The following is a 54,913-nucleotide window of genomic DNA, read 5'->3' on the forward strand; positions in this document are numbered from 1 at the left end:
ATCCGCCGTGCCGCCCGGGACCTCGGCCTGCCGTCGACCCCGGCGGCGCTCACCGCCCGCGCGGCGGCCTGGCGCCCCTGGCGGGCGTACGCCGTGCAGTACCTGTGGGCGACCGACAGCCACCCGATCAACTTCCTTCCGGCATAGGGACGTTCCCGTGAAACACCACACCCTGATCGACAGCCCGTACGGCCCCCTCACCCTCGTCGCCGAGGACGGCGTCCTGTGCGGCCTCTACATGACCGACCAGCGTCACCGCCCCGCGGAGGAGACCTTCGGTGCCCGGGACGCCACGCTCTTCGCCGAGGCGGAGGAGCAGCTGGAGGCGTACTTCGACGGCGCGCTGAAGGAGTTCACCCTGGAACTGCGCCTGGACGGCACCCCGTTCCAGCGCCGCGTCTGGGACGAACTGCGCCGCATCCCCTACGGCGAGACCCGCACCTACGGCCAGCTGGCCGACGCCCTCGGCAGCCCCACCGCCTCCCGCGCGGTCGGCCTCGCCAACGGCCGCAACCCCATCGGCATCATCGTCCCCTGCCACCGCGTCATCGGCGCCAACGGCAGCCTCACCGGCTACGGCGGCGGCCTGGACCGCAAGCAGCGGCTGCTGGACTTCGAACGCGGCGCCGGACTCTTCTAGCGCCGCCCCGCCCGGCCGGCGGGGGAGAGGCCGGCGACGGCGGCGTGGCGGCCGCCGCCCCGGCGGACGCGCGGACCGCACCCGGGCCAGGAGCTGTCGTTCGGATCACGCCGCGGACGCGGGGCCGACGACAGACAGTCGATTCCCCGCGACCTGATCCGAACGACAGCCCTCAGACCGCGCCCTCCCGCAGGTCCCGCAGCAGCCGGGGCAGCGCCGTGCCGATCGGCTCGCGGACGACCTCGTCGGCCAGCTCGTCGTACGGCGTCGGCTCGGCGTTGACGATGATCAGCCGGGCCCCGTGGTCGGCGGCGACCCCGGCGAGGCCCGCGGCGGGCTGCACCTGGAGACTGGTCCCCACCGCGACGAAGACCTCGCACGCCTTGCTGACGGCGACGGCGTCGCCGAGGACCACCGGGTCGAGCCGCTCGCCGAACATCACGGTCGCCGGCTTCAGGACGCCGCCGCACTCCCGGCACGGCGGATCCTCCTCACCCGCCTCGATCCGCGCGAGCGCCTCCTCCATCGAGCCGCGGACGTGGCAGCGCGTGCACACGACCCCGTGCGCGGTGCCGTGCAGTTCGAGCACCTTGCGGTCCGGCAGCCCGGCGCGCTGGTGCAGCCCGTCCACGTTCTGCGTGATCACCCGCACCGGCACCCCGGCCGCCTCCAGCTCGGCCACCGCCCGGTGCGCCGCGTTGGGCCGGGCCCGGAGCGCCCCGCTCTCGCGCCGCATCCGCCACGAGCGGCGGCGGATCTCCGGATCACCCATGTAGTACTCGTACGTCACGAGCTTCTCGGCGTCCGGATCCCGCCGCCACAGCCCGTTCGGCCCGCGGTAGTCCGGGATGCCGGAGTCGGTGGAGACACCGGCACCGCTGAGAATGGCGACGAGAGGCTTGCCCATGCGGCCGAGGGTAGGACCCGGCCCTCGGCCGGGGCGAACGGATATCGCCCCGCCGCGCCCGGTGCTGGGGTCCGGCCATGGCCGAGGTCACCGTCTCGCTCGACGCCGAACTCGTCGTGGAAGCGATGGTGCTCGCGGGGGCGGGCAGTCCCCAGGACGCCGTCGAACTCGTCCTCCGCGACTACGTCGAACGCGGCCACCGCACCGAGGCCCGGGTGGCCGCCCGCGACGAGGCGCCGCGGGAGATCGACGCCGAGCCGCAGGACGCCCAGGGCTGATCCCGGCGGCGGTCACGCCACGCGGTGGCCGTTCTCCAGCTCCGCCGTGCCCGAGCCCTCCGCGAGGACGTCCAGAGCCGCCAGGACGCGGCGGCCGAGGGCGCCGTGCAGGTGGTCGGTGATCTCCTCGCGCGGCACGAGCCGCCAGGACAGCAGCTCCTCCTCCTGGAGGCGGATCGCCCTCAGGTCCTCCTCGCCGAGGACCCCGCCGTCGAACAGGTACGCCACCAGCGGCGGCCGCCCCGTCCCCGGCACCCAGTCCACCGCGAGCAGCCGGCCCGGCTCGCGGTCGAGGCCGATCTCCTCGGCCGTCTCGCGCCGCGCGCCCTGCCGCGGGGTCTCCCCGTCGTCCGATTCGATCGTGCCGCCCGGCAGCGCCCAGCCCTCCCGGTAGTTGGGCTCGACGAGCAGCACCCGGCCCCGCTCGTCCCGGAAGAGGGCGGCGGCGCCGGCGAGCACGCGGGGCAGCGAGGCGATGTAGGCGGCGAAGTCCTGGGTCTGCTGAGGGGCGGTCATGCAGGAAGGGTAGCGGCGGGCGCCGGCCCGCCCGCAGGGGCGGCCGGCGGCAGGACGGGCGCGTGGGGGCGTGCGCGGTCCCACGCGCCGCCGGGCGCGTCCCGCGATCCCGCGCACCGCCCGGTCAGGAACCCGCCTCCGCCCGCTCCCGTTCCTCCGCCCGCGCCCGCACCGGCTGTTCCCGGTCCTCCCGCCGCGCCTGCGCCAGCCGCAGGGTCCGCCGCGCCAGGTCGCTGATCCGCACCCCGTCGAAGCCGAACACCGCGCTGCGGACCGTGTCCTGGAGCGGGTCCTTCCACTGCGGCGGGATGGCGTCCGCCCCGGTCAGGACGCCCGCCACCGACCCGGCCGTCGCGCCGTTGGAATCGGTGTCCAGGCCGCCCCGGACGGTGAGGGCGATGGTGCGGGTGAAGTCGCCGTCGCCGTACAGCAGCCCGGCGGTGAGCACCGCGGCGTTCGGCACGGTGTGGATCCAGCCGAGCCCGGCGGTCTCCGCCTCGATCGTGGTGAGCGTGTCCTCCCAGGTCATGCGGGTGTCGTGGAGGGAGACGACCCGGCGCACCGTCCGGGCGAGCCGGCAGCCGCCCGGGACGACGGTCAGGGCCCGGTCCACGGCGTGCCGCACCGTGGGCGCGGTGAACGCCGCCGAGATCAGCGCCGCCGCCCACATCGCGCCGTACACGCCGTTGCCGGTGTGGGACAGCACCGCGTCCCGCCGCGCCAGCGAGGCGGCGCGAGGGGGGTCGCCCGGGCAGGTCCAGCCGTAGACGTCGGCGCGGATCAGGGCGCCGATCCACTCCTGGTACGGGTTGTCGTACGTGGCGGTCAGGGGCGGCTTCAGCCCGTTGGCGAGGTTGCGGTACGCCGCCCGCTCGGCCGTGAAGGTCTGCAGGTACGGCAGCCGCAGCAGCCACAGGTCGCCGACCTCCTCGGTGCTGAAGCCGAAGCCGCGGGTCTCCAGCAGGTGCAGGCCGAGGACGGCGTAGTCGATGTCGTCGTCGCGGCAGCTGCCGTGGATGCGGCCGCGGACGCAGGAGCGCCACTCGGGGCGCAGCTCGGCGGCCTCGTCGTCGCCGGGCGGCTCGGGGAGGTAGTCGGTGAGGGGGAGCGCGGCCGTCCGGCGCAGGTAGCGGTCGATGCGCTCGCGCGTCCACAGGTCGCCCTGCTCGACCGGCTTGCCGAGCATGTTGCCCGCGATCCGGCCGAGCCAGCCCCCGAGGATGCGGTCGGCGAGTTCTGGCTCAGTGCCCACAGGGGTCATGTCTCCGGTCTACCCGGATACACCCGGCCGCATGGGTCCCCGGGGTCCACGGGCTGGGCAGGGGCATGACGGCGGGGGCGCGCTCCGGATAGGGTCGCAGCGGCGCGACTGGCCTCGGCGTGCGCGGGGCCCGAGAGCGAGGGGAAGCAAGTGGCGGACGCTGCAGTGGGCGACACCCGGGCGGGACGGCCGGCCCAGCCGGTCCGGCGGGTGCTCGTCGCCGCGGACAAGTTCAAGGGGTCGCTGACGGCCGTACAGGTCGCCGAGCGGGTGACGGCCGGGCTGCGGCGCGTCGTGCCGGAGCTCCCGGTCGAGGCGCTGCCGGTGGCCGACGGCGGCGACGGCACCGTGGCCGCGGCGGTCGCGGCCGGCTTCGAGCGGCGCGAGGTGCGGGTCGCCGGCCCCCTCGGCGCCGAGGTCCCGGCGGCGTTCGCGCTGCGCGGCGACACCGCCGTCGTGGAGATGGCCGAGGCGAGCGGACTGCAGCGGCTGCCGGCCGGGGTCTTCGCGCCGCTGACGGCCTCCACGTACGGTTCCGGCGAGCTGCTGCGGGCCGCGCTGGACGCCGGGGCCCGGACGATCGTGTTCGGCGTCGGCGGCAGCGCGACCACGGACGGCGGCGCCGGGATGCTGTCCGCGCTCGGCGCGCGGTTCCTGACCGCCGACGGGGAGCCGGTGACCCCGGGCGGCGGCGGCCTCGCCGAGCTGGCCACGGCGGACCTGTCGGGCCTCGACCCGCGCCTGGCCGCCGTGGAACTGGTGCTGGCGAGCGACGTCGACAACCCGCTGACCGGGCCGAAGGGCGCGCCCGCGGTGTACGGCCCGCAGAAGGGCGCCTCGCCCGACGACGTGGTCGCGCTGGACGCCGCCCTCGCGCACTTCGCGAAGGTGCTGGAGGAGTCCGCCGGGCCGAAGGCCGCCGAGTACGCCGCGGCGCCCGGCGCGGGCGCGGCCGGCGGCATCGGCTACGGCGCGCTGCTGATCGGCGCCCGCTTCCGCCCCGGCATCGAGGTCATGCTCGACGTGCTGGGCTTCGCGCCCGCGCTGGAGCGGGCGGACCTGGTGATCACCGGGGAGGGCTCCCTCGACGAGCAGACCCTGCACGGCAAGGCGCCGGCCGGGGTCGCCGCCGCGGCCCGGGCGGCCGGCAGGGAGGTCGTCGCGGTGTGCGGCCGGCTCGCCCTGCCGCCCGAGGTCCTGGGCCGGGCCGGGATCCGGCGGGCGTACGCGCTGACCGACGTGCAGCCGGACGTGGCCACGTGCATCGCCGAGGCCGGGCCGATCCTGGAGCGGGTGGCGGAGAACATCGGGCGGGACTTCCTGACCTGACCCGGCCGGGCACGGCCGGGCGGCCGGGCCGCCGTCGGACGGCCCGCGACGCGCAACGGGTGTGGCCCGGGCCTTCAAGGCCCGGGCCACACCCGTTGCGGTCAGCGGAGCGTCAGGGCAGCTGGGCCGCCCGCGCCTCGCGCCGGTTGTCGCGGAAGTTGTTCACCCGGCGGGCCGTGGCGAACAGCGGGATCACCGCGCCCATGACCAGCTGCAGCGCACAGCCCGTCTGGAGCAGCAGCTGCCCGCTGGGGGCGTCGAACGCCCAGGCGGCCAGCAGGCCCATGGACAGGACGATCCAGGAGAGCATCGCCACGGCGAGGCGGCCGCGCGGCTTGGGGTACTCCACCCGGCTCACCATCAGCCAGGCCGTGCCCAGGATCGCCAGCAGCGTCGCCACGAAGGGCAGCTCCAGCAGTACGATGGAGACCACCGTCAGCGCGCCGAACGGCGAGGGCATGCCCTGGAAGGTGCCGTCCTTGACCGTGACGCACGAGAATCTCGCGAGCCTCAGGACCACCGCCAGCAGCACCACGATCGCGCCGACCGCCGCGACCCGCTGGTGCGCGTCGTCGGCGACCATGCCGTAGACCAGGACGAAGTACGCCGGGGCCAGGCCGAAGCTGATCAGGTCGGAGAGGTTGTCCAGCTCGGCGCCCATGGGGGAGGAGCGCAGCTTCCTCGCGACCAGGCCGTCGAACAGGTCGAAGACCGCCGCGCAGAGCATCAGGATGACCGCGGTGGCCGCGCTGTGGCGGGCCATGCCGGTCTCCTGGCTGCCCGTGAGGTGCGGGATCAGGATGCCGGTGGTGGTGAAGTACACCGCCATGAAGCCGCACGTGGCGTTGCCGAGGGTCAGCGTGTCCGCTATCGAGAGGCGGAGGGAGAGGGGCATCTCCTCCTCTTCGTCCACCTCGTCGGCCTCGGGGACCCAGCCCGTCTGCGTCTGCGGGTCAGTCACGGTCAATGCGAGTCACCCCAGCCACGGTCTTCTGACCCACCTCGACCGCCACCTCCACGCCCTCGGGCAGGTAGAGGTCGACGCGCGAGCCGAAGCGGATCAGACCGATCCGCTCGCCCTGCTCGACCTTGGTGCCCTGGGGGACGTAGGGGACGATGCGGCGGGCCACCGCGCCGGCGATCTGGATCATCTCGATGTCGCCGAGCTCGGTGTCGAAGTGCCAGACGACCCGCTCGTTGTTCTCGCTCTCCTTGTTGAAAGCGGGAACGAAGCCGCCCGGGATGTGCTCGACCGAGGTCACCGTGCCGGCCAGCGGCGCGCGGTTGACGTGGACGTTGAGCGGGCTCATGAAGATCGCGACGCGGGTGCGGCCGTCCTTCCACGGCATGATGCTCTGCACCACACCGTCGGCGGGCGAGATGACGCGGCCCTGGGCGATCTCGCGCTCGGGGTCGCGGAAGAACCACAGCATCCCCGCCGCGAGCGCGGTGGCGGGGACGGCGACGGCCTTGGCGGCGCCGGAGCGGCGCGCGCGCAGGAGGCTGACGGCCGCGGTGGCGACGGTCGGGAGGAGCCACGGCGATGCTCCGCGCGCGAGGCGTGCGCCGACCAGGCTGTCGCGAGGTGCAGAGGTTTGGCTGTGGGGCATGGATGACCTTCGTAGCGAATGATGCCGCGCTTCGACGGGGGACGGCGGCTTTCCGGCGATCGTAGCGGCTCGGGGCCATAACTGGGTAAGCCAGGAAGCCGAGTCGGCGGCTGAAGAGCGCTGACGGGGTGTGATCTTGTTCTCCAAGAAAACACCCCGTATCCGGACATCTAGCCCTGGAATCGATACTCTTCGAGCAGCCTCCGGCCGATGATCATTTTCTGGATCTCGGCGGTGCCTTCACCGATCAGCAGCATCGGGGCCTCCCGGTAGAGGCGCTCGATCTCGTACTCCTTGGAGAAGCCGTAGCCGCCGTGGATCCGGAAGGCGTCCTCCACGACCTCCTTGCAGTACTCGGAGGCGAGATACTTCGCCATCCCAGCTTCGAGGTCGTTTCGCTCCCCGGAGTCCTTTTTGCGTGCTGCGTTGACCATCATCGCATGCGCGGCCTCCACCTTGGTAGCCATCTCCGCCAGCTTGAACTGGACGGCCTGGTGCTGGGCGATGGGCTTGCCGAAGGTGTGGCGCTGCTGCGCGTACCGGACGCCGAGCTCGAAGGCACGCTGAGCGACGCCGCAGCCACGCGCCGCCACGTTGACACGGCCGACCTCGACGCCGTCCATCATCTGGTAGAAGCCGCGTCCGGTGACCCCGCCGAGCACCCGGTCGGCGGGAATCCGCAGGCCATCCATGATGAGCTCGGTCGTGTCGACGCCCTTGTAGCCCATCTTGTCGATCTTGCCGGGGATGGTGAGGCCGGGGCGGACCTCGCCGAAGCCGGGCTCCTTCTCGACCAGGAAGGTGGTCATCGACTTGTGCGGCGCGGTGCCCTCGGGGTGACCTTCGTCACTTTTCACCAGAACGGCCACCAGGGAGGACGTTCCGCCGTTCGTGAGCCACATCTTCTGGCCGTTCAGGACGTACTCGTCGCCGTCCCGGACCGCCTTCGACGTGATCGCCGACACGTCGGAGCCCAGGCCCGGCTCCGACATCGAGAAGGCGCCCCGGATGTCGCCGGCCGCCATCCGCGGCAGGAAGTGGTCCTTCTGCTCCTGCGTGCCGTGCTGCTTGAGCATGTACGCCACGATGAAGTGCGTGTTGATGATGCCGGACACCGACATCCAGCCGCGGGCGATCTCCTCCACGCACAGGGCGTAGGTGAGCAGCGACTCGCCCAGGCCCCCGTACTCCTCGGGGATCATCAGGCCGAACAGGCCCAGCTCCCTCAGGCCGTCGACGATCGCTTGCGGGTACTCGTCGCGGTGCTCCAGCTCGGTGGCGACCGGGATGATCTCCTTGTCCACGAAGTCGCGGACGGTGGCGAGGATCTCCTGCTGGACGTCGGTCAGACCGGCGGTCTGGGCGAGTCGCGCCATGGCTACTTCTCCTGCTGCTTCGGCTCGGGGCGGCCCGGCTGCTCGCCGCCGCGCTCCTTGATGTACGTCTCGGTCGGCACCATGACCTTGCGGCGGAACACGCACACCAGCGTGCCGTCCTGCTTGTAGCCCCTGGTCTCGACGTGGACGATGCCGCGGTCGTTCTTCGACTTCGACGGCCACTTGTCGAGCACGGTCGTCTCGCCGTAGATCGTGTCGCCGTGGAAGGTCGGCGCCACGTGCCTGAGCGACTCGATCTCCAGGTTGGCGATCGCCTTGCCGGACACGTCCGGCACGGACATGCCGAGCAGCAGGGAGTAGACGTAGTTCCCGACGACGACGTTCTTGCCGAAGTCCGTCGTCCGCTCCGCGTAGTGCGCGTCCATGTGGAGCGGGTGGTGGTTCATGGTGAGGAGGCAGAAGAGGTGGTCGTCGTACTCCGTGACCGTCTTGCCCGGCCAGTGCTTGTAGACCGCGCCGACCTCGAACTCCTCGTAGGTGCGTCCGAACTGCATCGCGCTCAGGCCTCCGGGATCTCGAACGTGCTGGTGCGCCGCAGGCCGGCGGCGCGGCCCTTGCCCGCGACGACCAGGGCCATCTTGCGGCTGGCCTCGTCGATCATCTCGTCGCCGAGCATCGCGGAGCCCTTCTTGCCGCCCGCCTCGGAGGTGTAGTAGTCGTACGCGTCCAGGATGAGCTCGGCGTGGTCGTAGTCCTCCTGGGAGGGCGAGAAGACCTCGTTGGCGGCGTCGACCTGGCCGGGGTGCAGCACCCACTTGCCGTCGAAGCCGAGCGCGGCGGCGCGGCCGGCGACCTCGCGGAAGCCGTCCACGTTGCGGATCTGCAGGTAAGGCCCGTCGATCGCCTGGAGGTCGTTCGCCCGGGCCGCCATCAGGATCTTCATCAGGATGTAGTGGTAGGCGTCCGCCGGGTAGCCGGGCGGCTGCTCGCCCACGACCAGCGACTTCATGTTGATCGACGCCATGAAGTCGGCCGGGCCGAAGATGATCGTCTCGATGCGCGGGGAGGCCTGCGCGATCTCGTTGACGTTGTTCAGGCCCTGCGCGTTCTCGATCTGCGCCTCGATGCCGATCCGGCCGACCTCGAAGCCCATCGTCTTCTCGATCTGGGTCAGCAGCAGGTCCAGGGCGACGACCTGCTGGGCGTTCTGCACCTTCGGCAGCATGATGCAGTCCAGGTTCGGGCCCGCGCCCTCGACGACCGTCACGACGTCGCGGTACGTCCACTCGGTCGTCCAGTCGTTGACGCGGACCACGCGCGTCTTGCCGGTCCAGTCCCCCTCGTTGAGGAACTTCACGACGGTGTGCCGCGCCTCGGGCTTGGCGAGCGGCGCGCACGCGTCCTCCAGGTCGAGGAAGACCTGGTCCGCCGGGAGGCCCTGCGCCTTCTCCAGGAAGCGCGGGTTGCTTCCCGGCACCGCGAGACAGGAGCGGCGGGGACGCAGACGGTTGACGGTCATGCGGGGACCTCCAGGGGGTCGAGCTTGTTCGCGTTCCGGATCTCGTCGACGATGCGGCCGATGATGCCGGTGATGTCGAAGTCCTTCGGGGTGAAGACCGCGGCCACGCCCGCGGCCCTGAGCTGCTCGGCGTCACCGCTGGGGATGATGCCACCTGCGATCACCGGTATATCTGTGGCACCGGCCACACGGAGCCGCTCCAGCACGTCCGGCACCAGCTGGGCGTGCGAACCGGAGAGGATCGACAGGCCGACCGCGTGCACGTCCTCGGCGAGGGCCGCGTCCACGATCTGCTCCGGGGTGAGCCGGATGCCCTGGTAGACCACCTCGAAGCCGGCGTCGCGCGCCCGGACCGCGATCTGCTCGGCGCCGTTGGAGTGGCCGTCCAGGCCCGGCTTGCCGACCAGGAAGCGCAGCTTGCCCACCCCGAGGTCGCGGGCGGTCACCTCCACCTTGCGGCGCACCTCGGCGAGCTGGGAGCCCTCCTCGGCGGGGATCGCCACCGGCGCCGACGACACGCCGGTCGGGGCGCGGAACTCGCCGAACACCTCGCGCAGGGCCCCGGCCCACTCGCCGGTCGTGACCCCGGCGCGGGCGCACTCCAGGGTGGCCTCCATGAGGTTGTCCGTGCCGCGCGCGGCCTCCTTCAGCCTCTCCAGCGCCTTGCACGGGCGCGGGTGGTTGAAGGGCGGCTGGTAGCGGGTGTCGCGCCAGTGCTGCAGCGAGGCGATCACCCGCGCCTCGACCGCCGGGTCGACCGTCTGGATGGCGGTGTCCAGATCGGCCGTCAGCGGGTTCGGCTCGGTCGACTCGAAGACGTTGACGCCGACGATCTTCTCCTGGCCCGACTCGATCCGGGCCCGGCGCTCGGCGTGCGAGGCGACCAGCTGCGACTTGAGGTAGCCGGACTCGACGGCGGCCATCGCGCCGCCCATCTCCTGGATGCGGTCGATCTCGGCGAGCGCCGCCCCGACCAGCTCCTCCACCTTCGCCTCGATCACCTTCGAGCCCTCGAAGATGTCCTCGTACTCCAGCAGGTCGCTCTCGTAGGCCAGCACCTGCTGGATGCGCAGCGACCACTGCTGGTCCCAGGGCCGGGGCAGGCCCAGGGCCTCGTTCCAGGCGGGCAGCTGCACGGCGCGGGCGCGGGCGTCCTTGGAGAGGGTGACGGCCAGCATCTCCAGCACGATCCGCTGGACGTTGTTCTCCGGCTGCGCCTCGGTCAGGCCGAGGGAGTTGACCTGGACGCCGTAGCGGAAGCGGCGGTGCTTGGGGTTCTCGATGCCGTAGCGCTCGCGGGTGACCTTGTCCCAGATGCGGCCGAAGGCGCGCATCTTGCACATCTCCTCGACGAAGCGGACGCCCGCGTTGACGAAGAAGGAGATCCGGCCGACCACGTCGCCCATGCGCTCCTGCGGCACCTGGCCGGAGTCGCGCACGGCGTCCAGCACGGCGATCGCGGTGGACATCGCGTACGCGATCTCCTGCACCGGCGTGGCGCCCGCCTCCTGCAGGTGGTAGCTGCAGATGTTGATCGGGTTCCACTTCGGCAGGTGGGAGACCGTGTACGCGATCATGTCCGTCGTCAGGCGGAGCGACGGCCCCGGCGGGAACACATGGGTGCCCCGGGACAGGTACTCCTTGACGATGTCGTTCTGGGTCGTGCCCTGGAGCTTGGTGACGTCCGCACCCTGCTCCTCCGCCACGACCTGGTAGAGCGCCAGCAGCCACATGGCCGTGGCGTTGATCGTCATCGAGGTGTTCATCTGCTCCAGGGGGATGTCCTGGAACAGCCGGCGCATGTCGCCCAGGTGGGCGACGGGCACCCCGACCCGGCCGACCTCGCCCCGGGCGAGGACGTGGTCGGAGTCGTAGCCGGTCTGGGTCGGCAGGTCGAAGGCGACCGACAGACCCGTCTGGCCCTTGGCGAGGTTGCGCCGGTACAGCTCGTTGGACGCCTCGGCCGTGGAGTGACCGGCGTACGTGCGCATGAGCCACGGCCGGTCCTTCTCCCTCCGCGTGGCGGAGGTCTGACGCTCAGTCATCGATGACCTCGGGTGTCCTCAGATGTTGCGGAAGCGGTTGATGGCGTCGATGTGCCGGGCGCGCATCTCCTCGTCGCGCACGCCCAGGCCCTCCTCGGGGGCGAGGCACAGGACGCCGACCTTGCCCTGGTGGAGGTTGCGGTGCACGTCGTAGGCGGCCTGGCCGGTGTCCTCCAGGGCGTAGACCTTGGAGAGCGTCGGGTGGATCTTGCCCTTGGCGATGAGGCGGTTGGCCTCGTAGGCCTCGCGGTAGTTCGCGAAGTGCGAGCCGATGATCCGCTTCAGCGACATCCACAGGTAGCGGTTGTCGTACTCGTGCATGTAGCCCGAGGTCGAGGCGCAGGTGGTGATGGTGCCGCCCTTGCGGGTGACGAAGACCGAGGCGCCGAAGGTCTCGCGGCCGGGGTGCTCGAAGACGATGTCGATGTCCTCGCCGCCGGTGAGCTCGCGGATGCGCTTGCCGAAGCGCTTCCACTCCTTGGGGTCCTGGGTGTGCTCGTCCTTCCAGAACCTGTAGCCCTCGGCGTTGCGGTCGATGACCAGCTCGGCGCCCATCTTCCGGCAGATCTCGGCCTTCTCCGGCGAGGAGACGACACAGACCGGGGTGGCGCCGCCGGCGAGGGCGAACTGGGTGGCGTAGCTGCCGAGACCGCCGCTGGCGCCCCAGATGAGGACGTTGTCGCCCTGCTTCATCGCCGCGCCGTTGCGGGAGACCAGCTGGCGGTAGGCGGTGGAGTTGACCAGGCCCGGTGCCGCGGCCTCCTCCCAGCTGAGGTGCCGGGGCTTCGGCATCAGCTGGTTGGTCTTCACCAGGGCGATCTCGGCGAGGCCGCCGAAGTTCGTCTCGAAGCCCCAGATGCGCTGCTCGGGGTCGAGCATGGTGTCGTCGTGGCCGTCGGGGGACTCCAGCTCGACGGACAGGCAGTGGGCGACGACCTCGTCGCCCGGCCGCCAGGCGTTCACGCCGGGGCCGGTGCGCAGCACGACGCCCGCGAGGTCGGAGCCGATGACGTGGTACGGCAGGTCGTGGCGCTTGGTGAGCGGGGAGAGCTTGCCGTAGCGCTCCAGGAAGCCGAAGGTCGACAGCGGCTCGAAGATCGAGGTCCACACCGAGTTGTAGTTGACGGAGGAGGCCATGACGGCCACCAGGGCCTCGCCCGGGCCGAGTTCGGGCACCGGGACCTCGTCCAGGTGCAGGGACTTGCGGGGGTCCTTGTCACGGGTGGGCATGCCCGCGAACATCTCCGTCTCGTCCTTGTGCACGGTGACCGCGCGGTACGACTCGGGGATCTGCAGGGCGGCGAAGTCGGCCGAGGTGGAGTCGGGCGACTGGATCGCGGCCAGGATGTCCTTCATGGTCACGGTGTTGCCTCCGGCGATGAGCACCCTGAGGGAGGGGTGCTGAGGGTTACGTCGGTGCTGCTGGGGGTCGAGGGTGTGCCGTCGGTCCGGCGGTGGTGCTTCGGCAGCGCTTGGTCGGCGCGGGAGGGTGCCTGTGACGCAGGCGTCCGGGGCGCGCGGACGGTGAGTCCGCTGGGACAGCCGCCCGGACTCCTTCAACGTATGACACCGCGTGTCAGGTGACAAGGCACTGAGTGCCAGAACTTGCTCTCAGATGAAATCTTTACGTAACAAATGAGCGATGATCGATCGAACGGGGCCTTCGCGGGGTGCGAAAACGGGCCCTGACATGCCAAAACGGCCACCCGGGCGGGTGGCCGTCGTCACAGCGGGGAGGGACGCTCAGCGCTCCTTGAGCGCCTGCTCGATGGTCCGCATGACCTCGTCGAGGGGGGCGTCGGTGCGGGCCACGGTCACCAGGACCTCGCCCTGCGCGGCGGCCGAGACCGCCGGCGGCTTCGGGGGCGCGGTCCGGCCGGCCATGATGCCCGTGCCGAAGGTCTTGCGGACGATCGCGAAGGCGTGGTCGAGCTGCGCCTCGACGTCGCCCTGGCCGCCGGCCCGCAGCCAGCGCCGCAGGACGTGGTTGTGGGCGGTGACCACCGCGGAGGCGGCGACCTCGGCCAGCAGCGGGTCGTCGTTGGCGTCGTCGTCGTGGGCGTGCTCGTCGAAGTGGCCGAGGAGGTAGCGCGTGAACAGGCGCTCGTAGCGGGCCACCGACGCGATCTCGGCCTCGCGCAGGGTGGGCACCTCGCGCGTCAGCTTGTAGCGGGCGACCGAGATCTCCGGCCGGGCCGCGTACATCTTCATGACTTCCTTGATGCCGCGGCACACCGTGTCGAGCGGGTGCTCGTGCGCGGGGGCGGCGTTGAGCACCGCCTCGGCGCGGATCAGGGTGTCGTCGTGGTCCGGGAAGATGGCCTCTTCCTTGGAGCGGAAGTGGCGGAAGAAGGTGCGGCGCGCGACCCCGGCCGCGGCCGCGATCTCGTCGACGGTGGTCGCCTCGTACCCCTTGGTCGCGAACAGTTCCATCGCGGCGGCCGCCAGTTCCCGGCGCATCTTGAGCCGCTGGGCGGCGGCGCGGCTGCCGGCGGCGCTCTCCGGAGCGTCGGTCGTAGCTGGTGTACGTGAGGACTTGGCGGGCTGGGACATGACCCGAACGTACTGCATGCGCGCAGCTCGATGCGCATGCACGGGCCGTCCCCCGCCCTGGACGGGCGGGGGAGGACCGGCGGGGCCCAGCAGTCCGCCCCAGTCCTCGCCGGGGCGGAACCGGTCGCCGGGGCGCTCAGCGCTTGGCATATTCGCGGAAGCCGCGGCCGGTCTTGCGGCCGAGGCAGCCCGCGGCCACCAGGTGCTCCAGGAGCGGCGCCGGGGCGAGCCCCGGGTCGCGGAACTCGCGGTGCAGGACCTTCTCGATGGCCAGCGAGACGTCGAGCCCGACGACGTCCAGGAGCTCGAACGGTCCCATCGGGTAGCCGCCGCCCAGCTTCATCGCCGCGTCGATGTCGTCCAGCGACGCGTAGTGCTCCTGCACCATCTTGACCGCGTTGTTCAGGTACGGGAAGAGCAGCGCGTTGACGATGAAACCGGCCCGGTCGCCGCAGTCCACCGCGTGCTTGCGGATCCGGCCGCAGACCTCGCGGACCGTGGCGTGCACGTCGTCGGCGGTCAGGACGGTGCGGACCACCTCGACCAGCTTCATCGCCGGCGCCGGGTTGAAGAAGTGCATGCCGATGACGTCCTGCGGGCGCGAGGTGGCGCGGGCGCAGGCCACGACCGGGAGGGACGAGGTGGTGGTGGCCAGGACCGCGCCCGGCTTGCACACCTTGTCCAGCGTCGCGAACAGCTGCCGCTTGACCTCCAGGTCCTCGGCGACGGCCTCGACCGCCAGGTCCACGCCGGCGAAGTCGTCGTACGTCCCGGTCGGCGTGATCCGGTCCAGGGCCCGGGCCGCGGCCTCGGCGGTCAGCCGGCCCTTGTCGACCGAGCGGGCCAGCGACTTGCCGATCCGCGCCTTGGCGGTCTGCGCCTTCTCCGCGCTGCGCGCGGCCAGCACGACGTCGTAGCCCGCCTTGGCGAAGACCTCGGCGATGCCGGAGGCCATGGTGCCCGAGCCCGCGACACCGACCGAGCGGACCGGGCGGCCGGGGCTCCGGTCGCCGCCCTCCGGCGGCGTCAGGGCGTCCCCCACCACCGCGGCGCTGCCGGGCGCCTCGTAGGTGTAGAAGCCGCGCCCCGCCTTGCGGCCCGTCAGGCCCGCCTCGCTGAGCTGCTTGAGGATGGGCGCCGGGGCGTGCAGCCGGTCGCGGGACTCGGCGTACATGGCGTCCAGGACGGTGCGCGCGGTGTCGATGCCGATCAGGTCGAGCAGGGCGAGCGGACCCATGGGCAGGCCGCAGCCGAGCCGCATCGCGGCGTCGATGTCCTCGCGGGAGGCGTACTTCGCCTCGTACATCGCGGCCGCCTGGTTGAGGTAGCCGAACAGCAGGCCGTCGGCGACGAAGCCGGGCCGGTCGCCGACCGCGACGGGCTCCTTGCCGAGGTCGAGGGCGAGGTCGGTGACGGCCGCGACGGCCGCCGGCGAGGTCAGCACGGACGAGACGACCTCGACCAGCTTCATCGCGGGGGCCGGGTTGAAGAAGTGCAGGCCCAGCACGCGTTCGGGGCGGGCCGAGTCGGCGGCGAGCCGGGTGACGGACAGGGCGTTGGTGCCGGTCGCCAGGATCGTCTCCGGGCGCACGATGCCGTCCAGCTCCCGGAAGATCTGCTGCTTGACCTCGTACGACTCCGGGGCCACCTCGATGACCAGGTCGGCGTCGGCCGCGGCGCGCAGGTCGGTGGAGGTGCGGACGCGGGCGAGGGCGTCCGCGCGTTCCTGCTCGGTCAGGCGGCCGCGCTCGACGGCGCGGGCGGTGGAGGACTCCAGGGCGGCGGCGCACCGCACGGCCTGGGCCTCGCTGATGTCGATGCCGATCACGTCGCGGCCGGCCTTGGCCAGGACCTCGGCGATGCCGGTGCCCATGGTGCCGAGGCCGACGACGGCGACGGTACGGAGCGGGGACAGGGAGGTGTCGGAGAGGGGAGCGGCCATCGCGGGACTCCAGGAATGAGGGTGACGACGGGAAGCGCGCCCCGGTGCGCCGAAGGGGCGCACCGGGTGCGTGGGAGTGAGTGCGGGTGTTGGCCGGGCCGCGAGCGCACACGCCCGGTGCCGTCCGTGGCCCCCTGCGCGGCCGGGGCCGAGCGCGGGGAGGGCGTGCACACGCCCGAAGGACGGCGGAACCGACCGGCCCTGTCCCGGGGCCGAGTCGTACCTGCGGTACCTGCTGTACCGAACCGACTGCTCTCGCGGCGGCCGCGTCACCAGACCGCCGAGAGGAATGCGAAGGGGTACCTCGCTCGTCTGAGCTTAACCGGCGGGTAACGAGCGCGCCAGCCCCCGGTCTTTGTGATGTACGTCCCGCTCGCACGGCGACGCCCTAATCTCTCCGTCATGGACGAAGAGTTGCGATCGCTCACGGAGCGCTTACGGGCCGAGTCGGGCGGATCGGCGGCCTACGACCGACTCGTGGCGATCGACGACCCGGACGCGCTGGCCGCGGTGCTCACCGAGCCCGGACAGCCGCTGTGGGCCCGGGAGCTGGCCGCGTTCCGGCTCGGGGTCGCGGGGGACCGGCGCGCCTTCGAGTCACTGGTGCTGCTGCTGAACCACCGCGACCCGCCGCGCTGCGCCTCCGCCGCGCACGCCCTCGCCCGCCTCGGCGACCCGCGCACCGCCCGCGCGGCCGCCGCCCTCGCCACCAACGAACTGCGCGTCGCCTACGCCCTGCACCCGGTCCGGCTCCTGGTCGAACTGCGCGCCCCGGAGGCGGTGCCCGCGCTGATCACCACGCTGCGCCGCCGCCTGCGCCCGCACGACCCGTACCGCCGGGTCGCCCTCGCCTGCGTGGAGGGCCTCGGCACCCTGGCCGACCCCCGCGCCAGACCCGTCCTCACCGAGGCCCTGGCCCACCCGGCCCTGGCGGAGGCGGCGGTACGGGCGCTGGGACGGATCCCGGAGCACGGGTGAGCGGGACCGGCGGCGGCCCGTCCGGAAGCCGGCGGCGCGGTCCGCCGCGCCCCTCGTCCGCGGTCCGGTCGGGCGGACAGCACCGCCGGCGCCCCGATCTCCGTCAGGGACCCCGGGCGGACCGGCGCGGCGACCCGGACCGCCGAGGCGGCCGGGAGGCGGCCGGCGGGGAGACGGGCCGCGCGGGCCTCGCGGAGCGCGGGCAGGCGGCCCATGTCCGTGACAGAGCAGGCCGGTTCGACGACGCCGTCGGAGCCGGTGCCCGCGGCGGCCGGGCGGCGGCGCGGGTTCTCGAAGGCCTGGCGGGCCCGGGCCGCCGGGTCGCCCTCGCCGACGAGTCCGCCGTCCTCGTCGAGGGGCGGCTGCCCGGGGACGGCGACGAGACGGCCGGTGCCGAGGACGACGCGGGTGCACCGGGCGGCGGGGGCGACGCCCTCGGGGGCGGTGACGCGGGTCGGCTCGCTCACGCGTCCACCGTGGACCACGGCCCGGCAACTCCCGCCCGCCGAGGGCGCTTCGAGGCGGTCAGCGGCGGAAGCCGAGCATCCCGTGCAGGGTCGCGCCCGGCGTGGACCGCGCCGGCGTCCGCGCCGCCGACGGCTTCGGGCCGGGCAGTGCCGGGCACACCGCGTCGGCCGTGCCGCCGCCGCGCGGCACCGTGCCGTCCGCCAGGTAGGCCGCCAGGTGCCGGTCCAGGCAGGCGTTCCCGCTCAGCGTGACGCCGTGGTTGCCGCCGCCCTCCTCGACCACCAGCGCGGAGCGCGCCAGCAGGTGATGCAGCGTCACACCGCCCTCGTAGGGGGTGGCCGCGTCGTGCGTCGCCTGGAACAGCAGGGCCGGCGGCAGCTCGTCGCCGGCGACGTCCACCGGCGTGCGGGACGGCACCGGCCAGAACGCGCACGGCGCGTTGTACCAGGCGTTGTTCCACGTCATGAACGGCGCCTTCTCGTGCGTCACCCGGTGGTCCTTGCGCCACTGCCGCCAGTCCCGCGGCCAGGCGGCGTCCCGGCACTGCACCGCGGTGTAGACGCTGTAGCCGTTGTCACCGGAGGCGTCGACCGCGCCGAGGTCCTCGTACGCCCGGACCAGCGGACCGGGGTCCCCGCCGTCGGCGTAGGCCGCGAACGCCTCCGCGAGGCGCGGCCAGTGGCCGTTGTAGTAGGCGCCGGGGGCGAAGGTGTCCTCCAGTTCGGAGGCGCCCACCGTCCCGCCGGCCGGCTCCGCGGCGAGCGCGGCCCGCATCGCGTACCACGCGGCCCCGACCTCCTCCGGGTCGGAGCCGAGCCGGTACGTGCCGTCGTGCCGGGCGACCCACGCCAGGAAGGCGCGGTGGCGGTCGTCGAAGGCCTCGTCCTGGCGCAGGTTGGCGTCGTACCACACCTCGGTCGGGTCCACGACGGAGTCCAGCACCAGGCGCCGGACCCGCTGCGGGTGCAGCTCGGCGTAGACCGCGCCGAGGTAGGTGCCGTACGAGTAGCCGAGGTAGCTGAGCCGTTCGGCGCCCAGCGCCCGCCGGATCAGGTCCATGTCGCGCGCGGAGCTGACGGTGTCGATGTACGGCAGCACGTCCGCGTACTTCCGGCCGCAGGCGGCGGCGAAGGACCGGGCGCGGGCCAGGCCGGCCCGCTCGACGGCGGGCGTGCCCGGCACGGAGTCCGGGCGCACCGGGGCGAAGTGGCCCGGCCGGCAGTCCAGCGCGGGCCGGCTCGCCCCCACCCCGCGCGGGTCGAAGCCGATGACGTCGTACTGGGCGGCCACCTTCGCGGGCAGCGCGGCGGCGACGAAACCCGCCAGTGCCAGACCGCTGCCGCCGGGACCGCCGGGGTTCACCACCAGCGGCCCCTGGTAGGTCCTGGCGGTGTGCGGGACGCGGGACAGGGCGAGCGTGATCTGCCGCCCGTCCGGCCTGGCGTGGTCCAGCGGCACCCGCAAGGACGCGCACTGGAGCGTCGGGTGCTCGTCGGTGCCGCACTTCGTCCAGGCCGGCCGCGCGACGGCCACGGGGTCCGCGGGGCGCGGTGCGCGCGCCTCGGCGGGCACGGCCGTCAGGGTGCCGGCCACGACGGCGGCGGCGCACAGCACGGCTGCGCGTTGTCTCATGGGTCCTCCCGGGACGGAGGTCGGCGGACCGCGAGGCTCGCGGTTCTCGCCGCATCGTCCCGGAACACACCCCGGAAACGACGGATTCCGCCCGGTCTTGACCCGATCGGGTCGCTGGATGCGCTCGAATGATCCTAAAGGAGCGAGAGTTGGGTCGGCTCGCCCGTCGCGGGCCGGGGAGCCGGTGCGGGCGGGGCCGGCTCCGGCCGCCCGGTCCGCCGGGGCGGGCCCGCGCGCCGGGGGCCGATGCCGTACTCCTCGGCGAGGTCGTGCACCTGACGGGTGATCCGGCGCTGGTACCACGTGGGCGCGTAGGCGCCCTGCGCGTACAGCCGCTCGTACCGGCCCACCAGGTGCGGGTGGTGCCGTCCGAGCCAGGCCATGAACCACTCGCGGGCGCCGGGCCGCAGGTGCAGCGCCAGCGGGGTCACGGACGTCGCCCCGGAAGCGGCGATCTCCCGCACGGTGGCCCGCAGCCGGGCCGGGTCGTCGCTCAGGAACGGGATCACCGGGGCCATCAGCACGGCGCAGTCGATGCCGTGCCCGGTGAGGGTCCGCACGACGTCCAGGCGGCGCTCCGGCGCGGGCGCGCCCGGCTCGACGGTGCGCCACAGCGCGGTGTCGGTGAAGCCGACCGAGACGCAGATCCCGACGTCGGTGACCTCCGCGGCCTGTCCGATCAGCTCCAGGTCGCGCAGGATCAGCGTCCCCTTGGTCAGGATCGAGAAGGGGTTCGCGTGGTCGCGCAGGGCGCCGAGGATGCCCGGCATCAGCCGGTACCGGCCCTCCGCCCGCTGGTAGCAGTCGGCGTTCGTGCCCAGGGCGATGTGCTCGCCCGGCCAGCGCGGGGAGGCGAGCCGGCGGCGCAGCAGCTCGGGCGCGTTCACCTTGACCACGATCTGGGAGTCGAAGCCGAGGCCTGTGTCGAGGTCCAGGTAGCCGTGCGTCTTGCGGGCGAAGCAGTACACGCACGCGTGCGTGCAGCCGCGGTAGGGGTTGACCGTCCACTCGAAGGGCAGGCGCGAGGCGCCCGGCACCCGGTTGACGATCGAGCGGGCCCGCACCTCGTGGAACGTGATCCCCCGGAACTCCGGGGTGTCGAACGTCCGTGTGACCACCGAGTCCGCGTCGAACAGCGCGGGCCCGCCCGCCCTCCGGTGGCCGGGGTCGTCGGTGAGGTTCTCCCAGCGCATGACGCCTCCTCGGTAGCACTGGCCTCACAATAGAACACATGTTCCCTTGATCGTGCGCGTGCGTTTTCGACCGGCTCCGGCACCCCGATTTGGGAGCCCGGGGACCGGGGTGGTTGGCTGTGCCCCGACCCCGAGAACCCATGTCCTGGAGGAACCCGATGGCGCAGGTCGAGGCCACGACGGAGCGGATCGTCACGGCGGACGCGGAGACGGTGTTCGACGCCCTGGCCGACTACAGCGGCACCCGTGCGAAGCTGCTGCCCGAGCAGTTCAGCGAGTACGAGGTCCGCGAGGGCGGCGACGGCGAGGGCACCCTCGTCCACTGGAGGCTCCAGGCCACCAGCAAGCGCGTGCGCGACTGCCTCCTGGAGGTCAGCGAGCCTACCGACGGCGAACTGGTCGAGAAGGACCGCAACTCCTCCATGGTCACCACCTGGCGGGTCACCCCGGCCGGCGAGGGCAGGGCCCGGGTGGTCGTCACCACCACGTGGAACGGCGCCGGAGGCATCGGCGGGTTCTTCGAGCGGACCTTCGCGCCCAAGGGCCTCGCCCGGATCTACGACGCGGTGCTCGCCAAGCTCGCCGCCGAGGTCGAGAAGTAGCCCCAAGGGGCCGGTGTCCCGGGGGCGTTGCGCGGGTGGCGCGCCCCTCACCGGTTCGAGTGATCCTCGTGCGGCGGCGCCGCACGCCGTAACTCGTCGCGCCTGCCGGTGGTTGTCGGTTCGTGCACGGTTGTGCGCGTACACCGTGCGGCAGCGCGACGAGGGGAGCGGTACGTGGGCGGGATCACTCTGGCGCAGGACGGACCGGCCGCGGCGACGTCGCCCGCCGGACCGCCCCCGGCGCCGGCCGCCGCCGCCGGACCGAGCCGGCGCAGGGTCCGGCTGGTCTTCCTCGCGCTCATGCTCGCGCTGCTCCTGGCCGCCCTGGAGCAGATGATCGTCGCCACCGCGCTCCCGGAGATCGCCGGCGAGCTGCACGGCACGGACCGGATGTCCTGGACGATCACCGCCTACCTGCTCACCTCCACCGTCGGCCTGCCGGTCTACGGCAAGCTCGGCGACCTGCTCGGCCGCAAGGGCGTCTTCCAGTTCGCCGTCCTGGTCTTCGTCGCCGGCTCCGCGCTCGCCGGCCGGGCGCAGACCATGGACCAGCTGATCGCGTTCCGCGCCCTGCAGGGCGTCGGCGCGGGCGGCCTCCTGATCGGCGTCCAGACGATCGTCGCGGACATCGTGCCGGCGCGGCAGCGCGGCCGCTTCATGGGCCTGATCGGCGCCGCCTTCGGCCTCGCGTCGGTGGCCGGGCCCCTGCTCGGCGGCTACTTCACGGACCACCTCTCCTGGCGGTGGTGCTTCTACGTCAACGTGCCCTTCGGCCTGGTCACCCTCGCCGTCGTCACCGTCGCCCTGAAGCTGCCCAGGCCGGCCGCCCGGCCCCGCCTGGACGTCCTCGGTGCCCTGCTGCTCGTCGCGGCCTCCACCTGCCTGGTCCTGCTGACCAGTTGGGGCGGCACCGAGTACGCGTGGGACTCGCGGGTCGTCCTCGGGCTCGGCGCGGGCGCGGCGGCCGCCACCGTGCTGTTCCTCCTCGCCGAGCACCGCGCCGCCGAACCCCTCATCCCGCTGCGGCTGTTCCGCGACTCCGTCTTCAACGTCACCGGCCTGGTGGGCCTCGTGACCGGCGTGGCCCTGTTCGGCGCCGCCGGCTACCTGCCGACCTACCTGCAGATGGTCGAGGGGGCCAGCGCCACCGAGTCCGGGCTGCTGATGCTGCCCATGACGGGCGGCATCGTCGGCGCCTCCGTCGTCGTCGGACAGCTCATCAGCATCACCGGCCGCTACCGGATCTACCCGATCCTCGGCGGGGCGCTCTCCACGGCCGGCATGTGGCTGCTGTCCCGGCTCGACGCCGACACGCCCCGGCTGCACTCCAGCCTCTGGACGGCCGTCCTCGGCGCCGGCATCGGCATGGTCATGCCCGTGCTGATCCTCGCCGTGCAGAACTCCGTCCGCCCCGCCGACCTCGGCACCGCCACCAGCGCCAACAACTACTTCCGGCAGATCGGCGGCAGCGTCGGCGCGGCCGTCTTCGGCACCCTGCTCGCCGACCGGCTCGCCGGCGCCCTCGCCGAGCACCTGCCCGCACGCGCGGGCACCGCGCTGCCCGACCCGGAGTCGGTCACCCCGCAGCTCGTGCACGCGCTGCCGCCGGCCCTGCGCGAGGGCTACGTCCAGGCGTACGCCGACGCCATGCCGCGCATCTTCCTGTACCTGGTGCCCGTGCTCGGCGTCGGCCTGCTCGTCGCCCTCTTCCTCAAGGAAATCCCCCTGGCGAACAGCACGGCACCCGACCCCGCGGCCGGCCCCCGGACGCAGACCGCGCCGCCCGAGGCCCCGCTGCCGCAGGCCCGCGCGCCGTACGCCGCCGGCGCCCCGGTCCGCGGCACCGTGCGCCACCCCGACGGGACCGCCGTGCCGCGCGCGGCGCTCACCCTCGTCGACGCGTCCGGGCGGCAGACCGGACGGTGCGCGAGCGGGGAGGACGGGCACTACGCGCTGGCCACCCCGGGTCCCGGGGCGTACGTCCTGATCGCGGCGGCGGGCGGCCACCAGCCGCAGGCGGTCTCCGTCACGGTCGGCGGCCACCCCGTGGAGCTGGACATCGTCCTCGGCGGCGCCGGGCACCTGACCGGCACCGTGGTCACCGCCGATGGCACGCCCGTGCCCAACGCCACCGTCACGCTCACCGACGTGCAGGGCGAGGTGGTGGCCACCACGCGCAGCGACCCGGAGGGCGGCTACGTCGTCACCGAGCTGGTGGCCGGCGAGTACACCCTCGCCGCCGGCGCGCCCGGCCACCGCCCGGCCGCCCTGCCCGTCACCGTCCGGGCCGCCCGGGAGACCCGCCAGGACATCGAGCTCACCGGCGGCGCCGTGCTGCGCGGCACCGTCCGGGCGGGCGGCGGGCGGACGGTGGAGGACGCGCGCGTGACCCTGCTCGACGCGGCGGGCAACGTCGTCGACACCCTCACCACCGGCGCGGACGGCGCCTTCCGGTTCGCCGACCTGTCCTCCGGCGAGTACACCGTCATCGCCGCGGGGTACCCGCCGGTCGCCACCGTGCTCCAGGTGGCCGGAGGCGGACGCACCGACCGCGACCTGCACCTCGGCCACGAGGGCTGACACGGCCGCACGCCGGCCGCACGCCGGCGCGCTCCCGTGCCGACGCTCGCCGCGACCCCGTGCACCACCGGCGGCGGACGTCCCGCGGTGACGCGGCCCCTCCGCGGGGCCTCGCGCCCGTCGGCCGTCCCGGCCTTGCGCCCGGCCGCTGTCCCGGCCTTGTACCCGGCCGCTGTCCCAGCCTTGAGCCCGCCCGTCGTCCCGGCCTCGCGGTCGTCCGCCGTCCTGGTCTCGCGCCCGGCCCGCCCGGCCCGCCCGGCAGGGCCCCGCGCCCGGCCGGGCGGTCGGCGCGGCCGGCCCCGTCCTCCCGGGGGCGGTGGGGCCGGCCGTCCCGGTGAGTGGTGACGCTCCCGTCGTCGTCACCGGGTCCGTCCCCCGTCGTACCGATCGTGCTGCCGTCGCGGTGGTACGCGGCCGGCCGCGCGGCCTGACGGGCACGCCACCACCCGGTACCGGACCGGTGCCGTCCCGCGCCCGGGGCGTGCGCCCGCCACCGATTCGTCACCGCGCACCCATTGACCCCGGCGCGTCCACATACCTAGCCTCCGTCTCTATACGTAGACGGCATCTCCGTATGGAGATGCCGTCCGGCCGAGTGGACGCTCGCAGGGTTCAAAGGGGAACTGGCACATGCCGCTTGTCGTCGTCGGGATCAGCGTGCTGGTCCTGCTCCTGCTCATGACGAAGCTCCGGCTGAACGGCTTCGTCGCCCTCCTCCTGGTGGCCGTCGGCGTCGCCCTGGTGCAGGGCATCCCGGTGCAGGAGATACCGGACGTCCTCTCGGAGGGCATCGGCGGGCAGATCGGGGACACCATGCTCACCATCGGGCTCGGCGCCATGGTCGGCCGGGTCATGGGGGACTCCGGCGCCGCCCAGCGCATCGCCACCCGGCTGCTGGCCGTCTGCGGCCCGCGCTGGGTGCAGGTGGCCATGGTGCTGACCGCCATGCTCATCGGCGTCACGATGTTCTACGAGGTCGCCTTCGTCATCATCGTGCCGGTCGCCTTCACCCTGGTCCGGGTCACCGGGGCGAACCTGCTGTGGGTCGGACTGCCGATGTCCATCGCCCTGTCCACCATGCACAGCTTCCTGCCCCCGCACCCCGGCCCCACCGCCGTGGCCGCCGCCTTCGACGCCTCGGCCGGACGGACCCTGTTCTACGGCCTGTTCGTCGCCGTGCCCCTCGGCGCGCTCATCGCCCTGGTCTGGCCGCGGCTGCCGTTCGTCCGGGCCATGAACCCCTCCGTGCCCCGGGGACTGGTCGGCGACCGGGTCTTCGAGGACGAGGAGATGCCGGGCACCGGCTGGTCGCTGGCGGTCGCCCTGCTGCCCGTGGTGCTGATCGCGGGGGCCGCCGTCACCGACATGGCCACCGCCGCGGACACCCCGCTCACCCACCTCGCCGCCTTCCTCGGGTCGGCGCCGGTCGCGCTGCTGCTGACCCTGCTGGTCTCCGTGTGGGCGTTCGGCCCGCGCGTCGGCAGGAGCCTGGCGGACGTCGCCGCGTCGTGCCGGGGAGCGGCGCAGGCGATGGCGATGATCCTGCTGGTGATCGGCGCCGGCGGCGCCTTCAAGCAGGTCCTCGTCGACGGCGGGATCTCCGGGTACATCGAGGACGTCACCCGTGCCTGGGACGTCTCGCCGATCGTCCTCGCCTGGCTGGTCGCGGCGGTCCTGCGGGTCGCCCTCGGCTCGGCGACGGTCGCCGTGGTCACCGCGTCCGGGGTCGTCCTGCCCCTCCTCGCGGGCAGCGGCGTCCACCCGGAGGTCATGGTGCTCGCCGTCTCCTGCGGCTCGATCGCCTTCTCCCACGTCAACGACCCGGGCTTCTGGATGTTCAAGGAGTACTTCAACCTCTCCGTCCTCGACGCGATCAAGGCACGGACCACCTACACGACCGTCCTCGCGGTCCTCGGCCTGGGCGGCGTCCTGGTCATGGAACGCGTCCTGGACACCCTCACCGCATGAACGGCCCCCGGAGGAAACCCGTCATGAACCAGCCCGTCGTCACCCGCTTCTCCGTCTATCCCGTGGCAGGCCGCGACGCCATGCTGCTCAACCTCTCCGGAGCGCACGCCCCGTACTTCACCCGCAACGTCCTGGTCGTCGAGGACTCCGAGGGCCGCACCGGACTGGGCGAGGTGCCCGGCGGCGAGGCGATCACCCGGACGCTGCGCGACGCCGAGCCCCTGGTGGTCGGCGCGCGCGTGGCCGGGTACCAGCGCGTCCTGCGCGCGGTGGGGGACAGGTTCGGCGGCCGCGACCGGGGCGGCCGGGGCGAGCAGACCTTCGACCTGCGCACCACCGTGCACGCCGTCACGGCGATCGAGTCGGCCCTGCTGGACCTGCTCGGCCAGCACCTCGAGGTGCCCGTCGCCGACCTGCTCGGCGACGGCAGGCAGCGCGACTCCGTCCGGGTCCTCGGCTACCTCTTCTACGTCGGCGACCCCGACCGCACCGGTCTCGACTACGTCCGGGAACCCGGCGCCGACGTGCTCTGGCACCGCATCCGGCACGAGGAGGCGCTCACCCCCGAGGCCATCGTCCGCCAGGCCGAGGCGACGTACGAGCGCTACGGCTTCCGTGACTTCAAGCTCAAGGGCGGCGTCCTGCCGGGCGCGCAGGAGGTGCGGGCCGTACGGGCGCTGAAGGAACGCTTCCCCGAGGCGCGGATCACCCTCGACCCCAACGGGGCCTGGTCCCTGCGGGAGGCCGTCGAGCTGTGCCGGCCGCTGACCGGCACCCTCGCCTACGCCGAGGACCCCTGCGGCGCCGAGGACGGCTACTCGGGCCGCGAGATCCTCGCGGAGTTCCGCCGCGCCACCGGGCTGCCCACCGCCACCAACATGATCGCGACCGACTGGCGGCAGCTCACCCACGCCCTGGCCCTGCGGTCGGTCGACATCCCGCTCGCCGACCCGCACTTCTGGACCCTGCGCGGCTCGGTGCGCGTCGCCCAGCTCTGCCACGACACGGGCCTCACCTGGGGATGCCACTCCAACAACCACTTCGACATCTCCCTGGCCATGATGGCCCACTGCGGGGCCGCCGTCCCCGGCGAGTACAACGCGCTGGACACCCACTGGATCTGGCAGGAGGGCCTGGAACGCCTCACCGTCGAGCCGCCGCGCATCACCGGCGGCGAGATCGCCGTCCCCGACACCCCGGGACTCGGCGTACGGCTGGACGAGGACCGCCTGCTGGCCGCGCACGAGCTGTACCGGGAGAAGCGGCTCTCCGGCCGCGACGACGCCGTGGGCATGCGCCACCTCGTGAAGGACTGGCGGTTCGACCCCAAGCGGCCCTGCCTGGTGCGGTGACGGCACACCGGACGGCGCCGCCCGCCTCGTGGCCGGCCGGCCCCCGGGCGCGTAACGTGACGGACCATGAAGATCCTCATCAGCGCCGACATGGAGGGGGCCACCGGCGTGACCTGGCCGGCCGACGTGCTGCCGGGGACGCCGCAGTGGGAGCGCTGCCGCGCCCTGTTCACCTCGGACGTCAACGCGGCCGCGCTCGGCTTCCTCGACGGCGGCGCTGACGAGGTGCTGGTCAACGAGGCGCACTGGACGATGCGCAACCTGCTGCTGGAGCGGCTGGACGAGCGGGTGCAGATGCTCACGGGGCGGCACAAGGCGCTGTCCATGGTGGAGGGCGTGCAGCACGGCGACGTCGACGGTGTCGCCTTCGTCGGCTACCACGCGGGCGCCGGCATGGAGGGCGTCCTCGCGCACACCTACCTCGCCAACTCCATCACCGGCGTGTGGCTGGACGGCGACCGGGCCAGCGAGGGGCTGCTCAACGCGCGGGTCGCCGCCGAGTTCGGCGTCCCGGTCGTCCTGGTCACCGGGGACGACGTGGCCTGCGAGGACGCCCTCGGCTACGCGCCCGAGGCACTGAAGGTCGCGGTCAAGGACCACGTCTCCCGGTACGCGGCCGTGTGCCGGACCCCGGCCAGGACCGCCGCCGACATCCGGGCGGCGGCCCGGGAGGCGGCGGCCCTGGCGGTCCGGCAGCCGCCCCGGGACGCGGGGCCGTTCACGGTCGCCGTCGAGTTCGACGCGGAGCACCTGGCCCTGTCCGCCACCGTCGTGCCCGGTGTGGACCGGGCCGGGGAACGCAAGGTGGCCTACGGCAGCGCCACCATGTACGAGGCGATCCGCACCTTCAAGGCGGTCACGACGGTCGTCTCGGCCGCGGTGGAGGAGCAGTATGGCTGAGGACATGGACGAGCGGGCGCTCCAGGAGGTCGTGACGTTCACCTCCGACCTCATCCGCATCGACACCACCAACCGGGGCGGCGGCGACTGCCGGGAACGGCCCGCCGCCGAGTACGCCGCCGGGCTGCTCGCCGAGGCCGGACTGGAGCCGGTGCTGCTGGAACGCACGCCGGGCCGGACCAACGTCGTCGCCCGCGTCGCCGGCAGCGACCCCTCGGCCGACGCGCTGCTCCTCCACGGCCACCTGGACGTGGTGCCCGCCGAGGCCGCGGACTGGAGCGTGCACCCGTTCTCCGGGGAGGTCCGCGACGGCGTCGTCTGGGGACGCGGCGCGGTCGACATGAAGAACATGGACGCCATGATCCTCGCCGTGGTGCGGGCCTGGCGACGGCTGGGCCTGGCACCCCGCCGGGACGTCGTCGTCGCGTTCACCGCGGACGAGGAGGCCAGCGCCGAGGACGGCGCCGGATTCCTCGCCGACCGGCACGCCGGCCTCTTCGAGGGCTGCACCGAGGGCGTCAGCGAGTCCGGCGCCTTCACCGTCCACGCCGGCGGGCGGCAGCTCTACCCGATCGCGGCGGGCGAGCGCGGCACGGCCTGGCTCAGGCTCACCGCGCGCGGCCGGGCCGGGCACGGCTCCCAGGTCAACCGGGAGAACGCCGTGACCCGACTGGCGGCCGCGATCACCCGGATCGGCGAGCACGCGTGGCCCCTGCGGCTCACCCCGACCGTGCGCGCCGCCCTCACCGAACTCGCCGCCCTCCACGGCATCGACACCGACCTGTCCGACGTGGACGCGCTGCTGGACGAGCTCGGCCCCGCCGCCCGGCTCGTCGGGGCCACCGTCCGCAACAGCGCCAACCCGACCATGCTGAACGCCGGTTACAAGGTCAACGTGGTGCCCGGGGAGGCGGTGGCGTACGTGGACGGCCGGTACCTGCCCGGCACCGAGGACGAGTTCCGCGCCACCCTCGACGAACTCACCGGGCCCGACGTCGCCTGGGAGTACCACCACCGCGAGGTGGCCCTCCAGGCGCCGGTGGAGTCGGCGACGTTCGCCCGGATGCGGGCCGCCGTCGAGGAGTTCGCGCCGGAGGGGCACGTCGTGCCGTTCTGCATGTCCGGCGGCACGGACGCCAAGCAGTTCTCGCGCCTCGGCATCACCGGCTACGGCTTCACGCCGCTCAGGCTGCCCGAGGGCTTCGACCACGGCGCCCTCTTCCACGGCGTGGACGAGCGCGTGCCCGTGGACGCCCTGCACTTCGGCGTCCGCGTCCTCGACCGGTTCCTGCGCACGGCCTGAGGGAAGGGGGGAGACGTGCAGACCCTGCCGTACGGTTCGTGGCCCTCGCCCATCGACGCGGCCCTCGCCGCCGCGCACGACGGGCACCCCGAGTACGTGGGCTTCGTCGGGGAGGAGGTGTGGTGGACCGCGCCCCGGCCCACCGAGGGCGGCCGGCGCGCCCTGGTGCGGCGCCGCGCCGACGGCACGGAGGAGTCCGTGCTGCCCCCGCCGTGGGACGTGCGCACCCGGGTCGTCGAGTACGGCGGACAGCCCTGGGCCGGCACCGTGCGGGACGGCGCCCCGCTCGTCGTCTTCGCGCACTTCCCCGACCAGCGGCTGTACCGGTACGAGCCGGGCGGCGAGCCGCGCCCGCTGACCCCGGTCTCCCCGGTGGGCGGCGGGCTGCGCTGGGCCGACCCCGTGCTGCGGCCGGAGCGGGACGAGGTGTGGTGCGTGCTGGAGGAGTTCACCGGCGACGGGCCCACCGACGTGCGCCGCGTCCTGGCCGCCGTACCGCTGGACGGCTCCGCCGCCCGGGACCGGGCCGCCGTACGCGAACTCACCGGCGCCGACCACCGGTTCGTGACCGGGCCGCGGCTCTCGCCCGACGGGCGGCGCGCCGCCTGGCTCGGCTGGGACCACCCCCGCATGCCCTGGGACGGCACGGAACTCGTCGTCGCCGACGTCGGCGGCGACGGCACCCTGCGCGGGGCGCGGACGGTGGCCGGCGGGCCGCGGGAGTCCATCGCCCAGGCCGACTGGGCGCCGGACGGCCGGCTCCTGTACGTCAGCGACCGCACGGGCTGGTGGAACCTCTACCGCGACGGCGACCCCCTGTGCCCCCGCGAGGAGGAGTTCGGCGGGCCGCTGTGGACGGTCGGCCCGCGCTGGTTCGCCCCGCTGGACAACGGGCTGGTCGCCGTCGTCCACGGCCGGGGCACGACCGCCCTCGGGATACTGGACCCCGAGACCGGCGAGGTCGTCGACGCGGCCGGACCCTGGACCGAGTTCACCCCGACGCTCGCGGCGCACGGCGAACGGGTCGTCGCCGTCGGCGCCAGCCCGCGCAGCGCGTACGAGGTGGTCGAACTCGACACCCGCACCGGCAGAGCCCGGGTGATCGGCGCCGAGCACGACGACGCCGTCGACCCCGCCTACTACCCCGAGCCGCAGATCCGCACCTTCACCGCCCCGGACGGCCGGGAGGTCCACGCGCACGTCTACCCGCCGCACCACCCCGGCTGCGTCGCGCCCGGCGACCGGCCGCCGCCGTACGTCATCCGGGCGCACGGCGGGCCCACCAGCCGGGCGCCGCTCGTCCTCGACCTGGAGATCGCCTACTTCACCTCGCGCGGCATCGGGGTCGCCGAGGTCAACTACGGCGGCTCCACCGGATACGGCCGGGAATACCGCGACCGGCTGCGCGAGCAGTGGGGCGTGGTCGACGTCGAGGACTGCGCGGCCGTCGCCGAGGCGCTGGCCGCCGAGGGCACCGCCGACCCGGACCGGCTCGCCGTGCGCGGCGGCAGCGCGGGCGGCTGGACCGCCGCCGCGTCGCTCACCACGACCGGCGTCTACGCCTGCGGCACCATCAAGTACCCCGTCCTCGACCTCACCGGCTGGGGCGCGGGGGAGACCCACGACTTCGAGTCGCAGTACCTGGAGACCCTGATCGGGCCGCTCGCCGAGGTCCCGGCGCGGTACGCGGAGCGCTCGCCCGCCGCGCACGCCGACCGCCTCACCGTGCCCTTCCTGCTGCTCCAGGGCCTGGACGACGTGATCTGCCCGCCCGTGCAGTGCGAGCGGTTCCTGGCCCGGCTGGCGGGCCGGGGCGTGCCGCACGCCTACCTCGCCTTCGAGGGCGAGGGGCACGGCTTCCGGCGGGCCGAGACCCTGGTGCGCGCCCTGGAGGCCGAACTCTCCCTGTACGCGCAGGTCTTCGGGCTCAACCCGCCCGGTGTGCCCACCCTGGAGCTCGTCCGGTGAAGCAGCTGCTGCGGCCGCCCCGGCTCGCCCCCGGCGCCCGTGTCGCCGTCGTCGCCCCCAGCGGGCCCGTGCCCGCGGAGCGGCTGGAGGCCGGGCTCGACGTGCTGCGCGGCTGGGACCTGGACCCCGTCGTCGCACCCCACGTCCTCGACCGGCACGCCCGGTTCCCCTACCTCGCGGGCGCGGACGCCGACCGCGCCGCCGACCTGGAGAACGCCTGGTGCGACCCGTCCGTCGACGCGGTGCTCTGCGCCCGGGGCGGGTACGGCGCGCAGCGCGTCGCCGACCTGCTCGACTGGGAGGCGATGCGGGCCGCCGGGCCCAAGGTGTTCGTCGGGTTCAGCGACATCACCGCGCTGCACGAGGCGTTCGCGGTCCGGCTGGGCCTGGTCACCCTGCACGGGCCGATGGCGGCGGGCGTGGACTTCCTCAAGGACGCGCGGGCGCAGGACCACCTGCGGGCCACGCTGTTCGCCCCGGAGACGGTCCGCACCCTCGCCGCCGGCCACGCCCTGGTCCCCGGCCGGGCGCGGGGCGTCACCCTGGGCGGCTGCCTGAGCCTGCTCGCCGCCGACCTCGGCACCCCGTACGCCCGGCCCGGCGCCCGCGGCGGGCTGCTCTGCCTGGAGGACGTGGGGGAGGAGCCCTACCGCCTCGACCGCTCCCTCACCCAACTCCTGCGCGCGGGCCGGCTCGACGGGGTGCGCGGGGTGCTGCTGGGCTCGTGGGAGCGGTGCAGTCCCCACGAGCAGGTGCGGGCGCTGTTCGCCGACCGGCTCGGCGGGCTCGGCGTCCCCGTCGTGGAGGAGGCCGGGTTCGGGCACTGCGAGGGCGCCCGCACCGTCCCCTTCGGGATGGCGGCCGAACTGGACGCGGACGCCGGGACGCTGACGCTGGACGAACCCGCGCTGCGGTGACCCCGGCCGCCCGCCGGGACACCGTCCACCGCCCCGTACACCGTCACCCCGCTGACGTTCACCGTCCGCGGCGGCGGCCGGACGCGCACCGCCGGCGCCGGCCCGTACCGGCCCGCGGGCGTGGACGGCACCCTGCCGCCGGCGGCTCCACCGGCGCCGTCGGCAGGGCCTTCGCCCGGCGCGGCCACGTCTCGCTCGCCCGCTCCGGGCTCGCCTCCGGCCGCACGGGCTGCCTCGTTCCCCCGGCGCCCCGGCGCCCCGGTGACCGACGGGGCCGTCACCTCCCGGCCGGTCGGCTTCCCCGGGCGGCACGCGCCGCCGACGACGGCGGGCAGCACGCGGGACACGGCGGTGCTGCGGCCGCCGGCCGGGGACCGGTGGGTCACCCGGAGGGCAGCCCCCGCCATGCGGGACGCCGGCCCCCGGCGCAGGCTGGTGCCATGGACCCGAAGACCTCCGGGAGCACCGGCAAGACGGACGGCGGGAGCGGCGGGCCGTCGCCGACGCTGCGGGCCGCCGTACCGCTCCTCGCCGTGCTCGGCGTGCTCTTCATCTTTCAGAACACCCGCGCCACCGAGATCCGCCTGCTGATCCCCCACGTGACCATGCCGCTGTGGCTGGCGCTGCTGGGCACGGGGGTGGTCGGCGCGGTCTGCGGGGCGTACGCGGCGCGGAGGCGGAACTAGCGCGCGGAGGCGGGGCGGCGGTCCGTCTCCCCCCGGGCGGCGCGGCCCGCCTGTCATAGGGTGGCGGCGTGCCTCACCACGCAGCCCGCTATCTCGCCGAAGGCCCCCGGGTCGGCATACGTCCCTTCACTCACGCGGACGGGGCCGAGTTCACCGCCCGCGCCCGGGAGAGCAAGGACCTGCACCGCCCCTGGCTGTTCCCGCCCGACAGCGCGCCGGCCTACGCCGCGTACGCCGGCCGGCTGATCGAGGACCCCGCCAAGGCCGGGTTCCTGGTGTGCGAGAAGACCGACGGCTCCCTCGCCGGCTTCATCACCGTCAACAACATCGTCGAGGGCGCCTTCCAGTGCGGGGCCCTCGGCTACGGGGCCTTCGCGCACGCGGCGGGCCGCGGGCTGATGCGCGAAGCACTGGACCTCGTGGTGCGGTACGCGTTCGGGCCGATGCGGCTGCACCGGCTGGAGATCAACGTGCAGCCCGCCAACGCCGCCTCGATCGCCCTGGCCCGCGGCTGCGGCTTCCGGCTCGAAGGCTTCTCGCCGGACATGCTCTTCATCGACGGGGCGTGGCGCGACCACGAACGCTGGGCGATCACCGCCGAGATGCTCCCCGCCCGGCCCGGAGGGTGAGGCCGCCGAGCACGACGGGGAGGTCCCCGGCGCGGAGACACGGTTCGGCGCGGCCGGGGAGCCCGCGGGCGCGGGGCCGCTCCGCGCGCCGGACGAACTCGCCTCCCCGCCAGGGATGTTGAGGGTGCCTCGGGGGCCTCGGCGTCACCGTCCCGGACCCCGGACCCCGACCCGGAGGGCACGGCGGGCGCGCCGCCCGCCGTCGTGTCGGCCTTCGAGGGCGCCGGCGGCTCCCGGGAGGGCTCAGGCGTCGGCCCGGTCCACGTACTCGTACACCGTCCCGTCCGGGTGCCGGGCGATCAGGTTGCGGCCGACCTGGGTCGGGAGCGGACCGGCGACGATGTCCGCGCCGAGCTCCGTCAGCACCCGGTGGGTCTCCTCCACGTCCTTCACGGCGATCGTCGCCGCGACCCGCCGCAGCACCTCCAGCGCGGCCTCCGGACCGCTCATCAGCAGGAAACAGCCGACCGCCGCGACCTGGACGCCGCCCCGCTCGAAGCGGAGGGCCCTGCCGCCGGCCAGCCGCTCGTAGAAGGGGATTGCGGTCTCGAGGTCGTCGACGCAGACGCGCAGGGTGGCACCGAGAATCTCCATGCGCACGAGCCTAGTTGGGACGGCCGGGTGCCGAGATCGCTCCGCACGATCTCCCCGCGGACTGTACGCAGCGTTACACGGCCGCACCCACGGGTACCCGGCGGCCATGCAGCGCTTGGAGCACCTGGAGCACCTGGACAAGCATCTGGTCGACGAGCTGGCGCAGGTGGCGCGCGAGACCGTGCGGGAGGAACTGCGCGAGCAGACCCGCAAGCAGCGCCGGAAGGCGATGCTGTACGCCGCGTCCGGCGCCCTCGCCCTCTACGCGGGGGCGGCCTGCGCGCTCGCCCTCGGCCTGGCCCTGGCGCTCGGCCTGCCCGACTGGGCCGCCGCGCTGATCACCGCCGCGGTCCTGGGCGCCGCCGCCTTCCTGCTGCGCGCCGCGGCCCGCCCGTCCGTCTCCCGCCCGGGGCCGGACCTCGGGGCCGGGACGGGCGCCGCCGGGGACCGCGCACACGGCGGCGCGCCGCAAACCGGGCCGGGCGGCGTCCCGTATCCGCCCAAGCCGCGCGTCGCGCCCGGGAACGCCGGCCGGGCGGCCGCCCGCGCCCCGCGGCCGGACGTGCCCGCGCCGGGCACCGGCCCGGACGGCCCGGACGCGCCCCACCGCCGGGCGTGACGGATGGCACGGGCATCCTGGCGCAGGCCGCTGTCCGGGCCCGGCAGGGTCGTGGTGGTCACCGGGGCGAGCGGCGGCGTGGGCCGGGCCACGGCCCGGGCGTTCGCCGCACGCGGTGACCGGGTGGCCCTGCTGGCCCGGGGGCGCGAGGGCCTGGCCGGGGCGGCGGAGGAGGTCCGGCGCGCCGGGGGCGAGGCACTGGTCGTGCCCGTGGACGTCTCCGACGCCCGGGCCGTCGAGCACGCCGCCCAGCAGGTCGTCGACGTGTTCGGCCGCATCGACGTCTGGGTCAACAACGCCTTCGCCGGGGTCTTCGCGCCGTTCACGGAGATCGCCCCGGAGGAGTTCCGCCGGGTCACCGAAGTGACGTACCTGGGGTACGTGTTCGGCACGCGGGCCGCCCTGCGGCACATGCTGCCGCGCGACCGCGGCACGATCGTGCAGGTCGGGTCCGCGCTCGCCTACCGGGGCGTGCCCCTGCAGTCCGCCTACTGCGGGGCCAAGCACGCCATCCAGGGCTTCCACGAGTCGCTGCGCTGCGAACTGCTGCACACGGGCAGCGCCGTCCGCACGACGATGGTGCAGCTGCCGGCCGTCAACAGCCCTCAGTTCGACTGGGTGCTCAGCCGGATGCCGGGCCGGGCCCGGCCGGTCGCGCCGGTGTACCAGCCGGAGGTCGCGGCGCGCACGATCGTGCACGCGGCCGGGCACGGGCGGCGCCGCGAGTACTGGGTGGGCGGCTCCACGGCCGCCACGCTGGTCGCCAACGCCGTCGCCCCGGGCCTGCTGGACCGCTACCTCGCCCGCACCGGCTTCGACGCCCAACAGGACGGCGGCGAGCGGGACGGCGGAGAGCGGGTCGGCCCCGCCAATCTGTGGAGCCCCGCGGACGGCCCGCGCGGCCGCGACTTCGGCACGCACGGCCGCTTCGACGAGGAGGCGCACGCCCGCAGTCCCCAGTCCTGGGCCTCCCGCAACCGCGGGCGGGCGGGCGGCGCGGCCCTGGCGGTCGGCGCCGGCCTCCTGGCGGCACGGGTGCTGGGGCGCGCGGGGCGCCGCTAGAACAGGGCGTCGGGGCGGCGCCGGGCCGTGGGGCCGGTGCCCGTCCGCCGGTGCCGGACCGTCGCCGTCCCCTGTCCCGGCCCGGCGCCGTGCCGTCCGGGTCAGCCGTTCTCCTGGAGCCGCGGCAGCACCTTCGTGCGGTAGAAGTCGAAGAAACCGCGCAGGTCCGGGCCGATCTGGTTGACGTAGACCCGGTCGAAACCGGCGTCGGCGAACCGCCTCAGCTCGGCCACGTGCTCGTCCACGTCGTCGCCGCACACCCGGTTCTCCCGCACCATGTCCTCGGTGACCAGCTGCTGGGCCTGCTCGAAGTGCTTGGGGGAGGGCAGCACCTGGCCCAGCTCGCCGGGCAGCAGCTCGTTCGCCCAGAGCCGGTGGACGGTGCGGACGCACGCGTCCCTGTCGGTGCCGTAGCAGACCTTCGTGCCGCCGCTGACGAGCTTTCCGCCGCCCCCGCCCTTGCGGTACTGCTCGACCATCGACGCGTCCGGCATCACGGTGACGTAGCCGTCGCCGACCCGGGAGGCCAGCCGGGTCGCCGCCGGGCCGAAGCCGGAGACGTCGATCGGGACCGGCTCGTCCGGGACGGTGTACAGACGGGCGTTCTCGACCGTGTAGTGCGGGCCGTGGTGGTTGACCTCCTCGCCGGTGAACAGGCGGCGCATCACCTGGATGGCCTCCTCCAGCATCTCCAGCCGCACGTGCGCGGGCGGCCAGTGGTCGCCGAGGATGTGCTCGTTGAGGGCCTCGCCCGAACCGACCCCGAGCCGGAAGCGGCCGTTCGTCATCACCGCGCTGGTCGCCGCGGCCTGCGCCACCACCGCCGGGTGCATGCGCACGGTCGGGCAGGTCACCGCCGTCTCGACCGGCAGCGACACCGCCTCCGACAGCGCCCCGATCACCGACCACACGAACGGGCTCTGACCCTGCGCGTCGTTCCACGGGTGGTAGTGGTCGGAGATCCACAGCGCCTGGAACCCGGCCTGTTCGGCCATCCGCGCCTGCTCGATCAGCTCCGCGGGTCCGTACTGCTCGCACGAGAGGAAGTAGCCGTACTCGGGCATGGGGGATAGCCTCCGTGACGTGGGGGATCGGGGGTCCGCGCACGGGTACCCGGGGCCGGAACCGGAAACCGGCCGCGGGCCGGGCCGCCGGGCCGGCGCACGTTTGGGTGCCCGGCCCCAGGGGACGCGGAAGGTTCCCGAGGTACGCGACAGCGCCGGAGGCGAAACCGTGAGTCGACCCCGCATCGTGATCGTCGGAGCCGGTTTCGCCGGGTACCGGACGGCTCGCACCCTGTCCAGGCTCACCCGGGGCAAGGCCGACGTCACCCTGCTCAACCCCACCGACTACTTCCTGTACCTGCCCCTGCTGCCCCAGGTCGCCGCCGGCGTCCTGGAGCCGCGCCGCGTCACGGTCTCCCTGTCCGGCACCCTGCCGCACGTCCGGCTGGTGCTCGGCCAGGCCGACCGCATCGACCTCGACGGGCGCGCCGTGCACTACACCGACCCGGAGGGCGGCGACGGCACGCTCGCCTACGACCGGCTGGTGCTGGCCGCCGGCAGCGTCAACAAGCTGTTGCCCATTCCCGGCGTCGCCGAACACGCGCACGGCTTCCGCAGCCTGCCCGAGGCGCTGTACCTGCGTGACCACGTGACCCGGCAGATCGAGCTGGCGGCGGCCGCGGACGACGCCGGGAGCCGCGCGGCGCGCTGCACGTTCGTCGTGGTCGGCGCCGGCTACACCGGCACCGAGGTCGCCGCGCACGGCCAGCTGTTCACCGACGCGCAGGTCCGCGGGCACCCGCTGCGGCAGGGACTGCGGCCGCGCTGGATGCTGCTGGACGTCGCCCCCCGGGTGCTGCCCGAGCTGGACGAGCGGCTGTCCGCCACCGCCGACCGGGTGCTGCGGGAGCGGGGCGTCGACGTGCGGATGGGCACCTCCGTCAAGGAGGCCACGCACGACGGGGTCCTGCTGACCGACGGCGAGTTCGTGGAGACCCGCTCGCTGGTGTGGTGCGTGGGCGTACGGCCCGACCCGCTCGCCGCGTCGCTCGGGCTGCCGATGGAGCGGGGCCGGCTGCTGGTCGACCCGAACCTGCGGGTGCCGGGCCGCCCGGAGGTGTTCGCGTGCGGGGACGCGGCGGCCGTGCCCGACCTGGAGAAGCCGGGCGGCTACACGCCGATGACGGCGCAGCACGCCTGGCGGCAGGGCAGGGTCGCGGGGCTGAACGTCGCCGCCTCGCTCGGCCGGGGCGGCGGCGAACTGCGGCCCTACCGGCACAGTGACCTCGGCTTCGTCGTCGACCTGGGCGGTGTCAAGGCCGCCGCCAACCCGCTGGGCGTGCCCCTGTCGGGGCCGGTCGCGGGTGCCGTCACCCGCGGGTACCACCTGGCCGCCATGCCCGGCAACCGCGTCCGGGTCGCCGCCGACTGGCTCCTGGACGCGGTGCTGCCGCGCCAGGCCGTGCAGTTGGGGCTCGTCCGGTCCTGGTCGGTGCCGCTGGACACCGCCTCGCCGGAGCTGGCCCGGATGCCGGGCGGGCCGCGGCACGCGGGCGGGACGGACGCCCCCGGACGCCGGGGGGCGGACGGCCGTGAGCTGGGCCAGATCGTGGCCGGGCCCGAGGCCCGGCGGCAGGCCGGCGGCCGCTCGGGGCCGGGAGCGGCGACCGCGGACGACACGGGCGACGGACCCGTGCCGGACGGGCCGGGGGAAGCGGCCGGAGGGGCCCGGCCGGGCTCCGAGCCGGCGAAGAACCAGCCCGGCGGCGAGCCGGCGAAGAACCAGCCCGGCGGTGAGCCCGCGAGGAACCAGCCGGGCGGCGAGCCCGCGAAGGAACAGCCCACCCCCGAGCCCCCCGCGGACCAGCCGCCCCCCGGTCCCGGCGTCGCCCCCGGCCCCGTCAAGCGTTCCGACCACTCCGCGGAAGGAGACTCATGAACACCGGTGAACTCGAAGAACTGGGCCAGCAGTTGCGCGTGGACAGCGTCCGCGCGGCAGCCGCCGCGGGTTCCGGGCACCCGACATCCTCGATGTCCGCCGCGGACCTGGTGGCCGTCCTCTTCGCACACCACCTCCGCTACGACTTCGACCGCCCCGCCCACCCGGGCAACGACCGCTTCGTGCTCTCCAAGGGGCACGCCTCGCCGCTGCTGTACGCCGCGTACAAGGCGGCCGGCGCCCTCGACGACGAGGAGCTGCTGACCTTCCGCGAGCTCGGCAGCCGCCTGGAGGGGCACCCGACCCCGCAGCGCCTGCCGTGGGTCGAGACGGCCACCGGCTCGCTGGGCCAGGGCCTGCCCGTCGGCGTCGGCATCGCCCTCGCGGGCAAGCGGCTGGACCGCACCGACTACCGGGTGTGGGTGCTGTGCGGGGACAGCGAGCTGGCCGAGGGCTCCGTGTGGGAGGCCGCCGAGCACGCCGGACACGAACACCTGGACAACCTCGTCGTGATCGTCGACGTCAACCGGCTCGGCCAGCGCGGCCCGACCCGCCACGGCCACGACCTCGACGCCTACGCCCGCCGCTTCCAGGCCTTCGGCTGGCACACCGTCGAGGTGAACGGGCACGACGTCGACGCCGTCGACCGTGCCTACGGCGAGGCGGTCTCCACCAAGGGCCAGCCCACCGCGATCCTCGCCCGCACCCTCAAGGGCAGGGGCGTCGAGGCCGTCCAGGACCGCGAGGGCCTGCACGGCAAGCCGCTGCCGGACGCCGAGGAGGCGATCGCGGAACTCGGCGGCCCCCGCGACCTGCGCGTCCAGGTCCACGAGCCGTCCGACACCCGCATGCTGCACTCCGTGACCACCGGCAGCGTCGACCTGCCCCGGTGGGAGAAGGGCGACCCCGAGGAGGGCGTCGCCACCCGCGACGCCTACGGCAGGGCGCTGGCCGCCCTCGGCACCGGACGCGGCGACGTCGTCGCCCTCGACGGCGAGGTGAGCGACTCCACCCGCGCGGAGTTCTTCGCCAAGGAGCACCCCGACCGGTACTTCGAGTGCTACATCGCCGAACAGCAGCTGGTCGCCGCTGCGGTGGGGCTCGCGTCCCGCGGCTACGTGCCGTACGCCTCCACCTTCGCCGCGTTCCTCACCCGCGCGTACGACTTCGTGCGCATGGCCTCGGTCAGCGGCTCCGGCATCAACCTCGTCGGCTCGCACGCGGGCGTCTCCATCGGCCAGGACGGGCCCAGCCAGATGGGCCTGGAGGACCTGGCGATGATGCGGGCGGTGCACGGCTCGACGGTGCTGTACCCGTGCGACGCCAACCAGACCGCGCGGCTGGTCGGCGAGATGGCGGGCCTGGAGGGCATCCGCTACCTGCGCACCTCGCGCAACAAGAGCCCGGTGATCTACGGGCCCGACGAGGAGTTCCCCGTCGGCGGGAGCAAGGTGCTGCGCTCCTCGGACCGCGACCGGATGACCTTCGTCGCGGCCGGTGTCACCGTCCACGAGGCGCTGGCCGCCGCCGACGCGCTGGAGCGCGAGGGCATCGCGGTGCGGGTGATCGACCTGTACTCCGTCAAGCCCGTCGACCGGGTCACCCTGCGCCGGGCCGCCGAGGAGACCGGCTGCCTGGTCACCGTGGAGGACCACCACCCCGAGGGCGGCCTCGGCGACGCGGTCCTGGAGGCGTTCCTCGACGGGCGGCCCGTGCCCCGGCTGGCCCGGCTCGCCGTGCGGACCATGCCCGGTTCGGCGTCCCCGGCCGAGCAGCTGCACGCCGCCGGCATCGACGCCGAGTCGATCGCCGCGGCCGGACGGCTGCTCGTGGAGGAGGCGGTCGTGCCGTGAGCGCGGGCCCGGCACGCACGGTACGGGCCGGACGGCGCACGGTGCAGGTCCACCGGCCGGACAAGGTGCTCTTCCCCGGCGGCGGGGACGCCAAGGAGTACACCAAGGGCGACCTGGTGGACTACCACCGGGCCGTCGCCCCGTTCATGCTGCCGCACCTGCGGGGCCGCCCCCTGATGCTGGAGCGGCACCCGGACGGCATCGACGGCCCGCGGTTCATGCAGAAGAACACCCCGGAGCACTACCCGGAGTGGATCAGGCGCGTGGAGCTGCCGAAGGAGGGCGGCACCGTCTGCCACACCGTGTGCGACGACACCGCCACCCTCCTGTACCTGACCGACCAGGCGAGCGTCACCGTGCACCGCTGGCTGTCGCGCACCGGCCCGCCCGGCCCCCCGGCCGACCGCCCCGACCGGCTGGTCTTCGACCTGGACCCGGCCGGCGACGACTTCGAGGCGGTCCGGGAGGCGGCCCGGCTGCTCGGGGAGCTCCTGGACGCGCTCGGCCTGCCGTCCGCGCTGATGACCACCGGTTCGCGGGGACTGCACGTGATCGTGCCGCTGGACGGACGCGAGGGCTTCGACGAGGTGCGGGCGTTCGCCCGGGACGTCGCCGACACCCTCGCCGCCGACCGTCCCGACCGGCTGACCACCGCCGCCCGCAAGAAGGACCGCGGCGGCCGCCTCTACCTCGACGTGCAGCGCAACGGCTACGCGCAGACCGCCGTCGCGCCCTACACCGTCCGCGCCCTCCCCGGCGCCCCCGTCGCCACGCCCATCTCGTGGGACCAGCTCGACGACCCGGAGCTGCACGCCCGCCGCTGGACCGTCGCCGACGCCGTCGAGCAGGCCCGCACCCGCCCCTGGGACGGCCTGTCCACCCGCGGCCGCGCCCTGGGACCGGCCCGGCGGCGACTGGAGGCCCTGCGGGGGTGACCGCCCGCGGGGATGACCGCCCGCGGGGGTTCGGCCCCCGCGGGCGGTCACGCCGTGTGCGGACGCATCTTCACGGGCCGCTGACCAGGGACGGGACAGATGCGTGCCGCCGTGGAGGTTTGGCGAACACGCTTGCGGCCACACGGAGGGGGAGGTGGCCATGTCGAACACAAAAAACACGCAGGAATCACAGAGTTCACAAGAATCCCAGAGTTCTCACAAGTCCACTGAACAGCGCGCGGCGGAGCGCCGGCCGAGTCCGATGGAGGTGCTGCGCGAGGCGCGCGGCCAGCTCGCGGAACTCACCGGCATGACCGCCGAGTCCGTGTCGTCCTTCGAGCAGACGGAGGAGGGCTGGGCGCTGGAGGTCGAGGTCCTCGAACTCGAGCGCGTGCCCGACACGATGAGCCTGATGGCGACGTACCAGGTGGAGCTGGATCCGAACGGACAGCTCACCGGTTACCGGCGGGTCCGCCGCTACGAGCGCGGACGGTCCGACGCGCGCAGGTCCGGCGGCCGCTGAGCCGCACGACCGGACGCACATCCCACGACACAGGAGGAGGAACAGCCGGCATGACAGTCGTTCCGGCACAGCAGACCGGCGGTGGAGGCGGAAGCAGTGGCCTCTACGACGTGCTCGAGCTCGTTCTGGACAGGGGGCTGGTGATCGACGCGTTCGTGCGGGTCTCCCTGGTCGGCATCGAGATCCTGAAGATCGACGTGCGCGTCGTCGTCGCCAGCGTGGACACCTACCTGCGCTTCGCCGAGGCGTGCAACCGGCTCGACCTGGAATCCGGGCCGCGCAAGAGCCCGGGCCTGCCCGACGTCGTCGGCCAGATCACCGAGTCCGGCGCCCGCGGCAAGTCCAAGGGGGCCCTGTCCGGCGCCGCCCAGACCATCTCCGACGCCTTCAAGCAGGCTCGTGAGGAGGGCGAGGCCGAGCCGCGCCGCGCCCGCAAGACGACGTCCGCACGCCGGAAGGAGGAGCAGGAGTGAGCACTTACGTCTACGGGATCACGGCGAGCTCGCATCCCTCGCTGCCCGAGGGCATGGGTGGTGTCGGCGACCCGCCGAGCCCGGTGCGGATCCTGAAGGAGGGCGAGCTGGCGGCGATCGTCAGCGACGCCCCGGAGGACCTGCGGCCCAAGCGCCGGGACCTGCTCGCCCACCAGAACGTGCTGAGCGAGGCGGGCGCGGCCGCCTGCGTGCTGCCCATGCGCTTCGGCAGCGTCGCCCCCGACGACAACGCGGTCACCGGGGTGCTCGCCGAGCGCGTCGAGCACTACCGGGAGCGGCTGCAGGCCCTGGACGGCCGGGTCGAGTACAACATCAAGGCCAACCACGTCGAAGAGGCCGTCCTGCACCACGTGATGGCCGAGAGCGCGGACATCCGCTCGCTCGCGGAGGCCAACCGGCAGGCCGGCGGGGGCAGTTACGACGACAAGCTGCGGCTCGGCGAGATGGTCGCGGCCGCGGTCAAGGCCAAGGAGGCCGAGGACGCCGCCGCCCTCCAGCGGGCGCTGGAGCGGACCGCCGACGCCATCAGCGTGGGTCCCGAGTCCACGGGCTGGCTCGCCAACGTGTCGTTCCTCGTGGACCGGGGATCGGCCGAGCAGTTCCTGGCCGCCGTGGAGCAGGCCCGCAAGGACATGCCGCACCTGGAGGTGCGGGTGAACGGCCCGCTGCCGCCGTACAGCTTCGTCGAGCCCGGCCCCACCGAGCCGGCGGGCACCGCGGCGAGCGGCGCGGACACCGGAGCGGGGTGAGGACGTGGGCCTGATCTCCGAGGTGCTGCTGCTGCCGTTCGCACCGGTGCGCGGCAGCGCCTGGGCCATCAGACAGGCGCTCCAAGAGGCCGAGCGGATCTATTACGACCCCGCCACGGTCCGGGCCGAACTGGCCCGGCTCGAGGAGCAGCTGGAGGCCGGAGAGATCACCGAGGAGGAGTTCGACCGCATCGAGGACGAACTCCTCGACCGGCTGGAGATCGCTTCGCGCAGGAGCGCGGGAACGGGCAACGGGACGACATCATGAACCGAGTGGGACTGGGCCTCGCGGTAGGGGCCGGATACCTCCTGGGACGCACCAAGAAGATGAAACTGGCCGTCGCCGTGGGTACCGCGGTGGCCGGCAAGCGGATGAACCTGAGCCCGAAGATGCTCGCCGACCTCGCCTCCCAGCAACTGAAGGCCAACCCGCAGTTCAAGGAGATCGGGGACCAGCTGCGCCAGGACCTGCGCGGGGTCGGCAAGGCCGCCTCCGGCGCCCTGGTCGAACGGCAGATCGACGCACTCGCCGACCGGCTGCACGGCCGGACGGCCCAGGTACGCGACCGGCTGTCCGGCGTGGTGCCGGGGGCGTCCGGCCGCGGCGCCGAGGACGAGGAGCCCGACGAGGACGAGGAGCCCGAGGCCGAGGAGCCGGAGGACTCCGAACCGAGGGACGAGGACGAGGGGGAGCGGCGGGCACCGTCCAGGGCCCCCGCCAAGAAGACGGCGAAGAAGGCTCCCGCCAAGAAGGCGGTGGCGAAGAAGGCGCCGGCGAAGAAGACCGCGGCCGGGGCGGCCGCCGCCAAGTCGGCCGGCAAGAGGGCGGCCGGGGTGGCCGGTGCCGCCCGGAAGCGGCTGCCGAAGGGAGGCGGTGAGCGATGACCGAGACGCTGGGATCGGCGACCTCCGCCGCACGCGGAGCCGCCAAGAACAACCCGCTCACCGACCTGGCGCACAGCGAGGCCGCCGACCGGCTCAAGGCCGAGGTGCAGGACTACCTCGCCGCCCAGGCCACCCGGCTGCTGACCGGGGTGGGCCGCAAGCTCGGCGAGACCACGGGCAAGCTCAACGACATCGCCGAGGGCAACAGCCCGGGCTTCGCCAAGCTCGCCCTCGAGGGCGGCCGCAAGCTCGCCGAGGGCAAGAGCCCGCTGCGGGCCGCCCTGGAGACCGGCGGTTCGCACCTGAAGGACAAGGTCACCGGCGCGGTCAAGAACCTGGCCGGCGGCGGGGGCAAGGCCAAGCGCAAGCGCGGCGCGGGCAAGAAGCCCACCGTCATCATCGAGCACATCGACGTCGGTGTGCCGCTGCGCACCGCGTACGACCAGTGGACGCAGTACCAGGACTTCAGCACCTTCGCCAAGGGCGTCAAGAGCGCGAGCCGCTCCGACGACACCACGTCCGACTGGCAGGCGAAGATCTGGTGGTCCAACCGCAGCTGGAAGGCGAAGACCACCGAGCAGGTGCCCGACGACCGGATCGCCTGGACGTCGGAGGGCGCCAAGGGCACGACGAAGGGCGTCGTCTCCTTCCACCGCCTCGCGGACAACCTGACCCGCGTCCTGCTGGTCATCGAGTACTACCCCAGCGGCCTCTTCGAGAAGACCGGCAACATCTGGCGCGCCCAGGGCCGCCGGGCCCGGCTCGACCTGAAGAACTTCGCCCGGTTCATCACCCTCAAGGGCGAGGCGGAGGACAGCTGGCGCGGCGAGATCCGCGACGGCGAGGTCGTCCGCAGCCACGAGGACGCCCTCGCCGAGGAGCAGGAGTCCGAGGAAGCCGAGGCGCGCGGATCCGAGGACGAGGAGTCCGAGGACCAGGAGCCGGAGGCCTCCGAGGACCAGGAGTCCGAGGAGGAGGGCGCCGAGGGCGACGAGGAGCCCGAGGGCGAGTACGACGAGGAGGAGCCGGAGGAGGAAGAGGAGGAAGAGGAAGAGGAGCCCGAGGCCGAGTACGACGAGGACGAGTACGAGGACGAGGACGAGCCGGAGGCCGAGTACGCCGAGAAGGCCGAGGCCGAAGGGGAGGCCGAGGGCGAGTACGACGAGGACGAGGAAGCGGACGAGGAAGGCGCGTACGAGGACGAGTACGCAGAGGGAGGGAGCCGGCGATGACGATGTCCAGCCGGCTCCCCGAGCCCTACGGACAGAGCAGTGGTGCCAACCTCGCCGACATCCTCGAACGCGTTCTCGACAAGGGTGTCGTCATCGCGGGCGACATCCGGATCAACCTGCTCGACATCGAGCTCCTCACCATCAAGCTGCGCCTGATCGTCGCCTCGGTGGACAAGGCGAAGGAGATGGGTATCGACTGGTGGGAGAGCGACCCGGCACTCTCCACGCGGGCCCGCCGCGACGAGCTGGCCCGCGAGAACGCCGAGTTGCGCGCAAGACTCGAGCGGCTGGAGCAGCTGGAGCCCAGCCGCACGCAGCAGGAGGAGGCCCCGTGACCGGACTGCGGTACGTCTACGCCGTCTGCCACCCCTTCAGCACGCCGCTCCAGGCCCAGCTGACCGGGGTGGCGGGCGATCCGCCGCGGCTGCTCACCCACCACGGCCTGGCCGCCGTGGTCAGCCACGTGCCGGAGGCGGACTTCGCGGAGGAGCCGCTCCACGCCCACCTGGAGGACCTCGACTGGCTGACCGCGACCGCCCGCGCCCACCAGGGCGTGATCGACGCGCTCACCACCGTCACCACCCCGCTGCCGCTGCGGCTCGGCACCGTCTTCCGGGACGACAGCGGCGTGCGCACGATGATCGAGGCCCGCGAGGAGGACTTCCGGCGCACCCTGGACCGGCTGGAGGGCCGCGTCGAGTGGGGCGTGAAGATCTACGTGGAGGCCCCGCAGCAGGCCGCCGAGCGGCCGGCGGAGAAGCCGGCGTCGGGCCGCGACTACCTGCGGCAGCGGCGCCTGCAGACCCGGTCGGCCGAGGACCTGTGGCAGAAGGCCGAGACCTTCGCGACCCGGCTGCACGAGAGCCTCTCCGAGTACGCCGAGGACTCCCGGCTGCACCCGCCGCAGAACCCGGCGCTCAGCGGCAGCTCCGGACGCAACGTGCTCAACGCCGCGTACCTCGTGCCGCGCGAGCGCTCCGAGGAGTTCGTGGAGAGGGTCGACCGGACTAAGGACGAGGCGCCCGGCATCCGCGTCGAGCTCACCGGCCCGTGGGCGGCCTACTCCTTCGCCGGCGAGACCGCCCGGGGCGACGAGGCGGAGCAGGGCGTGACGACGCGGAGCGAGAGGACGACGCAGGGGGAGCCTCGGTGACCGTCGTCGAACGCCGTGAGATCGCCCTCGTGGACCTGCTCGACCGGCTGCTCGCCGGCGGGGTCGTCATCACGGGGGACATCACGCTGCGCATCGCGGACGTGGACCTCGTCCGCATCGATCTCAACGCGCTCATCAGCTCGGTGAACGAGAACGTGCCCTCGCCCTTCGGAGACCAGCCGTGACGCCCCGCAAGCGAGTCGACCTCGAACCCGACACCGTCGAACGCGACCTGGTCAAGCTCGTGCTGACCGTCGTGGAGCTGCTGCGCCAGCTCATGGAGCGCCAGGCGGTGCGCCGGTTCGACGAGGGGGACCTGACCGAGGAGCAGGAGGAGCGGATCGGGCTCACGCTGATGCTGCTGGACGACCGGATGACGGAGCTGCGCGAGCGCTACGGGCTGCGGCCCGAGGACCTGAACCTGGACCTCGGGCCGCTGGGCCCGCTGCTGCCCCGGGAGTAGGCCCCACGCGCACGCGGGCTCCCGGGGCGGGTCAGGCGGCCTTGCGGCAGAGGACCTCCCCGTGCAGGACGCCGAACCAGGCGTCCTGCCGGCCGCCCCACTCCCGCCAGGCGGCGGCGACGGCCCGCAGCCGCTCCTCGTCCGCGTGCCCGCCCTCCACGGCCTGCCGGGCGTACTGCGAGGCGACGGTCCGGTCCGCCCACAGTCCGCTCCACCACGCCCGCTCGTCCGGCGTCGAGAAGGTCCAGGTGCTGGAGGTGGCCGTGACGTCGGTGAACCCGGCCGCCAGCGCCCAGGCCTTCAGCCGGCGTCCGGCGTCCGGCTCGCCGCCGTTGGCGCGGGCCACCCGGTGGTAGAGGTCCAGCCAGTCGTCCAGGCCCGGGGAGGCCGGGTACCAGGTCATGGCGGCGTAGTCCGCGTCGCGGACGGCGACGAGGCCGCCGGGCCGGGCGACCCGCCGCATCTCGCGCAGCGCCTGGACGGGGTCGCCCACGTGCTGGAGCACCTGGTGGGCGTGGACCACGTCGAACGTGTCGTCGGGGAAGTCCAGGGCGTGCACGTCGGCGACCGCGAAGTCGAGGTGGCCCAGCCCGCGCCCGGCGGCCTCGGTCCGGGCCCGCTCCAGGATCTCCGGGGCGCGGTCGACCCCGGTGACGTGCCCGTCGGGGACCCGTTCCGCCAGGTCGGCGGTGATGGTGCCCGGCCCGCACCCGATGTCGAGGATCCGCATGCCGGGCCGCAGCGAACCGAGCAGGTACGCCGCCGAGTTGGCGGCGGTCCGCCAGGTGTGCGAGCGGAGCACCGACTCGTGGTGTCCGTGCGTGTAGACAGCGGTCTCCCGTGGTTTCGGCATGGCTGGCGCCCACCCCTTCTCGTCGCGTCGGGACGCCCTCACCGTACGCGGGCGTGCCGAATGGTGAGACCTGCGTATCAGGATGTGGACTCTCGCGCGGTGGGGTGACGGGCCGTCAGTTCCGGTGCGGGCCGCGGCGTGTCGGGCCGGCGGGGCCCGCGGCGGCGGGCCCGCCGCGAAATGGGTTTGCCCGGCCGCGCCGCCGCCCACAGAATCGCTCCCCATGGGCCACCTCGAAGCAGCGCACCTGGAGTACCACCTTCCCGACGGGAGGACGCTGCTCGGCGACGTCTCCTTCCGGGTGGGGGAGGGGGCCGTCATGGCCCTGGTGGGACCCAACGGAGCCGGGAAGACCACCCTCCTGCGGCTGCTGGCCGGTGAGCTCGCCCCGCACGGCGGATCGGTCGCGGTCAGCGGCGGGCTCGGCGTGATGCGGCAGTTCGTGGGGTCCGTACGGGACGAGACGACCGTGCGCGACCTGCTCGTCTCCGTCGCCCCGCCCCGCATCAGGGAGGCGGCCCGGGCCGTCGACGAGGCCGAGCACGCGGTCATGACGGTCGACGACGAGGCCGCCCAGATGCGCTACGCCCAGGCCCTCGCCGACTGGGCCGAGGCGCGCGGCTACGAGGCGGAGACGCTGTGGGACATGTGCACCACGGCCGCGCTCGGCGTCCCGTACGACAAGGCGCAGTGGCGCCTGGTGCGCACCCTCTCCGGCGGCGAGCAGAAACGCCTGGTCCTGGAGGCGCTGCTGCGCGGCACGGACGAGGTGCTGCTCCTCGACGAACCCGACAACTACCTCGACGTACCCGGCAAGCGCTGGCTGGAGGAGCGGCTCGCGGAGACCCGCAAGACCGTCCTGTTCGTCTCCCACGACCGTGAACTCCTCGCCCGCGCCGCCCAGCGCATCGTCTCCCTCGAACCGGGTCCGGCCGGCGCCGACGCCTGGGTGCACGGCGGCGGCTTCGCCACCTACCACGAGGCCCGCCGCGAGCGCTTCGCCCGCTTCGAGGAACTGCGCAGGCGCTGGGACGAGAAGCACGCCCAGTTGAAGAAGCTGGTCCTGACGCTGCGTCAGGCCGCTTCCGTCAGCCACGACATGGCCTCCCGCTACCAGGCCGCGCAGACCCGGCTGCGCAAGTTCGAGGAGGCCGGCCCGCCGCCGGAGCCGCCGCGCGAGCAGGACATCAGGATGCGGCTGAAGGGCGGCCGCACCGGAGTGCGGGCCGTCACCTGCGCCGGCCTGGAGCTGACCGGCCTGATGAAGCCCTTCGACCTGGAGGTCTTCTACGGCGAACGGGTCGCCGTGCTCGGCTCGAACGGTTCCGGCAAGTCCCACTTCCTGCGCCTGCTCGCGGGCGAGGACGTGGCCCACACCGGGCAGTGGAAGCTGGGCGCGCGGGTGGTGCCCGGGCACTTCGCGCAGACGCACGCCCACCCCGAGCTGGAGGGCCGCACGCTCCTCGACATCCTGTGGAGCGAGCACGCCCAGGACCGCGGCGCGGCCATGTCCCGGCTGCGCCGCTACGAGCTGACGCAGCAGGCGGAGCAGACCTTCGAGCGGCTCTCCGGCGGCCAGCAGGCCCGCTTCCAGATCCTGCTGCTGGAGCTCCAGGGCGTGACCGCCCTGCTCCTGGACGAGCCGACCGACAACCTGGACCTGGAGTCCGCCGAGGCGCTGCAGGAGGGCCTGGAGGCGTTCGAGGGCACGGTCCTCGCGGTCACCCACGACCGCTGGTTCGCCCGCTCCTTCGACCGCTACCTCGTCTTCGGCAGCGACGGCCGGGTCCGCGAGACCCCGGACCCGGTGTGGGACGAGCGGAGGGTGGAACGGGCCCGCTAGGGCGCGGGGACGTGGGCGGACCGCTTCGGCGGCCGCCCCCGGACGCCGGCCGCGGCCCGCTGCGGCTGGCGGCCGTCCGGCGGTGCGCGCCCGCGCGCCGGGGCGTCCGGCCGCGTCCGCCGCGCGGTCCGGCCCGGGGGAGCGGGACGCGGATGCCGGCAGGCGCGGTGCCGCCGGCGGCGTGCGTGCCGCACGGCGAGGTCCCGGCCGCGGCCGGGGCCTTCGACGGCGAGGGCGTGCGACCCGGGCGCACCACGCCCGGTCAGGGAGCGTCCGGGGTGCCGGCGGCACCCGCCCGCCCCGGCTCCGTCTCACGTCCAGCGCAACAGGGCCCCCAGCCCGCCCACCGGCGCGTCCTCCGGAGCGGCCGGGGCCGCGGTGACCGACAGGGCGGCGGCGCCCGTCGCCACCGCGGAGCGGACCAGGGCGTCGTCCGCGCGGGCCGGCCACGAGTTCTGCTCGCCGAGGACCTTCAGGTCGGTACGCCGCACCGCCAGCTGGTCCGGGTCCTCGCCGATCCAGATCTCGCGGTGCGCGTCCGGGCCGTCGGGCCTGATCAGCAGCTCGTCGATGCGGTGCTCGCGCGCCGCCTCCACGAGCGCGGGCACGCCCTCCACGGCCCCCGCCCGGCCCTCGCCGTCCGGGCGGCGGGCCGCCAGGAAGCGCTCCAGCTCGGCCGCCGCCCTGCGCCGGACGTGCTCGGCGCGGGTCTGCTCCACGTCCTCGTCCAGCAGCCGGCTGCCCGTGCCGTGCGGGGCCTCGACCACCAGGTCGTGCAGCTGCCGCGGCAGACGATCGTGCACGGACCGCCGCTCGCGGTCGCCCCCGACGAGGATCAGCAGGTCGGCACCGGTCTCCTCCTGGCACACGGCGAGCGCGTCGGCGACCTCCGCCGCGTTGTGCTCCCAGACGTTCTCGACCCTGAGCTGGAAGTGCCGCTCCGACCAGTCGGCGGAGGCGGTGCGGCGAACGGGCCACTGCCATCCGGTCACCGCGCCCGCCTCCTCGCGGCCCAGCGCGCTGCGCAGCTCGAAGTCCGCGCCCCTGCGGTCGACGTACGCCACGACGCACACCGGATCCTCACCGGCCAGTTCCAGCAGCGGCGCCACACGCGGCAGCGCCGCCCACTGCGCCCGGTCGCCGCCCTGCGGGGGACGCGCCAGCGGCGGATCGAGCACGACCTCGCCGCCGCGGGCGAACAGGGCCCGGCCGTGCGGTTCGGAGGAGTGCCGAAGATCCTCGATCGCGTTCCGCACGGCCCGGCAGGTCGCCTCGTCCGCACCCTGCGAGGCCAGCTCCCGGGCCATCGCCTGGGCCGTGAGACGGCGTTCGTGAGGGGTGTCCTCCGTGTGACGGGAGGTGTCGACGTACACGGAGGCCCAGGGCCCGGGCTGCTCGTACAGGGGATGCAGGAATGCGAGATCCATGGGTCCCTCCCGGATGCCGTTCGGGGGTAGTGCTGCGCAGGCGGGTACCCGGGCGGCATGAACGAACACGACGAGCGGGGCACCACGAGGACCGGAGTCGACCCGAGCCGCCTGGACGACCAGCAGCTCATGAAGGAGCTGGAGACCATCCACCGCACGCGCCACGACACGCTGCTGTACGGCTCGAACGACGCGCTGCGGGCCCACAACGAGCGCATGGCGCAGCTGGAGGGCGAGTACCTGCGCCGCAACCCCACGCGCCCGGTGGCGGCGGGCCGCACCCGGGAGGGGGCGCGGGAGCGGACCTCCGGCGAGGACGGCACTCCCGCGACCCCGGGCACCTGACCCGGGGCGACCCGGGAGACGCGCGAGGGCCGCGCGGGGAGCTGCTCCCCGCGCGGCCCTCGCCGGCCGGTCCGGTCCTCCGCTCAGCCGGCCTCCTGCGCGAACACCTCCAGGTAGGTCTCGCAGAACGCCTTCAGGTCGTCCGGCTTGCGGCTGGTGACCAGCTTGTTCGAGCCGTGGTCGCAGACCTTGACCTGTTCGTCGACCCAGGTGCCGCCCGCGTTGCGGATGTCGGTCTCCAGGCTCGGCCAGGAGGTCAGCACCCGGCCGCGCACCACGTCCGCCTCGACGAGGGTCCACGGCGCGTGGCAGATCGCGGCGACCGGACGGCCCTGCTCGAAGAAGTCCCGCACGAACGCGACGGCCCGGTCGTCCATGCGCAGGAAGTCCGGGTTGGCCACGCCGCCCGGCAGCACCAGCCCGCCGAAGGAGTCGGCCGAGGTCTCGCCCACGACCTCGTCCACGGGGAAGGTGTCCGCCTTGTCGAGGTGGTGGAACGCCTGGATCTCGCCCGGCTTCGTCGACACGAGGACCGGTTCGTGACCCGCGTCCTCGGCCGCCTGCCACGGGTCGGTGAGCTCGACCTGCTCGACGCCCTCGGGCGCGGTCAGGAAAGCGATGCGCATGATGGTTCAACGCCCTTCCATGTGTTGTTGCGGGTTGTCGCGTGTTGTGGCGGTCGCGCCGGCGGCCGCCGGGGCCGCCGGTCGTCCCCCGGCTCAGACGCCGCCCGGGGCGTCGGGCTCGGCCCGGCTGATGTCGGCCAGCGCCGACCCCGGGTCCTCGGCCTCGGCCAGGTCGCCGAGGGTGACCATGCCGACCGGCAGCCCGTTCTCCACCACGGGCAGCCGGCGCACGGCGTGCGCCCGCATCAGGGCGACGGCGGCCGACACCGGGTCGTGCGGCTCGACCGTCACCGGGTCCGGGGTGCACACGGTGCGGACGCTGACCGTCAGCGGATCGGTCCCCTCCGCGACGGCCCGCACCGTGATGTCGCGGTCGGTGAGCACGCCGACGACCTCCTGGCCGTCGGCCACCACCACGTCGCCGATGTTCTGCGCGCGCATCAGCTGCGCCGCCTCGACGAGCGAGGCGTCCGGGCGCACGGCGACCACGCCCGGAGTCATGACGTCCTTGACGAACTGAGCCATCGCTGCACGCCCCTCCTGTCGCCCGGCCGCCGGGGGCGCCGCGGCCGCTTCACCGCCGCGGCGCCCCCGGGCCGGTTCCCTGTGCGCGGGCCCCTGCCCGCGCGCTCCATGAGCGGTTCCCGCCCCTACGAGCGGTCCTGCCCCGCGGACCGCCCGCCGGTGTCCGCGTGCACGGTCTCCTCCGCGCCGCCCTGCCCGGACCCGACCACGGCCTCGGCCAGCTCCTGGACCGTGGCGTAACGGTCCCGCTGCGGCAGGCGCTCCACCGCCGCGACGAGCGCGTCGGGCGCCATGTGCTCCCGCAGCGCCCGGGTCAGCTCGCGCGAGGTCGCCGGGAACGCCCGGCGGCCCAGGATCCGCGCCAGCTCCAGCCGCACCGCCTCCAGCGACGACGGCGCACGGCTCGGCGTCACCGGGCCGCGGAAGACCTCGGGATCGTCCTCGGCGGCCGGCTCCGGATCGTGCCACTCCTCGGTGCGTGTCGGGTGCCCGGACCTGAGCAGACCCTGCAGTTCGTGTTTCATCTCGTCGTCCCGGTGGACGCTCAGCCGGTCGCTGCCTCGCTGCATGTCTCCCTCCAGATGTACGGGGATCCGCACCGCGTACCCGGACAGGGGAGGCCGACACGGACTTCTCCCGGAGGATCACCGGACCGTGTGATGTGCGCCGCGCGCCCGGGAGAACCGGCCCCGGGCCCCCGCGCACACCCTGGGGAAGGACACGCCACGGCGGTCGTCGCCGTGCTCGTCCCGCTCCTCGTGCCCGCAGTGGCGCCGGGGCCGGGGCGTCCCCCGCGGGCGCTACCTCTTCTCGCGGCCCGGCAGGAACTCCTGCATCTTCGCCTTGAAGCCCTGCTTGATCACCGACCCCCGGTCGGCGTCGCCCTTGAGGAGGGAGGCGGCCGTCGCCTCCATCTGCTCCCAGGTCGCGTGCGGCGGGACCGGCGGCACGGCCGGGTCGGTCAGGAACTCGATCACCGCGGGCCCGTCCGCCTCCAGCCCGGCCCGCCAGGCGTCCTGGACGTCCTCCGGCTTCTCCACGCGGATGCCGGTCAGCCCCAGCGAGCGGGCGAACGCGGCGTACTGCACGTCCGGCAGCTCCTGCGACGGCAGGAAGGACGGGGCGCCGCCCATGGCGCGCAGCTCCCAGGTGACCTGGTTCAGGTCGTGGTTGTTCCAGACGCCCACCACCAGCCGCGGATCCTCCCACTGGTGACGGTACTTCGCCGCCGTGATCAGCTCCGCCAGCCCGTTCATCTGCATCGCGCCGTCCCCGACCAGCGCGACCGCCGGCCGGTCCGGGTGCGCGAACTTCGCCCCGATCGCGTACGGCACGCCGCAGCCCATCGTGGCCAGCGTCCCGGACAGCGAACCCCGCATCCCGGGCCGCATGGTCAGGTGCCGCGCGTACCAGTTCGACGTCGACCCCGAGTCCGAGGTGACGATCGCGTTGTCCGGCAGCAGCGGGTCCAGGGCACGCGCCACGTACTCCGGGTTGATCGGGTCGGCGCCCAGGTTCGCGCGCCGCTCCATCACGTCCCGCCAGCGCCGGACGTTGTCGCAGACGGTGTCGAACCACTCCCGGCCGCGACCGCCCTCGATCAGCGGGATCAGCCGCTGGAGCGTCGCCTTCGCGTCACCGACCAGGTTCACCTCGTACGGGTAGCGCATCCCGACCATGTGCGGATCGATGTCGATCTGCACGCCCCGCGCCGTGCCGAACTCCGGCAGGAACTGCGAGTACGGGAACGACGAGCCGATCGTCAGCAGCGTGTCGCAGTCCCGCATCAGCTCGTACGACGGGCGGGTGCCCAGCAGGCCGATCGAGCCGGTGACGTAGGGCAGTTCGTCGCTGAGGACGTCCTTGCCGAGCAGCGCCTTGGCGACGCCCGCGCCGAGCAGCTCGGCGATCCGCTCCACCTCGGCCCGCGCGCCGGCCGCGCCCTGGCCGACCAGGACGGCCACCTTGTCACCGGAGTTGAGGATCTCCGCCGCCCGCCGCACCGCGTCGTCGGAGGGCACCGCCGTCCACGAGCTGCGGTCCAGGCTGGAGGGCACCATCTTGAACTCGTGGGTGGGCGGGGAGTAGTCGAGCTCCTGCACGTCCCCCGGGACGATGATCGCCGTGGGGCAGCGGCGCGCGTACGCGGTGCGGATCGCCCGGTCCAGCACGTTGGGCAGCTGCTCGGGCACCGTCACCGTCTCCACGAAGTCGGAGGCGACGTCCTTGAACAGCGTGTGCAGGTCCACTTCCTGCTGGTAGGAGCCGCCCATCGCGCTGCGGTGCGTCTGGCCGACGATCGCCAGCACCGGCACGTGGTCGAGCTTCGCGTCGTACAGGCCGTTGAGCAGGTGGATCGCGCCGGGCCCCGAGGTGGCCGCGCACACCCCGAGCCGGCCGCTGAACTTGGCGTAGCCGACGGCCTGGAACGCGGACATCTCCTCGTGCCGGGACTGGATGAAGCGGGGCTGGTCCTCCGCCCGGCCCCAGGCGGCGAGCAGACCGTTGATGCCGTCGCCGGGATAGCCGAAGACGTGCTCCACACCCCACGCGCGCAGCCGTTCGAGGATGTGATCGGCGACCTTGACGCTCATGTACGACCTCCCGGACGTGACGGACTCGGGCAGCACCCGTACGAGTCACCGCCCGGGCCGCCGGAAAACCTGCCGGGTGGTT

General features: G+C 74.0%; 54 protein-coding genes and 1 pseudogene (1 of these 55 only partly in view). 32 read left to right on the top strand and 23 right to left on the bottom strand.

Annotated elements, in window-relative coordinates; genetic code table 11:
- Positions 1–147 carry the 3' end of an AlkA N-terminal domain-containing protein gene (locus ACIF8T_RS28825; protein WP_400039092.1) on the top strand. 1,323 nt of this gene lie to the left of the window's left edge, so the window shows 147 of its 1,470 coding nt (coding positions 1,324–1,470); its start codon lies off the left edge, out of view; it ends in the stop codon at positions 145–147.
- Between the two features lie 10 nt (positions 148–157).
- On the top strand, positions 158–640 hold the full coding sequence (locus tag ACIF8T_RS28830; RefSeq protein WP_400039027.1) for a methylated-DNA--[protein]-cysteine S-methyltransferase: 483 nt from the start codon (positions 158–160) through the stop codon (positions 638–640).
- Between the two features lie 172 nt (positions 641–812).
- Here the strand turns inward: ACIF8T_RS28830 and ACIF8T_RS28835 are convergent, their stop codons facing one another.
- The gene (locus ACIF8T_RS28835) at positions 813–1,547 is read right to left on the bottom strand and encodes an SIR2 family NAD-dependent protein deacylase (protein ID WP_400039028.1); all 735 of its coding nucleotides are present in this window, start codon (positions 1,545–1,547) and stop codon (positions 813–815) included.
- A gap of 77 nt (positions 1,548–1,624) precedes the next feature.
- On the opposite strand from ACIF8T_RS28835, the gene ACIF8T_RS28840 reads away from it, so the two are divergent.
- Positions 1,625–1,825, top strand: a complete 201-nt coding sequence (locus tag ACIF8T_RS28840) for a type II toxin-antitoxin system VapB family antitoxin (protein WP_400039029.1) — start codon at positions 1,625–1,627, stop codon at positions 1,823–1,825.
- A gap of 12 nt (positions 1,826–1,837) precedes the next feature.
- Here ACIF8T_RS28840 and ACIF8T_RS28845 read toward each other — a convergent pair whose 3' ends face one another.
- Both ACIF8T_RS28845 and ACIF8T_RS28850 read right to left on the bottom strand, forming a co-directional pair.
- A complete protein-coding gene (locus tag ACIF8T_RS28845; protein ID WP_400039030.1) occupies positions 1,838–2,341 on the bottom strand; it encodes an NUDIX domain-containing protein in 504 nt (167 codons plus the stop codon).
- Positions 2,342–2,465: 124 nt separating this feature from the next.
- Positions 2,466–3,602, bottom strand: coding sequence for an ADP-ribosylglycohydrolase family protein (locus ACIF8T_RS28850; RefSeq protein WP_400039031.1), 1,137 nt, complete (start codon positions 3,600–3,602; stop codon positions 2,466–2,468).
- 210 nt (positions 3,603–3,812) lie between these two features.
- On the opposite strand from ACIF8T_RS28850, the gene ACIF8T_RS28855 reads away from it, so the two are divergent.
- Positions 3,813–4,931 (top strand): glycerate kinase, encoded by a 1,119-nt coding sequence (locus ACIF8T_RS28855; RefSeq protein ID WP_400039093.1) that lies wholly within the window; start codon positions 3,813–3,815, stop codon positions 4,929–4,931.
- 112 nt (positions 4,932–5,043) lie between these two features.
- Here the strand turns inward: ACIF8T_RS28855 and pssA are convergent, their stop codons facing one another.
- From pssA to ACIF8T_RS28900, 9 genes are all read right to left on the bottom strand, one after another.
- Positions 5,044–5,826 (bottom strand): CDP-diacylglycerol--serine O-phosphatidyltransferase, encoded by a 783-nt coding sequence (gene pssA / locus ACIF8T_RS28860; protein ID WP_050810223.1) that lies wholly within the window; start codon positions 5,824–5,826, stop codon positions 5,044–5,046.
- A 58-nt stretch (positions 5,827–5,884) separates the two neighbouring features.
- Entirely contained in the window at positions 5,885–6,541 is a 657-nt protein-coding gene (locus ACIF8T_RS28865; protein WP_400039032.1) for a phosphatidylserine decarboxylase, read from the bottom strand.
- Between the two features lie 170 nt (positions 6,542–6,711).
- Entirely contained in the window at positions 6,712–7,917 is a 1,206-nt protein-coding gene (locus tag ACIF8T_RS28870; RefSeq protein ID WP_400039033.1) for an acyl-CoA dehydrogenase family protein, read from the bottom strand.
- 2 nt (positions 7,918–7,919) lie between these two features.
- The gene (locus ACIF8T_RS28875) at positions 7,920–8,432 is read right to left on the bottom strand and encodes a MaoC family dehydratase (protein WP_400039034.1); all 513 of its coding nucleotides are present in this window, start codon (positions 8,430–8,432) and stop codon (positions 7,920–7,922) included.
- 5 nt (positions 8,433–8,437) lie between these two features.
- Positions 8,438–9,397, bottom strand: coding sequence for an HpcH/HpaI aldolase/citrate lyase family protein (locus ACIF8T_RS28880; RefSeq protein WP_400039035.1), 960 nt, complete (start codon positions 9,395–9,397; stop codon positions 8,438–8,440).
- Positions 9,394–11,442, bottom strand: a complete 2,049-nt coding sequence (locus ACIF8T_RS28885; RefSeq protein ID WP_400039036.1) for a protein meaA — start codon at positions 11,440–11,442, stop codon at positions 9,394–9,396. The genes ACIF8T_RS28880 and ACIF8T_RS28885 overlap by 4 nt, the downstream gene beginning before the upstream one ends.
- Before the next feature lie 18 nt (positions 11,443–11,460).
- Positions 11,461–12,798 (bottom strand): crotonyl-CoA carboxylase/reductase, encoded by a 1,338-nt coding sequence (gene ccrA / locus ACIF8T_RS28890; RefSeq protein ID WP_400039094.1) that lies wholly within the window; start codon positions 12,796–12,798, stop codon positions 11,461–11,463.
- A gap of 387 nt (positions 12,799–13,185) precedes the next feature.
- Positions 13,186–13,995 carry a TetR family transcriptional regulator gene (locus ACIF8T_RS28895; RefSeq protein ID WP_400039037.1) on the bottom strand — a complete coding sequence of 270 codons (810 nt, stop codon included), beginning with the start codon at positions 13,993–13,995 and terminating at the stop codon, positions 13,186–13,188.
- 136 nt (positions 13,996–14,131) lie between these two features.
- Positions 14,132–15,937, bottom strand: coding sequence for a 3-hydroxyacyl-CoA dehydrogenase family protein (locus ACIF8T_RS28900; RefSeq protein WP_400039038.1), 1,806 nt, complete (start codon positions 15,935–15,937; stop codon positions 14,132–14,134).
- A 402-nt stretch (positions 15,938–16,339) separates the two neighbouring features.
- On the opposite strand from ACIF8T_RS28900, the gene ACIF8T_RS28905 reads away from it, so the two are divergent.
- A complete protein-coding gene (locus ACIF8T_RS28905) occupies positions 16,340–16,915 on the top strand; it encodes an adenylosuccinate lyase (RefSeq protein WP_400039039.1) in 576 nt (191 codons plus the stop codon).
- Between the two features lie 92 nt (positions 16,916–17,007).
- Here ACIF8T_RS28905 and ACIF8T_RS28910 read toward each other — a convergent pair.
- From ACIF8T_RS28910 to ACIF8T_RS28920, 3 genes and pseudogenes are all read right to left on the bottom strand, one after another.
- A pseudogene (locus tag ACIF8T_RS28910) lies at positions 17,008–17,400 on the bottom strand (Rid family hydrolase); the annotation flags it as partial.
- A gap of 40 nt (positions 17,401–17,440) precedes the next feature.
- A complete protein-coding gene (locus ACIF8T_RS28915; RefSeq protein WP_400039040.1) occupies positions 17,441–19,015 on the bottom strand; it encodes an alpha/beta hydrolase in 1,575 nt (524 codons plus the stop codon).
- Between the two features lie 134 nt (positions 19,016–19,149).
- Positions 19,150–20,208: an Rv2578c family radical SAM protein gene (locus ACIF8T_RS28920; RefSeq protein WP_400039041.1), complete on the bottom strand. Its 1,059-nt coding sequence runs from the start codon at positions 20,206–20,208 to the stop codon at positions 19,150–19,152.
- Positions 20,209–20,366: 158 nt separating this feature from the next.
- Here ACIF8T_RS28920 and ACIF8T_RS28925 point away from each other — a divergent pair, with 158 nt between their 5' ends.
- From ACIF8T_RS28925 to ACIF8T_RS28970, 10 genes are all read left to right on the top strand, one after another.
- Complete coding sequence (locus tag ACIF8T_RS28925; protein ID WP_400039042.1) at positions 20,367–20,810, top strand: SRPBCC family protein; 444 nt, start codon at positions 20,367–20,369, stop codon at positions 20,808–20,810.
- Between the two features lie 174 nt (positions 20,811–20,984).
- Positions 20,985–23,390, top strand: a complete 2,406-nt coding sequence (locus ACIF8T_RS28930) for an MFS transporter (RefSeq protein WP_400039043.1) — start codon at positions 20,985–20,987, stop codon at positions 23,388–23,390.
- A 630-nt stretch (positions 23,391–24,020) separates the two neighbouring features.
- A complete protein-coding gene (locus ACIF8T_RS28935) occupies positions 24,021–25,358 on the top strand; it encodes a gluconate:H+ symporter (protein WP_400039044.1) in 1,338 nt (445 codons plus the stop codon).
- 23 nt (positions 25,359–25,381) lie between these two features.
- Positions 25,382–26,710, top strand: a complete 1,329-nt coding sequence (locus ACIF8T_RS28940) for an enolase C-terminal domain-like protein (protein WP_400039045.1) — start codon at positions 25,382–25,384, stop codon at positions 26,708–26,710.
- A gap of 66 nt (positions 26,711–26,776) precedes the next feature.
- On the top strand, positions 26,777–27,610 hold the full coding sequence (locus ACIF8T_RS28945; protein ID WP_400039046.1) for a M55 family metallopeptidase: 834 nt from the start codon (positions 26,777–26,779) through the stop codon (positions 27,608–27,610).
- Positions 27,603–28,913 (top strand): M20/M25/M40 family metallo-hydrolase, encoded by a 1,311-nt coding sequence (locus tag ACIF8T_RS28950; protein ID WP_400039047.1) that lies wholly within the window; start codon positions 27,603–27,605, stop codon positions 28,911–28,913. Before ACIF8T_RS28945 ends, ACIF8T_RS28950 begins: the two co-directional genes overlap by 8 nt.
- A gap of 15 nt (positions 28,914–28,928) precedes the next feature.
- On the top strand, positions 28,929–30,881 hold the full coding sequence (locus tag ACIF8T_RS28955) for a prolyl oligopeptidase family serine peptidase (protein ID WP_400039048.1): 1,953 nt from the start codon (positions 28,929–28,931) through the stop codon (positions 30,879–30,881).
- On the top strand, positions 30,878–31,798 hold the full coding sequence (locus ACIF8T_RS28960; protein WP_400039049.1) for an LD-carboxypeptidase: 921 nt from the start codon (positions 30,878–30,880) through the stop codon (positions 31,796–31,798). Before ACIF8T_RS28955 ends, ACIF8T_RS28960 begins: the two co-directional genes overlap by 4 nt.
- A 440-nt stretch (positions 31,799–32,238) precedes the next feature.
- On the top strand, positions 32,239–32,484 hold the full coding sequence (locus tag ACIF8T_RS28965; RefSeq protein WP_400039050.1) for a DUF1049 domain-containing protein: 246 nt from the start codon (positions 32,239–32,241) through the stop codon (positions 32,482–32,484).
- A 68-nt stretch (positions 32,485–32,552) separates the two neighbouring features.
- Positions 32,553–33,113 (top strand): GNAT family N-acetyltransferase, encoded by a 561-nt coding sequence (locus ACIF8T_RS28970; RefSeq protein ID WP_400039051.1) that lies wholly within the window; start codon positions 32,553–32,555, stop codon positions 33,111–33,113.
- 243 nt (positions 33,114–33,356) lie between these two features.
- On the opposite strand, the gene ACIF8T_RS28975 is transcribed toward ACIF8T_RS28970, so the two are convergent.
- Entirely contained in the window at positions 33,357–33,707 is a 351-nt protein-coding gene (locus ACIF8T_RS28975) for a VOC family protein (RefSeq protein WP_400039052.1), read from the bottom strand.
- Positions 33,708–33,813: 106 nt separating this feature from the next.
- Here ACIF8T_RS28975 and ACIF8T_RS28980 point away from each other — a divergent pair, with 106 nt between their 5' ends.
- Complete coding sequence (locus ACIF8T_RS28980; RefSeq protein WP_400039053.1) at positions 33,814–34,326, top strand: phage holin family protein; 513 nt, start codon at positions 33,814–33,816, stop codon at positions 34,324–34,326.
- A gap of 3 nt (positions 34,327–34,329) precedes the next feature.
- On the top strand, positions 34,330–35,388 hold the full coding sequence (locus tag ACIF8T_RS28985) for an SDR family oxidoreductase (protein ID WP_400039054.1): 1,059 nt from the start codon (positions 34,330–34,332) through the stop codon (positions 35,386–35,388).
- A 101-nt stretch (positions 35,389–35,489) separates the two neighbouring features.
- Here the strand turns inward: ACIF8T_RS28985 and ACIF8T_RS28990 are convergent, their stop codons facing one another.
- Positions 35,490–36,452, bottom strand: a complete 963-nt coding sequence (locus tag ACIF8T_RS28990; protein ID WP_400039055.1) for an LLM class F420-dependent oxidoreductase — start codon at positions 36,450–36,452, stop codon at positions 35,490–35,492.
- Between the two features lie 169 nt (positions 36,453–36,621).
- Between ACIF8T_RS28990 and ACIF8T_RS28995 the strand changes: the two genes are divergently transcribed.
- The 13 genes from ACIF8T_RS28995 to ACIF8T_RS29055 all read left to right on the top strand — a co-directional run bounded on the left by ACIF8T_RS28995 (position 36,622) and on the right by ACIF8T_RS29055 (position 46,618).
- Entirely contained in the window at positions 36,622–38,331 is a 1,710-nt protein-coding gene (locus ACIF8T_RS28995; protein WP_400039056.1) for an NAD(P)/FAD-dependent oxidoreductase, read from the top strand.
- Positions 38,328–40,184, top strand: a complete 1,857-nt coding sequence (locus ACIF8T_RS29000; RefSeq protein ID WP_400039057.1) for a transketolase — start codon at positions 38,328–38,330, stop codon at positions 40,182–40,184. Before ACIF8T_RS28995 ends, ACIF8T_RS29000 begins: the two co-directional genes overlap by 4 nt.
- A complete protein-coding gene (gene ligD / locus ACIF8T_RS29005; protein ID WP_400039058.1) occupies positions 40,181–41,119 on the top strand; it encodes a non-homologous end-joining DNA ligase in 939 nt (312 codons plus the stop codon). Before ACIF8T_RS29000 ends, ligD begins: the two co-directional genes overlap by 4 nt.
- Positions 41,120–41,279: 160 nt before the next feature.
- Positions 41,280–41,642 carry a gas vesicle protein gene (locus ACIF8T_RS29010; protein WP_400039059.1) on the top strand — a complete coding sequence of 121 codons (363 nt, stop codon included), beginning with the start codon at positions 41,280–41,282 and terminating at the stop codon, positions 41,640–41,642.
- 50 nt (positions 41,643–41,692) lie between these two features.
- Entirely contained in the window at positions 41,693–42,115 is a 423-nt protein-coding gene (locus ACIF8T_RS29015; protein WP_400039060.1) for a gas vesicle structural protein GvpA, read from the top strand.
- A complete protein-coding gene (locus ACIF8T_RS29020; protein WP_400039061.1) occupies positions 42,112–42,885 on the top strand; it encodes a GvpL/GvpF family gas vesicle protein in 774 nt (257 codons plus the stop codon). Before ACIF8T_RS29015 ends, ACIF8T_RS29020 begins: the two co-directional genes overlap by 4 nt.
- A 4-nt stretch (positions 42,886–42,889) precedes the next feature.
- On the top strand, positions 42,890–43,153 hold the full coding sequence (locus ACIF8T_RS29025; RefSeq protein ID WP_400039062.1) for a gas vesicle protein GvpG: 264 nt from the start codon (positions 42,890–42,892) through the stop codon (positions 43,151–43,153).
- A complete protein-coding gene (locus ACIF8T_RS29030) occupies positions 43,150–43,770 on the top strand; it encodes a DNA primase (RefSeq protein WP_400039063.1) in 621 nt (206 codons plus the stop codon). Before ACIF8T_RS29025 ends, ACIF8T_RS29030 begins: the two co-directional genes overlap by 4 nt.
- Positions 43,767–45,002, top strand: a complete 1,236-nt coding sequence (locus tag ACIF8T_RS29035; protein WP_400039064.1) for an SRPBCC family protein — start codon at positions 43,767–43,769, stop codon at positions 45,000–45,002. The genes ACIF8T_RS29030 and ACIF8T_RS29035 overlap by 4 nt, the downstream gene beginning before the upstream one ends.
- Positions 44,999–45,337 (top strand): gas vesicle protein, encoded by a 339-nt coding sequence (locus ACIF8T_RS29040; protein WP_400039065.1) that lies wholly within the window; start codon positions 44,999–45,001, stop codon positions 45,335–45,337. The genes ACIF8T_RS29035 and ACIF8T_RS29040 overlap by 4 nt, the downstream gene beginning before the upstream one ends.
- Positions 45,334–46,155, top strand: a complete 822-nt coding sequence (locus ACIF8T_RS29045) for a GvpL/GvpF family gas vesicle protein (protein WP_400039066.1) — start codon at positions 45,334–45,336, stop codon at positions 46,153–46,155. Before ACIF8T_RS29040 ends, ACIF8T_RS29045 begins: the two co-directional genes overlap by 4 nt.
- Positions 46,152–46,340, top strand: coding sequence for a gas vesicle protein (locus ACIF8T_RS29050; protein ID WP_400039067.1), 189 nt, complete (start codon positions 46,152–46,154; stop codon positions 46,338–46,340). Before ACIF8T_RS29045 ends, ACIF8T_RS29050 begins: the two co-directional genes overlap by 4 nt.
- The gene (locus ACIF8T_RS29055) at positions 46,337–46,618 is read left to right on the top strand and encodes a gas vesicle protein K (protein WP_400039068.1); all 282 of its coding nucleotides are present in this window, start codon (positions 46,337–46,339) and stop codon (positions 46,616–46,618) included. Before ACIF8T_RS29050 ends, ACIF8T_RS29055 begins: the two co-directional genes overlap by 4 nt.
- 31 nt (positions 46,619–46,649) lie before the next feature.
- Here the strand turns inward: ACIF8T_RS29055 and ACIF8T_RS29060 are convergent, their stop codons facing one another.
- Positions 46,650–47,471, bottom strand: a complete 822-nt coding sequence (locus ACIF8T_RS29060) for a class I SAM-dependent methyltransferase (RefSeq protein WP_400039069.1) — start codon at positions 47,469–47,471, stop codon at positions 46,650–46,652.
- Positions 47,472–47,694: 223 nt separating this feature from the next.
- Here ACIF8T_RS29060 and ACIF8T_RS29065 point away from each other — a divergent pair, with 223 nt between their 5' ends.
- The gene (locus ACIF8T_RS29065) at positions 47,695–49,314 is read left to right on the top strand and encodes an ABC-F family ATP-binding cassette domain-containing protein (RefSeq protein WP_400039070.1); all 1,620 of its coding nucleotides are present in this window, start codon (positions 47,695–47,697) and stop codon (positions 49,312–49,314) included.
- Positions 49,315–49,625: 311 nt separating this feature from the next.
- Here the strand turns inward: ACIF8T_RS29065 and ACIF8T_RS29070 are convergent, their stop codons facing one another.
- Positions 49,626–50,741: a Vms1/Ankzf1 family peptidyl-tRNA hydrolase gene (locus ACIF8T_RS29070; protein ID WP_400039071.1), complete on the bottom strand. Its 1,116-nt coding sequence runs from the start codon at positions 50,739–50,741 to the stop codon at positions 49,626–49,628.
- A gap of 57 nt (positions 50,742–50,798) precedes the next feature.
- Here ACIF8T_RS29070 and ACIF8T_RS29075 point away from each other — a divergent pair, with 57 nt between their 5' ends.
- Positions 50,799–51,086 carry a DUF6158 family protein gene (locus tag ACIF8T_RS29075; RefSeq protein WP_400039072.1) on the top strand — a complete coding sequence of 96 codons (288 nt, stop codon included), beginning with the start codon at positions 50,799–50,801 and terminating at the stop codon, positions 51,084–51,086.
- Positions 51,087–51,169: 83 nt separating this feature from the next.
- On the opposite strand, the gene ACIF8T_RS29080 is transcribed toward ACIF8T_RS29075, so the two are convergent.
- The 4 genes from ACIF8T_RS29080 to ACIF8T_RS29095 all read right to left on the bottom strand — a co-directional run bounded on the left by ACIF8T_RS29080 (position 51,170) and on the right by ACIF8T_RS29095 (position 54,831).
- On the bottom strand, positions 51,170–51,712 hold the full coding sequence (locus ACIF8T_RS29080; RefSeq protein WP_400039073.1) for a type 1 glutamine amidotransferase domain-containing protein: 543 nt from the start codon (positions 51,710–51,712) through the stop codon (positions 51,170–51,172).
- A 93-nt stretch (positions 51,713–51,805) separates the two neighbouring features.
- Positions 51,806–52,237: a CBS domain-containing protein gene (locus ACIF8T_RS29085; RefSeq protein WP_400039074.1), complete on the bottom strand. Its 432-nt coding sequence runs from the start codon at positions 52,235–52,237 to the stop codon at positions 51,806–51,808.
- Positions 52,238–52,362: 125 nt separating this feature from the next.
- Complete coding sequence (locus ACIF8T_RS29090; protein WP_400039075.1) at positions 52,363–52,806, bottom strand: DUF2795 domain-containing protein; 444 nt, start codon at positions 52,804–52,806, stop codon at positions 52,363–52,365.
- A 231-nt stretch (positions 52,807–53,037) separates the two neighbouring features.
- Entirely contained in the window at positions 53,038–54,831 is a 1,794-nt protein-coding gene (locus tag ACIF8T_RS29095) for a thiamine pyrophosphate-requiring protein (RefSeq protein ID WP_400039076.1), read from the bottom strand.
- Between the last annotated feature and the right edge of the window lie 82 nt (positions 54,832–54,913).

The sequence above is a fragment of the Streptomyces sp. NPDC085946 genome, from assembly GCF_044540485.1.
In the GTDB taxonomy this organism is placed as follows: domain Bacteria; phylum Actinomycetota; class Actinomycetes; order Streptomycetales; family Streptomycetaceae; genus Streptomyces.

Excerpts from the sequence above, each read along its gene's own strand:
- ACIF8T_RS28880 (WP_400039035.1), bottom strand. The coding sequence starts at position 9,397 with ATGACCGTCAACCGTCTGCGTCCCCGCCGCTCCTGTCTCGCGGTGCCG.
- ACIF8T_RS28935 (WP_400039044.1), top strand. The coding sequence starts at position 24,021 with ATGCCGCTTGTCGTCGTCGGGATCAGCGTGCTGGTCCTGCTCCTGCTC.
- ACIF8T_RS28870 (WP_400039033.1), bottom strand. The coding sequence starts at position 7,917 with ATGGCGCGACTCGCCCAGACCGCCGGTCTGACCGACGTCCAGCAGGAG.
- ACIF8T_RS29085 (WP_400039074.1), bottom strand. The coding sequence starts at position 52,237 with ATGGCTCAGTTCGTCAAGGACGTCATGACTCCGGGCGTGGTCGCCGTG.
- ACIF8T_RS28980 (WP_400039053.1), top strand. The coding sequence starts at position 33,814 with ATGCAGCGCTTGGAGCACCTGGAGCACCTGGACAAGCATCTGGTCGAC.
- ACIF8T_RS29010 (WP_400039059.1), top strand. The coding sequence starts at position 41,280 with ATGTCGAACACAAAAAACACGCAGGAATCACAGAGTTCACAAGAATCC.
- ACIF8T_RS28990 (WP_400039055.1), bottom strand. The coding sequence starts at position 36,452 with ATGCCCGAGTACGGCTACTTCCTCTCGTGCGAGCAGTACGGACCCGCG.
- ACIF8T_RS28885 (WP_400039036.1), bottom strand. The coding sequence starts at position 11,442 with ATGACTGAGCGTCAGACCTCCGCCACGCGGAGGGAGAAGGACCGGCCG.
- ACIF8T_RS28865 (WP_400039032.1), bottom strand. The coding sequence starts at position 6,541 with ATGCCCCACAGCCAAACCTCTGCACCTCGCGACAGCCTGGTCGGCGCA.
- ccrA (WP_400039094.1), bottom strand. The coding sequence starts at position 12,798 with ATGAAGGACATCCTGGCCGCGATCCAGTCGCCCGACTCCACCTCGGCC.
- ACIF8T_RS28845 (WP_400039030.1), bottom strand. The coding sequence starts at position 2,341 with ATGACCGCCCCTCAGCAGACCCAGGACTTCGCCGCCTACATCGCCTCG.
- ACIF8T_RS29075 (WP_400039072.1), top strand. The coding sequence starts at position 50,799 with ATGAACGAACACGACGAGCGGGGCACCACGAGGACCGGAGTCGACCCG.
- ACIF8T_RS28895 (WP_400039037.1), bottom strand. The coding sequence starts at position 13,995 with ATGTCCCAGCCCGCCAAGTCCTCACGTACACCAGCTACGACCGACGCT.
- ACIF8T_RS29065 (WP_400039070.1), top strand. The coding sequence starts at position 47,695 with ATGGGCCACCTCGAAGCAGCGCACCTGGAGTACCACCTTCCCGACGGG.
- pssA (WP_050810223.1), bottom strand. The coding sequence starts at position 5,826 with ATGCCCCTCTCCCTCCGCCTCTCGATAGCGGACACGCTGACCCTCGGC.
- ACIF8T_RS28835 (WP_400039028.1), bottom strand. The coding sequence starts at position 1,547 with ATGGGCAAGCCTCTCGTCGCCATTCTCAGCGGTGCCGGTGTCTCCACC.
- ACIF8T_RS28925 (WP_400039042.1), top strand. The coding sequence starts at position 20,367 with ATGGCGCAGGTCGAGGCCACGACGGAGCGGATCGTCACGGCGGACGCG.
- ACIF8T_RS28915 (WP_400039040.1), bottom strand. The coding sequence starts at position 19,015 with ATGAGACAACGCGCAGCCGTGCTGTGCGCCGCCGCCGTCGTGGCCGGC.
- ACIF8T_RS29015 (WP_400039060.1), top strand. The coding sequence starts at position 41,693 with ATGACAGTCGTTCCGGCACAGCAGACCGGCGGTGGAGGCGGAAGCAGT.
- ACIF8T_RS29000 (WP_400039057.1), top strand. The coding sequence starts at position 38,328 with ATGAACACCGGTGAACTCGAAGAACTGGGCCAGCAGTTGCGCGTGGAC.
- ACIF8T_RS29080 (WP_400039073.1), bottom strand. The coding sequence starts at position 51,712 with ATGCGCATCGCTTTCCTGACCGCGCCCGAGGGCGTCGAGCAGGTCGAG.
- ACIF8T_RS29030 (WP_400039063.1), top strand. The coding sequence starts at position 43,150 with ATGAACCGAGTGGGACTGGGCCTCGCGGTAGGGGCCGGATACCTCCTG.
- ACIF8T_RS28940 (WP_400039045.1), top strand. The coding sequence starts at position 25,382 with ATGAACCAGCCCGTCGTCACCCGCTTCTCCGTCTATCCCGTGGCAGGC.
- ACIF8T_RS28900 (WP_400039038.1), bottom strand. The coding sequence starts at position 15,937 with ATGGCCGCTCCCCTCTCCGACACCTCCCTGTCCCCGCTCCGTACCGTC.
- ACIF8T_RS29040 (WP_400039065.1), top strand. The coding sequence starts at position 44,999 with ATGACGATGTCCAGCCGGCTCCCCGAGCCCTACGGACAGAGCAGTGGT.
- ACIF8T_RS28840 (WP_400039029.1), top strand. The coding sequence starts at position 1,625 with ATGGCCGAGGTCACCGTCTCGCTCGACGCCGAACTCGTCGTGGAAGCG.
- ACIF8T_RS28905 (WP_400039039.1), top strand. The coding sequence starts at position 16,340 with ATGGACGAAGAGTTGCGATCGCTCACGGAGCGCTTACGGGCCGAGTCG.
- ACIF8T_RS29060 (WP_400039069.1), bottom strand. The coding sequence starts at position 47,471 with ATGCCGAAACCACGGGAGACCGCTGTCTACACGCACGGACACCACGAG.
- ACIF8T_RS28950 (WP_400039047.1), top strand. The coding sequence starts at position 27,603 with ATGGCTGAGGACATGGACGAGCGGGCGCTCCAGGAGGTCGTGACGTTC.
- ACIF8T_RS29095 (WP_400039076.1), bottom strand. The coding sequence starts at position 54,831 with ATGAGCGTCAAGGTCGCCGATCACATCCTCGAACGGCTGCGCGCGTGG.
- ACIF8T_RS28985 (WP_400039054.1), top strand. The coding sequence starts at position 34,330 with ATGGCACGGGCATCCTGGCGCAGGCCGCTGTCCGGGCCCGGCAGGGTC.
- ACIF8T_RS29090 (WP_400039075.1), bottom strand. The coding sequence starts at position 52,806 with ATGCAGCGAGGCAGCGACCGGCTGAGCGTCCACCGGGACGACGAGATG.
- ACIF8T_RS29035 (WP_400039064.1), top strand. The coding sequence starts at position 43,767 with ATGACCGAGACGCTGGGATCGGCGACCTCCGCCGCACGCGGAGCCGCC.
- ACIF8T_RS29070 (WP_400039071.1), bottom strand. The coding sequence starts at position 50,741 with ATGGATCTCGCATTCCTGCATCCCCTGTACGAGCAGCCCGGGCCCTGG.
- ACIF8T_RS28850 (WP_400039031.1), bottom strand. The coding sequence starts at position 3,602 with ATGACCCCTGTGGGCACTGAGCCAGAACTCGCCGACCGCATCCTCGGG.
- ACIF8T_RS28975 (WP_400039052.1), bottom strand. The coding sequence starts at position 33,707 with ATGGAGATTCTCGGTGCCACCCTGCGCGTCTGCGTCGACGACCTCGAG.
- ACIF8T_RS28965 (WP_400039050.1), top strand. The coding sequence starts at position 32,239 with ATGGACCCGAAGACCTCCGGGAGCACCGGCAAGACGGACGGCGGGAGC.
- ACIF8T_RS28875 (WP_400039034.1), bottom strand. The coding sequence starts at position 8,432 with ATGCAGTTCGGACGCACCTACGAGGAGTTCGAGGTCGGCGCGGTCTAC.
- ACIF8T_RS28945 (WP_400039046.1), top strand. The coding sequence starts at position 26,777 with ATGAAGATCCTCATCAGCGCCGACATGGAGGGGGCCACCGGCGTGACC.
- ACIF8T_RS28920 (WP_400039041.1), bottom strand. The coding sequence starts at position 20,208 with ATGCGCTGGGAGAACCTCACCGACGACCCCGGCCACCGGAGGGCGGGC.